60 protein-coding genes and 1 tRNA gene (2 of these 61 cut by a window edge) are annotated in these 54,480 nt (G+C 56.1%); 22 read left to right on the top strand and 39 right to left on the bottom strand.

The annotated features are described in order from the left end of the window. The 8 genes from phnK to F3J28_RS15320 all read right to left on the bottom strand — a co-directional run. On the bottom strand, positions 1–627 hold the 5' portion of the coding sequence (gene phnK, locus F3J28_RS15355) for a phosphonate C-P lyase system protein PhnK (protein WP_008455724.1). The gene continues 132 nt to the left of window position 1, outside the view; 627 of the gene's 759 nt are visible here — the first part of the coding sequence; its start codon is at positions 625–627; its stop codon lies beyond the left edge, outside the window. After that, positions 624–1,469 (bottom strand): alpha-D-ribose 1-methylphosphonate 5-phosphate C-P-lyase PhnJ, encoded by an 846-nt coding sequence (locus F3J28_RS15350; RefSeq protein ID WP_008455722.1) that lies wholly within the window; start codon positions 1,467–1,469, stop codon positions 624–626. Before F3J28_RS15350 ends, phnK begins: the two co-directional genes overlap by 4 nt. After that, positions 1,462–2,526, bottom strand: coding sequence for a carbon-phosphorus lyase complex subunit (locus tag F3J28_RS15345; RefSeq protein ID WP_166877495.1), 1,065 nt, complete (start codon positions 2,524–2,526; stop codon positions 1,462–1,464). The genes F3J28_RS15350 and F3J28_RS15345 overlap by 8 nt, the downstream gene beginning before the upstream one ends. Next, positions 2,526–3,110, bottom strand: coding sequence for a phosphonate C-P lyase system protein PhnH (gene phnH, locus F3J28_RS15340; RefSeq protein ID WP_166877492.1), 585 nt, complete (start codon positions 3,108–3,110; stop codon positions 2,526–2,528). The genes F3J28_RS15345 and phnH overlap by 1 nt, the downstream gene beginning before the upstream one ends. Further along, on the bottom strand, positions 3,107–3,568 hold the full coding sequence (gene phnG, locus F3J28_RS15335; protein WP_166877490.1) for a phosphonate C-P lyase system protein PhnG: 462 nt from the start codon (positions 3,566–3,568) through the stop codon (positions 3,107–3,109). Before phnG ends, phnH begins: the two co-directional genes overlap by 4 nt. Next, positions 3,569–4,294, bottom strand: a complete 726-nt coding sequence (phnF, locus tag F3J28_RS15330) for a phosphonate metabolism transcriptional regulator PhnF (protein WP_166877487.1) — start codon at positions 4,292–4,294, stop codon at positions 3,569–3,571. Positions 4,295–4,904: 610 nt separating this feature from the next. Continuing rightward, positions 4,905–5,333: a VOC family metalloprotein YjdN gene (gene yjdN, locus F3J28_RS15325; RefSeq protein ID WP_166877485.1), complete on the bottom strand. Its 429-nt coding sequence runs from the start codon at positions 5,331–5,333 to the stop codon at positions 4,905–4,907. 97 nt (positions 5,334–5,430) lie between these two features. After that, positions 5,431–5,766 (bottom strand): zinc ribbon domain-containing protein YjdM, encoded by a 336-nt coding sequence (locus F3J28_RS15320; RefSeq protein ID WP_008455710.1) that lies wholly within the window; start codon positions 5,764–5,766, stop codon positions 5,431–5,433. A 409-nt stretch (positions 5,767–6,175) separates the two neighbouring features. On the opposite strand from F3J28_RS15320, the gene F3J28_RS15315 reads away from it, so the two are divergent. The 3 genes from F3J28_RS15315 (at position 6,176) to F3J28_RS15305 (ending at position 10,187) form a co-directional block, all read left to right on the top strand. After that, on the top strand, positions 6,176–6,844 hold the full coding sequence (locus F3J28_RS15315) for a WYL domain-containing protein (RefSeq protein ID WP_008455708.1): 669 nt from the start codon (positions 6,176–6,178) through the stop codon (positions 6,842–6,844). Between the two features lie 104 nt (positions 6,845–6,948). Then, the gene (gene crfC / locus F3J28_RS15310; RefSeq protein ID WP_166877482.1) at positions 6,949–9,312 is read left to right on the top strand and encodes a clamp-binding protein CrfC; all 2,364 of its coding nucleotides are present in this window, start codon (positions 6,949–6,951) and stop codon (positions 9,310–9,312) included. Next, on the top strand, positions 9,312–10,187 hold the full coding sequence (locus F3J28_RS15305; RefSeq protein WP_286178240.1) for a diguanylate cyclase regulator RdcB family protein: 876 nt from the start codon (positions 9,312–9,314) through the stop codon (positions 10,185–10,187). Before crfC ends, F3J28_RS15305 begins: the two co-directional genes overlap by 1 nt. 14 nt (positions 10,188–10,201) lie before the next feature. Here F3J28_RS15305 and F3J28_RS15300 read toward each other — a convergent pair whose 3' ends face one another. Beyond that, positions 10,202–10,561: a winged helix-turn-helix transcriptional regulator gene (locus F3J28_RS15300; RefSeq protein ID WP_008455703.1), complete on the bottom strand. Its 360-nt coding sequence runs from the start codon at positions 10,559–10,561 to the stop codon at positions 10,202–10,204. Positions 10,562–10,683: 122 nt separating this feature from the next. Here F3J28_RS15300 and F3J28_RS15295 point away from each other — a divergent pair, with 122 nt between their 5' ends. The 4 genes from F3J28_RS15295 to F3J28_RS15280 all read left to right on the top strand — a co-directional run bounded on the left by F3J28_RS15295 (position 10,684) and on the right by F3J28_RS15280 (position 14,889). Further along, complete coding sequence (locus tag F3J28_RS15295; protein WP_166877479.1) at positions 10,684–11,427, top strand: SDR family oxidoreductase; 744 nt, start codon at positions 10,684–10,686, stop codon at positions 11,425–11,427. Between the two features lie 420 nt (positions 11,428–11,847). Then, the gene (locus F3J28_RS15290; protein WP_166877476.1) at positions 11,848–12,174 is read left to right on the top strand and encodes a PTS sugar transporter subunit IIB; all 327 of its coding nucleotides are present in this window, start codon (positions 11,848–11,850) and stop codon (positions 12,172–12,174) included. Next, the gene (locus F3J28_RS15285) at positions 12,171–13,577 is read left to right on the top strand and encodes a glycoside hydrolase family 1 protein (protein WP_166877472.1); all 1,407 of its coding nucleotides are present in this window, start codon (positions 12,171–12,173) and stop codon (positions 13,575–13,577) included. The genes F3J28_RS15290 and F3J28_RS15285 overlap by 4 nt, the downstream gene beginning before the upstream one ends. After that, the gene (locus F3J28_RS15280; RefSeq protein ID WP_166877469.1) at positions 13,561–14,889 is read left to right on the top strand and encodes a PTS sugar transporter subunit IIC; all 1,329 of its coding nucleotides are present in this window, start codon (positions 13,561–13,563) and stop codon (positions 14,887–14,889) included. Before F3J28_RS15285 ends, F3J28_RS15280 begins: the two co-directional genes overlap by 17 nt. A gap of 220 nt (positions 14,890–15,109) precedes the next feature. Here the strand turns inward: F3J28_RS15280 and F3J28_RS15275 are convergent, their stop codons facing one another. Beyond that, positions 15,110–16,330, bottom strand: a complete 1,221-nt coding sequence (locus tag F3J28_RS15275; RefSeq protein ID WP_166877466.1) for an amino acid deaminase — start codon at positions 16,328–16,330, stop codon at positions 15,110–15,112. Positions 16,331–16,532: 202 nt separating this feature from the next. Here F3J28_RS15275 and F3J28_RS15270 point away from each other — a divergent pair, with 202 nt between their 5' ends. Both F3J28_RS15270 and F3J28_RS15265 read left to right on the top strand, forming a co-directional pair. Further along, on the top strand, positions 16,533–17,969 hold the full coding sequence (locus F3J28_RS15270; protein WP_166877676.1) for an N-acyl-D-amino-acid deacylase family protein: 1,437 nt from the start codon (positions 16,533–16,535) through the stop codon (positions 17,967–17,969). A gap of 233 nt (positions 17,970–18,202) precedes the next feature. Beyond that, complete coding sequence (locus F3J28_RS15265; protein ID WP_166877463.1) at positions 18,203–18,595, top strand: RidA family protein; 393 nt, start codon at positions 18,203–18,205, stop codon at positions 18,593–18,595. Here the strand turns inward: F3J28_RS15265 and F3J28_RS15260 are convergent. The 10 genes from F3J28_RS15260 to F3J28_RS15215 form a co-directional block, all read right to left on the bottom strand. Further along, complete coding sequence (locus F3J28_RS15260; RefSeq protein ID WP_008453334.1) at positions 18,592–19,455, bottom strand: MurR/RpiR family transcriptional regulator; 864 nt, start codon at positions 19,453–19,455, stop codon at positions 18,592–18,594. The genes F3J28_RS15265 and F3J28_RS15260 overlap by 4 nt on opposite strands. A gap of 79 nt (positions 19,456–19,534) precedes the next feature. Further along, complete coding sequence (locus F3J28_RS15255) at positions 19,535–20,383, bottom strand: metal ABC transporter permease (RefSeq protein WP_166877460.1); 849 nt, start codon at positions 20,381–20,383, stop codon at positions 19,535–19,537. Further along, positions 20,380–21,237, bottom strand: coding sequence for an iron/manganese ABC transporter permease subunit SitC (sitC, locus tag F3J28_RS15250; protein WP_008453328.1), 858 nt, complete (start codon positions 21,235–21,237; stop codon positions 20,380–20,382). The genes F3J28_RS15255 and sitC overlap by 4 nt, the downstream gene beginning before the upstream one ends. Beyond that, positions 21,237–22,055, bottom strand: coding sequence for a manganese/iron ABC transporter ATP-binding protein (locus F3J28_RS15245; protein WP_166877457.1), 819 nt, complete (start codon positions 22,053–22,055; stop codon positions 21,237–21,239). The genes sitC and F3J28_RS15245 overlap by 1 nt, the downstream gene beginning before the upstream one ends. Next, entirely contained in the window at positions 22,052–22,966 is a 915-nt protein-coding gene (locus tag F3J28_RS15240) for a metal ABC transporter substrate-binding protein (protein ID WP_166877454.1), read from the bottom strand. The genes F3J28_RS15245 and F3J28_RS15240 overlap by 4 nt, the downstream gene beginning before the upstream one ends. Before the next feature lie 696 nt (positions 22,967–23,662). Then, a complete protein-coding gene (gene yghU / locus F3J28_RS15235) occupies positions 23,663–24,508 on the bottom strand; it encodes a glutathione-dependent disulfide-bond oxidoreductase (protein WP_166877451.1) in 846 nt (281 codons plus the stop codon). 114 nt (positions 24,509–24,622) lie between these two features. Then, positions 24,623–25,246, bottom strand: a complete 624-nt coding sequence (locus F3J28_RS15230) for an SDR family oxidoreductase (protein ID WP_166877448.1) — start codon at positions 25,244–25,246, stop codon at positions 24,623–24,625. Continuing rightward, on the bottom strand, positions 25,243–25,740 hold the full coding sequence (gene hutX / locus F3J28_RS15225) for a heme utilization cystosolic carrier protein HutX (RefSeq protein ID WP_166877446.1): 498 nt from the start codon (positions 25,738–25,740) through the stop codon (positions 25,243–25,245). The genes F3J28_RS15230 and hutX overlap by 4 nt, the downstream gene beginning before the upstream one ends. After that, complete coding sequence (hutW, locus tag F3J28_RS15220; RefSeq protein WP_166877443.1) at positions 25,737–27,077, bottom strand: heme anaerobic degradation radical SAM methyltransferase ChuW/HutW; 1,341 nt, start codon at positions 27,075–27,077, stop codon at positions 25,737–25,739. The genes hutX and hutW overlap by 4 nt, the downstream gene beginning before the upstream one ends. Before the next feature lie 258 nt (positions 27,078–27,335). After that, on the bottom strand, positions 27,336–28,571 hold the full coding sequence (locus F3J28_RS15215) for an epoxide hydrolase family protein (RefSeq protein ID WP_166877440.1): 1,236 nt from the start codon (positions 28,569–28,571) through the stop codon (positions 27,336–27,338). Between the two features lie 143 nt (positions 28,572–28,714). Here F3J28_RS15215 and F3J28_RS15210 point away from each other — a divergent pair, with 143 nt between their 5' ends. After that, positions 28,715–29,302, top strand: coding sequence for a TetR/AcrR family transcriptional regulator (locus F3J28_RS15210; RefSeq protein WP_166877437.1), 588 nt, complete (start codon positions 28,715–28,717; stop codon positions 29,300–29,302). Here the strand turns inward: F3J28_RS15210 and gstA are convergent. From gstA to F3J28_RS15190, 4 genes are all read right to left on the bottom strand, one after another. After that, the gene (gene gstA, locus F3J28_RS15205) at positions 29,297–29,899 is read right to left on the bottom strand and encodes a glutathione transferase GstA (RefSeq protein ID WP_166877436.1); all 603 of its coding nucleotides are present in this window, start codon (positions 29,897–29,899) and stop codon (positions 29,297–29,299) included. The two genes, F3J28_RS15210 and gstA, sit on opposite strands and share 6 nt — an antisense overlap. Positions 29,900–29,951: 52 nt before the next feature. Beyond that, positions 29,952–31,391: an NAD-dependent succinate-semialdehyde dehydrogenase gene (locus F3J28_RS15200; protein WP_166877435.1), complete on the bottom strand. Its 1,440-nt coding sequence runs from the start codon at positions 31,389–31,391 to the stop codon at positions 29,952–29,954. Between the two features lie 126 nt (positions 31,392–31,517). Further along, positions 31,518–32,423: a LysR family transcriptional regulator gene (locus F3J28_RS15195; RefSeq protein WP_166877433.1), complete on the bottom strand. Its 906-nt coding sequence runs from the start codon at positions 32,421–32,423 to the stop codon at positions 31,518–31,520. Between the two features lie 120 nt (positions 32,424–32,543). After that, on the bottom strand, positions 32,544–32,837 hold the full coding sequence (locus F3J28_RS15190; protein ID WP_166877430.1) for a DUF1330 domain-containing protein: 294 nt from the start codon (positions 32,835–32,837) through the stop codon (positions 32,544–32,546). Between the two features lie 232 nt (positions 32,838–33,069). Here F3J28_RS15190 and asr point away from each other — a divergent pair, with 232 nt between their 5' ends. Both asr and ydgU read left to right on the top strand, forming a co-directional pair. Next, positions 33,070–33,549, top strand: coding sequence for an acid resistance repetitive basic protein Asr (asr, locus tag F3J28_RS15185; RefSeq protein ID WP_166877427.1), 480 nt, complete (start codon positions 33,070–33,072; stop codon positions 33,547–33,549). A gap of 80 nt (positions 33,550–33,629) precedes the next feature. Continuing rightward, entirely contained in the window at positions 33,630–33,713 is an 84-nt protein-coding gene (gene ydgU / locus F3J28_RS22635) for a small membrane protein YdgU (RefSeq protein ID WP_456297838.1), read from the top strand. Between the two features lie 563 nt (positions 33,714–34,276). Here the strand turns inward: ydgU and F3J28_RS15180 are convergent. From F3J28_RS15180 to aspA, 6 genes are all read right to left on the bottom strand, one after another. After that, a tRNA-Phe gene (locus F3J28_RS15180) sits at positions 34,277–34,352 on the bottom strand. Positions 34,353–34,457: 105 nt separating this feature from the next. Beyond that, positions 34,458–35,033 (bottom strand): transcriptional regulator, encoded by a 576-nt coding sequence (locus tag F3J28_RS15175; protein WP_008453778.1) that lies wholly within the window; start codon positions 35,031–35,033, stop codon positions 34,458–34,460. A 38-nt stretch (positions 35,034–35,071) separates the two neighbouring features. Continuing rightward, on the bottom strand, positions 35,072–36,841 hold the full coding sequence (locus tag F3J28_RS15170; protein ID WP_166877423.1) for a protein-disulfide reductase DsbD: 1,770 nt from the start codon (positions 36,839–36,841) through the stop codon (positions 35,072–35,074). Further along, positions 36,817–37,140: a divalent cation tolerance protein CutA gene (gene cutA / locus F3J28_RS15165; RefSeq protein WP_008453776.1), complete on the bottom strand. Its 324-nt coding sequence runs from the start codon at positions 37,138–37,140 to the stop codon at positions 36,817–36,819. Before cutA ends, F3J28_RS15170 begins: the two co-directional genes overlap by 25 nt. An 87-nt stretch (positions 37,141–37,227) precedes the next feature. Beyond that, positions 37,228–38,529, bottom strand: a complete 1,302-nt coding sequence (locus F3J28_RS15160) for an anaerobic C4-dicarboxylate transporter (RefSeq protein WP_166867315.1) — start codon at positions 38,527–38,529, stop codon at positions 37,228–37,230. Between the two features lie 115 nt (positions 38,530–38,644). Then, positions 38,645–40,081, bottom strand: coding sequence for an aspartate ammonia-lyase (gene aspA, locus F3J28_RS15155; protein ID WP_008453774.1), 1,437 nt, complete (start codon positions 40,079–40,081; stop codon positions 38,645–38,647). Between the two features lie 344 nt (positions 40,082–40,425). Between aspA and F3J28_RS15150 the strand changes: the two genes are divergently transcribed. The 4 genes from F3J28_RS15150 (at position 40,426) to F3J28_RS15135 (ending at position 43,500) form a co-directional block, all read left to right on the top strand. Then, positions 40,426–40,902, top strand: a complete 477-nt coding sequence (locus F3J28_RS15150; RefSeq protein WP_166877420.1) for an FxsA family protein — start codon at positions 40,426–40,428, stop codon at positions 40,900–40,902. A 134-nt stretch (positions 40,903–41,036) separates the two neighbouring features. Continuing rightward, positions 41,037–41,330 (top strand): co-chaperone GroES, encoded by a 294-nt coding sequence (locus F3J28_RS15145; RefSeq protein ID WP_008453772.1) that lies wholly within the window; start codon positions 41,037–41,039, stop codon positions 41,328–41,330. A gap of 40 nt (positions 41,331–41,370) precedes the next feature. After that, on the top strand, positions 41,371–43,017 hold the full coding sequence (gene groL, locus F3J28_RS15140) for a chaperonin GroEL (RefSeq protein ID WP_008453770.1): 1,647 nt from the start codon (positions 41,371–41,373) through the stop codon (positions 43,015–43,017). 129 nt (positions 43,018–43,146) lie between these two features. After that, positions 43,147–43,500, top strand: a complete 354-nt coding sequence (locus F3J28_RS15135) for a DUF4156 domain-containing protein (protein ID WP_166877417.1) — start codon at positions 43,147–43,149, stop codon at positions 43,498–43,500. A gap of 206 nt (positions 43,501–43,706) precedes the next feature. On the opposite strand, the gene epmB is transcribed toward F3J28_RS15135, so the two are convergent. Next, positions 43,707–44,735 carry an EF-P beta-lysylation protein EpmB gene (epmB, locus tag F3J28_RS15130; protein WP_166877414.1) on the bottom strand — a complete coding sequence of 343 codons (1,029 nt, stop codon included), beginning with the start codon at positions 44,733–44,735 and terminating at the stop codon, positions 43,707–43,709. 41 nt (positions 44,736–44,776) lie between these two features. Here epmB and efp point away from each other — a divergent pair, with 41 nt between their 5' ends. The 3 genes from efp (at position 44,777) to ecnB (ending at position 45,793) form a co-directional block, all read left to right on the top strand. After that, positions 44,777–45,343, top strand: coding sequence for an elongation factor P (efp, locus tag F3J28_RS15125; protein ID WP_008453764.1), 567 nt, complete (start codon positions 44,777–44,779; stop codon positions 45,341–45,343). A 64-nt stretch (positions 45,344–45,407) separates the two neighbouring features. After that, a complete protein-coding gene (locus F3J28_RS15120) occupies positions 45,408–45,542 on the top strand; it encodes an entericidin A/B family lipoprotein (RefSeq protein WP_039289517.1) in 135 nt (44 codons plus the stop codon). Between the two features lie 104 nt (positions 45,543–45,646). Beyond that, a complete protein-coding gene (ecnB, locus tag F3J28_RS15115; protein ID WP_008453759.1) occupies positions 45,647–45,793 on the top strand; it encodes a lipoprotein toxin entericidin B in 147 nt (48 codons plus the stop codon). A gap of 31 nt (positions 45,794–45,824) precedes the next feature. Here the strand turns inward: ecnB and F3J28_RS15110 are convergent, their stop codons facing one another. Then, entirely contained in the window at positions 45,825–46,433 is a 609-nt protein-coding gene (locus F3J28_RS15110; protein ID WP_008453758.1) for a LuxR C-terminal-related transcriptional regulator, read from the bottom strand. 288 nt (positions 46,434–46,721) lie between these two features. On the opposite strand from F3J28_RS15110, the gene sugE reads away from it, so the two are divergent. Beyond that, on the top strand, positions 46,722–47,039 hold the full coding sequence (gene sugE / locus F3J28_RS15105; protein ID WP_166877413.1) for a quaternary ammonium compound efflux SMR transporter SugE: 318 nt from the start codon (positions 46,722–46,724) through the stop codon (positions 47,037–47,039). On the opposite strand, the gene blc is transcribed toward sugE, so the two are convergent. Together blc and ampC are read right to left on the bottom strand one after the other, a co-directional pair. After that, positions 47,036–47,569: an outer membrane lipoprotein Blc gene (gene blc, locus F3J28_RS15100; RefSeq protein WP_008453753.1), complete on the bottom strand. Its 534-nt coding sequence runs from the start codon at positions 47,567–47,569 to the stop codon at positions 47,036–47,038. The two genes, sugE and blc, sit on opposite strands and share 4 nt — an antisense overlap. Before the next feature lie 109 nt (positions 47,570–47,678). Next, complete coding sequence (gene ampC / locus F3J28_RS15095) at positions 47,679–48,830, bottom strand: CMY2/MIR/ACT/EC family class C beta-lactamase (protein WP_166877673.1); 1,152 nt, start codon at positions 48,828–48,830, stop codon at positions 47,679–47,681. Between the two features lie 128 nt (positions 48,831–48,958). On the opposite strand from ampC, the gene ampR reads away from it, so the two are divergent. Continuing rightward, positions 48,959–49,837, top strand: a complete 879-nt coding sequence (ampR, locus tag F3J28_RS15090) for a LysR family transcriptional regulator AmpR (protein WP_166877411.1) — start codon at positions 48,959–48,961, stop codon at positions 49,835–49,837. Positions 49,838–49,863: 26 nt separating this feature from the next. On the opposite strand, the gene rclA is transcribed toward ampR, so the two are convergent. Beyond that, positions 49,864–51,189, bottom strand: coding sequence for a reactive chlorine resistance oxidoreductase RclA (gene rclA, locus F3J28_RS15085; protein ID WP_166877408.1), 1,326 nt, complete (start codon positions 51,187–51,189; stop codon positions 49,864–49,866). Positions 51,190–51,313: 124 nt separating this feature from the next. Here rclA and rclR point away from each other — a divergent pair, with 124 nt between their 5' ends. Next, the gene (gene rclR / locus F3J28_RS15080) at positions 51,314–52,171 is read left to right on the top strand and encodes a reactive chlorine-specific transcriptional regulator RclR (RefSeq protein ID WP_166877406.1); all 858 of its coding nucleotides are present in this window, start codon (positions 51,314–51,316) and stop codon (positions 52,169–52,171) included. A 43-nt stretch (positions 52,172–52,214) separates the two neighbouring features. On the opposite strand, the gene frdD is transcribed toward rclR, so the two are convergent. The 4 genes in view from frdD to frdA are tightly spaced (at most 10 nt apart) and all read right to left on the bottom strand, a layout consistent with a single transcriptional unit that may run on beyond the window. Continuing rightward, positions 52,215–52,574: a fumarate reductase subunit FrdD gene (frdD, locus tag F3J28_RS15075; RefSeq protein ID WP_008453743.1), complete on the bottom strand. Its 360-nt coding sequence runs from the start codon at positions 52,572–52,574 to the stop codon at positions 52,215–52,217. 10 nt (positions 52,575–52,584) lie between these two features. After that, positions 52,585–52,980 (bottom strand): fumarate reductase subunit FrdC, encoded by a 396-nt coding sequence (frdC, locus tag F3J28_RS15070; RefSeq protein WP_008453742.1) that lies wholly within the window; start codon positions 52,978–52,980, stop codon positions 52,585–52,587. A 10-nt stretch (positions 52,981–52,990) separates the two neighbouring features. After that, the gene (locus tag F3J28_RS15065) at positions 52,991–53,725 is read right to left on the bottom strand and encodes a succinate dehydrogenase/fumarate reductase iron-sulfur subunit (protein WP_166877403.1); all 735 of its coding nucleotides are present in this window, start codon (positions 53,723–53,725) and stop codon (positions 52,991–52,993) included. Beyond that, a protein-coding gene (gene frdA / locus F3J28_RS15060; RefSeq protein WP_166877400.1) for a fumarate reductase (quinol) flavoprotein subunit crosses the window boundary here: on the bottom strand, positions 53,718–54,480 show its 3' end. 1,031 nt of this gene lie beyond the right edge of the window; 763 of the gene's 1,794 nt are visible here — the last part of the coding sequence; the start codon falls outside the window, past its right edge — the gene reads right to left on this strand; its stop codon occupies positions 53,718–53,720. The genes F3J28_RS15065 and frdA overlap by 8 nt, the downstream gene beginning before the upstream one ends.

Raw genomic sequence — 54,480 nt, 5'->3', positions numbered from 1 at the left:
AGCCACGCCCAGATCGTGGGTGACTATCACCACGGCCAGGTTCAGCTCCACCACCAAACCACGCAGCAGGTCGAGCAGGCGCGCCTGCACGGAAACATCCAGCCCGCCGGTCGGTTCATCCATGAATACCAGCTTCGGATGGGTGACCAGGTTGCGGGCGATCTGCAGGCGCTGCTGCATCCCGCCGGAAAACGTGGTCGGCAGGTCGTCGATACGGGCCGACGGAATCTCAACTTCTTCCAGCCAACGCTGGGCGGTGGCGCGAATGTCACCGTAGTGGCGCGCCCCGGTGGCCATCAGCCGTTCGCCGATGTTGCCCCCGGCGGAAACGTGGCGGCGCAGGCCGTCCATCGGATGCTGGTGAACCACGCCCCATTCAGTGCGCAGCAGGCGGCGGCGTTCGCCTTCCGACATGTCATACAGCGAACGGTCGAGGTAAATCACTTCCCCTTCCTGCGGCGCAAGGCGGGCGGAAATGGCTTTCAGCAGCGTCGTTTTGCCGGAGCCGGACTCGCCCACAATGCCCAGCACTTCTCCGGGCCAGAGGTCAAACGACACGTCCATGAAGCCTTTACCGGGCGCATAGAGGTGGGTGAGGTTATTCACCGAAAGTAACGGGCTGGTCATGACTGAGAGGCCTCACTGTTCTGGCGGCAGTAGTCGGTATCGGAGCAGACGAACATGCGGTTGCCCGCGTCGTCGAGCACCACTTCATCAAGGTAGCTGTGGCGTGACCCACAAATCGCGCACGGCTCTTCCCATTCCTGCACCTGGAAGGGATGGTCGTCGAAGTCGAGGCTCTCTACGCGGGTAAACGGCGGCACGGCGTAAATGCGTTTTTCGCGTCCGGCACCGAACAGCTGCAGCGCAGGGGACATGTGCATTTTCGGGTTATCGAATTTCGGGATCGGTGACGGGTCCATCACGTAGCGGTCGTTCACCTTCACCGGGTAGGCGTAGGTGGTAGAGATATGGCCGAAGCGGGCGATATCTTCGTACAGTTTCACCTGCATCACGCCGTACTCTTCCAGCGCGTGCATGGTGCGGGTTTCCGTTTCGCGTGGTTCGATAAAGCGCAGCGGTTCAGGGATCGGCACCTGATAAATCAGGATCTGATCTTCCACCAGCGGCGTTTCCGGGATGCGGTGGCGGGTCTGCACCAGCGTCGCGTCTTCGGTGCGTTCGGTGGTGTTCACGCCGGTCACCCGCTTGAAGAAGTTGCGGATTGAGACGGCGTTGGTGGTGTCGTCCGCGCCCTGGTCAATCACTTTCAGCACGTCAGACTCGCCAATCAGGCTGGCGGTCAACTGAATGCCGCCGGTGCCCCAGCCGTAAGGCATTGGCATTTCGCGGCCGCCAAACGGCACCTGGTAACCTGGAATCGCTACCGCTTTCAGCATTGCGCGGCGGATCATGCGTTTGGTTTGCTCGTCCAGATAGGCAAAGTTATAGCCGCTCAGGTTAGCCATTGGCTCGCTCCTTTATCAGGCGGTTAAGCAGCTCCAGTTCGGCCTGGAAATCCACGTAATGAGGCAGTTTGAGGTGGGACACAAAGCCTGCCGCTTCCACGTTATCCGCGTGGGATAACACGAACTCTTCGTCCTGCGCCGGACCGGCGATGTTTTCGTCGTAATCCGGGGCCTGAAGCGCGCGGTCAACCAGCGCCATCGCCATGGTTTTTCGCTCGCTCATGCCAAACGCCAGGCCATAGCCGCGCGTGAAGTGCGGCGGTTCGTCCGCCGGAGCAACAAAGCCGTTCACCATTTCGCATTCGGTCATCAGCAGTTCGCCGATATTCACCGCAAAACCCAGCTCTTCCGGCACAATTTCGATGTCCACGTAGCCGCTGCGGATCTCGGCGGCAAACGGGTGGTTACGCCCGTAGCCGCGCTGGGTGGAATAGGCGAGAGCCAGCAGGTAGCCTTCGTCGCCGCGCACCAGCTGTTGCAGACGCGAAGAGCGTGAGCACGGGTAGACCGGCGGGTTGCGGGTGATGTCGTCCGGCTGCGCGCCATCGTCTTCTTCGACTTTGGCCAGACCCTGTTTCGCCAGCATACTGAACACATGCGGGGCAGGGGCGCTTTGCTCGTCGGCCTGTTCGGCGTCAGGGACTTCACCGTTAGCCAGCAGCGTGAAGTCCAGCAGGCGGTGCGTGTAGTCGTAGGTTGGGCCCAGCAGCTGGCCGCCAGGGACGTCTTTATAAACGGCGGAGATACGGCGCTCGAGGCGCATTTCGGCGGTGTTCAGCGGCTCGCTGACGGCAAGACGAGGCAGCGTGGTGCGGTAAGCACGCAGCAGGAAAATCGCCTCAATCATGTCGCCGCTGGCTTGCTTGATGGCCAGTGCGGCGAGTTCCCGGTCGGCTATGCCGCCTTCCGTCATCACGCGGTCCACGGCCAGGCCAAGCTGCTGCTCAATCTGCGCGACGCTAAGCTCTTTTAGCGTTTCATCGCCGCGTCGGTTGCGCTCCTGCAGGGCGTGGGCGGCGGAGATTGCCTTCTCGCCCCCTTTGACGGCAACGTACATCAGCACACCTCCACGTGGGTGGTCCGTGGGATAGCCAGCAGGCGATCGCCACAGGTCAAAATCAGGTCAATGCCCAGCGGGAACGGGTGCGGGCGTTCGGTCAGTTCGTGCAGGACGCATTCCGGCAGCTGTGGGGCAATCATGCGCTCTTCGTTGATGCCCGCGCCGGTCAGGCGAAGCATGCGCCCGCCGCTCAGGCTGGACACCTGCAGAATCAGCGTCGCGCTGGTATCGGGGGCGATGTCGCAGCCCTGAGCCAGCAGGTTCAACTGTGCTGAAGAGATTGCGTCGCTGGCCACGGCGAACTGCGCGTGGTCAGGCTGTTCGCACAGCGGCGCATTGGTATGAAAACGAATGTTCTGCGCGGCAATATCGTTGCCCAATGTGTCGTCTATCCACACCGGCGTATCGTTATCGGCCAGCGTCAGGAGCACGCTGGTGGTCGCCACATTCAGCGGCAGCCAGCCCTGCTGCAGCGAAGTCAGCGCGACAATCACGCCCGGCTCGCTCATCGCTTTGAGCAGGCGACGAAAACTCTGCTGGGCATCCTGCACCGGAAGGGTAAAAGCGGTCATTAAAGTCATGCGTTGTCTCCGCGTACCAGCGTGAAGAAGTCCACGCGGCTGCTGTTAACTTCTGCACGGCGAGCGGCAAGCCGTTGTTCACGGTTAGCCGCCAGCGGCGCAATTAAGGTCTCTTGTAGCGTTTGAAAATGCGTGGCTTCCTGCATCAGAGCGTCGATCACCGCGCAACATTCGGCGTGCTGTTTGTCGCGGCCAAGCAGGTAGCTGTAGCCGTAGATGCCGCTCGCCAGCTTGACCACCGAGCGGGTCAGCGTGGCGTCGCCGGTGAAAAAGCGTTGGCCGGTGCCGCCCATGCGGGCCTGCACCTGAACCAGGCCGATTTCCGGTGCGCGAATAAGCGTGTAATCCGCCTGGATGTTCAAGCTGTTCCAGCGCTCAAGAAGCTCCTGCGGCTGGCTGTGGGACAGCACCGCCATCCACTCGCGGCGCTGTTCGGGGTTGAAATGGCTGGTGTCCATTTAGTGCTCCATGGTGAATTCAATCATGTCGGCGCGGGTCAGGCTGACGGAGTATTCCGTCGCTTTGGCCTCGCCTTCACGGTGGTTAAGAGTGCGAACACAGAGCAGCGGCGCCATGTTGGGGATTTCCAGCAGGCGGCTCTCTTTGGCCTGGGAACGACGAGCGCTGATGCGGGTTTGGGCGCGAGTCAGGGCAATGCCTAACTCGGCCTGGAGGAAATCGTGCAGCGATCCGTTACTGAAGGTTTGCAGCGCGGGCCACCAGGCCTGCTCGGCGAAGTAGTGGTCAATGATGCACACCGCGATACCGTTCACCCGGCGCAGGGTGCGCAGGTGAATAACGTTGTCTCCTTCGGCCAGCCCCAGCGCATCTGCCACGTCCTGAGAGGCCGGGCGAATCACCGCCAGCAGGCGTTCGCTGGTGGGATGGCTGCCCTGATCCAGCAGGTTCTGGCTAAAGCGCGCCTGAGCGTTCAGCGGGTAGTCAAACGGACGCATCAATACCAGGACGCCCACGCCCTGGCGGCGCTGCACCCAGCCTTTGTTGACCAGTTCGTCAATGGCGCGGCGGAGCGTGTGGCGGTTGACCTCGTAGTAGGCGGCCAGCTGAGTTTCGGCGGGCAGATAGTCGCCGCAGCGGTAGTTGTTGCGCAGCTCCTGCTCGAGCCGGGCGGCTATCTCCTGATAGCGGGTTGGATAACTGGTCGGATGTCTGGACAAGTGCATAGCAGTCAAAGCCTCTCAAATCAGATAAAGCGAATCCGCACGCGCGGCTGCTGGGCTGTGCATGGGTTTTGCTTGATGAGGTGAAGAGTCGTTTGCATCGCGGGCCTCCTTCAAAAGTTGCCTCATGGTGCCGGGGGAAAGTGACGGTTTTGTTAATGATTGGTTTCTGTACGATGAAGAGTTGAAGTTTGCGGCCAACAGACAGCCCTGTTTTTCGTGGAATCAGGGAGTTGCCTTGTTAAGGCGAAAAAAACCGGTAGATGGCGGGGAAAGGTTAAGTCAAAGCGATCGTCAGCAAACAATGTTTACGCGCGCGCTTGCAATTGATTTTTGAATATATTCTATATCCTGGTGATAACTCTCTTTAAATATATTGTCTTATTCCTGAAATAATATGCTTAGACTCGGAATGATTAATTTACCGGTTATACCGATTGCGCGCTGGCATGTTGGCTCTTTTTGTCAGGAATAAATTCTTTAAAAAGGAATAATGAAATGGCATCAAAAAAATGAATATATAAGCTGCTTTGATTTTCTTGAATTTTTAACCGCGGGTAAAAATAAAGGGCCCGGATTAGCGGACCCAAAAAGAATAAAAGAATATGTCTCTTTATCTTTCGACGTTGACCATCCACGGAATGCCGAACTTATCCGTCAGTGAGCCATAGCCTTTTGCCCAAAAAGTTTCGCTCCAGGGCATGCTGACGGTGCCGCCAGCGGAGAGGGCGTCAAACCAGCGTTTACCCTCTGCCGGATCCTGGCTGGCAAGGCAGAGTGAAAAGCCGCTGTGCTGTGGTTTTTCCCCGCTCATGCTGGCGTCGGTCATCATCAAATCGTTACCGGCTACCCGCAAATTTGCGTGCATAACGCTGTCGTCAGAATAGACGCCCGCGCCGCTACAGCCCTCAGCATTGGTTGCTTCTTTGGGCATTTCACCGAAGGTAATTTTGAACGTCAGTTCGGCGCCCAAAGCCTGCTGGTAAAAGGCGATGGCCTCCGCGCAGCGACCGTTTAATGAGATGTAGGGTCCTAAAGGCATAACCGAATCCTCTGTAAGGAGAGTGCAGAAGAAGTGTAGGTTGTGCGGGGCAGGTAAGCCAGGCGGGGCAGGTGGCAAGACCACCTGCCGGGGGAGATTAGTTCTTTTTCACAAACTCGGACTTCAGCTTCATCGGGCCAAAACCGTCGATTTTACAGTCGATATTGTGGTCGCCCTCTACCAGGCGAATATTCTTCACTTTGGTGCCGATCTTCAGCATCGAAGAGCTGCCTTTGACCTTCAGATCTTTCACGACGGTAACGCTGTCGCCGTCGGCCAGCAGGTTGCCGTTGGCATCTTTTACAACCAGCGCGGCGTCTTCTTCGCTCGCCGCGGCCGGGTTCCATTCATGAGCGCACTCCGGGCAAATCAGCATGCCGTTGTCTTCGTAGGTGTATTCGGAATTGCACTTCGGGCAATGAGGGAGTTGCATTATCTGATCCTCAAGGTGAGATAAAGTAATGAAAAATAGCGATTTGGCCGTAAAAATATGCTGAATCGCGAAAAAGTGCTGAGATTATACATCAAATCCCTACATTTGCAGGGATTATTGCCGTAAACCTATGCCCGGCGGGCTTTCTGGCCGCCATAAAGTGCAAAAAACCTTTCATTCAAAGAAATAAGCACCAAATTTAACTTAAAGTTCAGGCTTTAATTGCCGTTAAATAAGGCTAATTTAACTTAGTTTCACTTTGCTTCGAGCAAGTCTGCCAGCAGGGGCTGCTGCGCTATACCTGTTTGAAAAAATAAAAAAAAGCGTATTGCGCTGACACCTCCTGTCACTTGACAGGGGTATGGTTGGGCCTATGGATGTACCGATACAGAGGCAGGAACCGATGAGAATGAAAGGCGCGAAAGTAAAAGTTGCAGATCGACTGGCCGAAATCGTCTTAAGTCTTTATCAGGGGGAAACCCTTTCCGCTGATATTATCCGCCAGCGTTTTGATGTAGATATGCGAACTGCGTATCGTGATTTGAACCGGCTTGGTGCTATTCTGGAGGACGTCGGCGAGGGGAAAAAGCGTCTCTCTTCGCATTTAAAAGGACAGTTTAACGTAAACGACCTGTTACGCATTACTAAACGCGTAGGGCTTGCTGCGTTTTATCCGTGGTACGACATAAAGAGCCATAATCAATATATTACGCTGCGCGCTATTCCAGATTTATTGGTTGTAGGGTATGAATATGAAAATAGCCCACAGCGTAAAGCTATTTTTTATCCATTATTTGACGATCGGGATGATCCTGGTGGGGAAAGGGTAAAAACGGAAGTGCTGTTACAGGTTTCGGCGCAGGCGGCTGAACATTTTAAACAGCGCAAGCTATTACCTTTTCAAAAAACCGTCAGAGAGCTTGATAACGGAGAGTTACTTCTGGCGAGTCATATTGCTTCGCCAGAACAATTGTTTCCGCTGGTGCAGTATTGGATACCGCATCTCACCATTATTTCTCCGCAGGTCTGGCAGAGCGACTTAAAAGCCAGGATCGCGGCATGGTGTAATGTTAATTAATAAATTATTTCCCTCACGTAATTATAAAAACCGGTATTGCCATGATTACAACTAAACGATGGCGGTGATAAAGCCGGGTAATTTGAGTTAAGGAAAGATTTTTTATGCACACACAAACTATTTTTGAATTGAGTCAGGAAGCCGAGCGGCTTTTGCAATTAGCGTTGCAAAACCTTAGCGCTTTAAAAGTCGCTCCGCTGGCTTTGCAAAATGAACAAAATAGCGCTTTAACGAACCCTGTGGCGACGGTACATCCATTGAAATTTAGCCCACGCGGAATCGAACTGCAGAAAGATATGCTGCAAAACGAAAGGCGTAAAATAACCCAACATGAAATGGTTCTGGCGATTGTCGGCACCATGAAGGCGGGGAAGTCGACCACCATTAATGCCATCGTGGGCACGGAGGTTCTACCTAACCGCAACCGGCCCATGACGGCGCTGCCAACGCTAATCCGCCATACGCCGGGCCAGCGCGAGCCGGTGCTGCATTTTCCCTATGTGCAGCCGATAGAGAGCCTGATGGGGGAATTGCAGGAGAAACTGCTGATCACCAGCCGGGAAGCGCTGGCGCGCAAGCTGGAAGTGGACCGGGATATGGAGGCGCTTATCGCCCGGATCGCCAACGGAAAAGGTTTTGAGCGCCATTATCTCGGCGCACAGCCTATTTTCCACTGCCTGAAGAGCCTGAACGATCTGGTGCGCCTGTGCCGGGTGCTGGATGTGGCTTTCCCCTTCAAAGCCTACGCCGCTATTGAGCATGTGCCGGTGATTGAGGTGGAGTTTGTGCATCTGGCCGGCCTCAAAAACGGCCACGGCCAGCTGACGCTGCTGGATACGCCTGGGCCGAACGAAGCGGGGCAGCCGCACCTGCAAAAAATGCTTAGAGAGCAGCTGGCGCAGGCTTCCGCCGTGCTGGCGGTGATGGACTATACGCAGCTTAAGTCCATCTCCGACGAAGAAGTCCGCGAGGCGGTGCTCGGCGTCAGCAAATCGGTACCGCTGTATGCGCTGGTGAACAAGTTCGATCAGAAGGACCGCAACGGCGACGATGCCGCTCAGGTGAAGGCGATGATCGCCGGGACGCTGATGAAGGACAGCATTGCGCCGGAAAACGTGTTCCCGGTATCGAGCATGTGGGGCTACCTTGCCAACCGCGCCCGCTATGAGCTGGCCACGCATGGCCGTTTGCCCGACCCCGAAGAGCAGCGCTGGGTGCAGGACTTTGCGGAAGCGGCATTAGGCCGGCGCTGGCGCAGCGCGGATTTGGCGGATATCGAGCATCTGCGCCATGCGGCGGACTTGCTGTGGGAAGACTCGATGTTTGAGTCACCCATTGGGACAATCCTGCATACCGCGCACGCCAATGCTTCTCTCTACACGCTGCGCGCGGCGTGCCACAAGCTGCTGGACTATGCCGAGGGCGCTGAACGCTACCTGAGTTTCCGCTGTCAGGGGTTGCAGGTGGCTAACGACAGCCTGCAGGAGAATATTCGGCAACTGGAGCAGGATATTCAACTGCTGCTGCAGACTCAGCAGTCGGTGAGTGCGGTGATTCAGCGGCAGGTCAGCGATGCCCTCGCCGGCATAGGCGATTTTGTGCAGCGCTTTGAAACGCAGATTCATAGCGACCTGAAAACTTATTTCCGGGAAGGGCGGCTGGGCGCTGAGAAGCTGCATCCGTTATACCCGCATACCTTAACGCGAAACGTGGATTTTTCGCCGGGCAGCGACAAGCTGATGGGCGAAGATGAAGCGACGGCCCGCACCCTGCTGCACAAGGTTCGCGCGTCCAGTGAAAGCATTTTATTTGCCGCCCAGCAGACGCTAAGCGGGGAGCTTGGGGCGCTGCTCAGCAACCTTGAGGCGAGCCTGGGCTATACGCTGCAGTCGGCGTTGAAACCGATTGAACAGCGGGTAAGCGACGGCCTGAAAGTAGCCGGGTTCCGCGCCCAAATCAGCCTGCCTGCGTTCCAGGCCAGCCAGCTTAATTTTAATACCCACTCGGCGTTCACCAACGTTATCGAAAACCAGGAAGTGGCGATGTCGGAAATGCAGCCGCAAAACGGGATGCGGGGCGTGCTGGCGCGCTGGCTGAACGGCGTGGACTGGGGCTGGGAAGATTACGCAGCCACCCATAGTCGCTACGTGATTGATCTGGATAAGTTACAGCAAAAGCTGCATGACCATGTGTCGACTTTCCTGGGCCAGATAAATCAGGCCATTACCGCGCAGGTGGATATTTCCGTCACGGCCGGGATGGCGACGTTTTTCGCCGATTTTGCCGGCGCACTGGACGCTATTCACAGCAATTTACGCCAGAGTCTTTCCGCGAAGCAGCAGAACGACAGCGTGCTGTTTTCTCTCCAGAGCAAGCTGGAACAGAGTGTCAGAACGGCACGTTACATTCACGAGGATACCCGCCTGTTGCGCGATGATATCCAGACGCTTTTCTCAGCGGAGCAATGATGAGCAGTGTATTAATGGAAGGGCCAATAAGAACCCTCAGCTGTCTTAGCGAAAAATTTGTCGTCGATTTTGCCATGGGAATTGATGTTGCCCGCCAGCCGTGGAGCAGCCCACAGAGCCAGGCGTTTTATGAGCAGCTTCTGGCGCTGTTCGTCGTCGTGGCCCGGCGGCAGGCCGGGATGGCTGGAACACCGCCGCAGGACGAGCTTGACGCGTCGCTGATAAGCCTTGGCCAGCTGTCGGCAGATCTGGCAAAAAGCTACTTGGCCAACAGCCAGATAAGCGAGAGAATTGCTCAGCTGGAGCCGGTTTCCGCCCGCACGGCACACCATTCGGCAGCGGCTCGCGAGCGGCTTCAGGCCCTGCGCGAGCACTTTTCTCAGCGGCTTAGCCGGCTGGAAGAAGAGTTTCAGCACAGCGATCTTGTTCGTCAGGGCATGGTCCACAGCGAGCAGATTTTTTCCCGCTGGCGCAGCGGGCACTACTTTTCATTTTCTCCGGCGGCGCGTTGCTACGTCGCGCTGGAAGAGCTGCGCTGGGGCACCTTTGGTGATGCTGTTCGTCTGGGGACGCCCGAGCAGGCGGAGGCGTTGATTGAGCATGTGCGCAGCCTCGCCATCAGCCGTCTGGCGGAAGAAGTGAATGCTTCCCCCCGCACCCGCCACTATTTCCATGACTGGCTGGCGACGCCAACGTCTCCGGGGTTGCTGGAGCATAAAGATGCTTTAACCTGGCTCGGCGCCGGCTGCGACATTGAACGCCAGCCGATCTGTTACTCGGTGACCCAGAGCTGGCAGGGCGTGGCGCTGGGGATGCCGCGTATTTGTTCGGCCATGCGCCTCGGCAGCGCGCTGGTCGATGAAGTTTTTGGCTAACTGATTTAGCGTTCTCAGGGAAGAGACAGTTCCATCTCACCGGCATTCTCCCTCATCCATTCGGCGAGTGAATCCAGCGTTGGGCGCAGAGATTTACCGAGCGCGGTGATCTGATATTCCACTCGCGGCGGGACTTCCGCAAAAACTTGCCTCACCACCAGGCCGCGAGCTTCAAATTGACGAAGCTGGCGGGTGAGCTCTTTCTGCGTAATGGGGCTGACCGCCCGCTGCAGGTCGCTAAACCGCACCGGATCGTTGAGCAGGATCAGGCGGTACAGAATCGGAATGGCCCATTTACCTGAAATGAGGTTCACAAAATTCACCATCGGGCAGTCGCTGCCCGCCGGTGGCAGGGCTGAAAAATTTTTTGTCATGCTGGCTCCCGGCACACGCTAATGCGCCCCTTGTGGTTCCTTAGTATCCATTTGGTGCCTACTATCTAAAGGATACTATAGCGGAAATAATGCCCTCACCAACCCTTTATAAGGACACGACGATGGGCAGACTTAATGGCAAATACGCCTTAATTACCGGCGGTACCAGCGGAATAGGGCTTGAAACGGCGCGGCAGTTTATTGCCGAGGGCGCAACGGTGGCGATCACCGGGCGAAGCGAACAGGGGCTACAGGCAGCCAAAGAGGTTTTGGGCAATGTGCACCTGATGAAAAGCGATGCGGGCGATATCGCCGGGCAGCGTACGGTGGCGGCAGAGTTGAAGCAGCTCTGGCCGCGGCTGGATGTGCTCTACATTAATGCGGGGGATGTGACGCACCATTCTCTGGAAGACTGGGACGAACAGGCGTATGACCGGCTGATGAATATCAATCTCAAAGGCCCGTTCTTCCTGATTCAGGCGCTGTTGCCGCTGCTGGCTAACCCGTCTTCGGTGATTGTGTGCGGTTCGGTCAGCGCTCGTATCGGCCTGCCGCAGACTAACGCCTATGCGGCGAGTAAAGCAGGGATCCTTTCTCTGGCTCGTACGCTTTCCGGGGAGCTGCATCCGCGTGGCATCCGGGTGAACGGCCTGAGCCCTGGCCCGACGGAAACCCCGGCGCTGGGCAAACTGGGCAATGGCGTAGCCGCCGACACGCTGCGGGAAGCTATCCGCGATCTTGTGCCGATTGGGCGTCTTGGCACCGCGCTGGAGCTGGCAAAAGCCGCTGTGTTCCTGGCGTCTGACGAATCAGCCTTCGTGGTCGGCACCGATCTGTTGGTTGACGGTGGCGTGGGGAGTTTGTAGCTCTTTACCCTCACCCTAACCCTCTCCCTGGAAGGGAGAGGGGATAAACAAAGCTGCTGTTCCCATTTGGCTGTGGAGAGGGAATAAACCTTGTTCTCTGGTACTTCTTTTCCCCCTCTCCCTCTGGGAGAGGGCCGGGGTGAGGGGATGGCGCAAGATTAAGATGAATGTCTGCCTGTGACCGCCCCACCATTCTCGTGAATAAAACCGCGCTAAAAGACGAACGCCACCAGAAAAGTAACATTCTTATCCGTCTGTTTATTATTACTTTTAATGTAAGTTCTGGCGTTCATTCGCCAAAAGTACCAGCCGCTAAAAGCAAATCTGTGCCCACCCTCACTTGTGGCTTTTTTCACCGCTACCCAGAATATATTTGGCCGCATATCGCGGACACTGCATTGATTCTCTGAGGGAAAAGCGATGAAAAAAATCTTCTTATGCTGTGCTGCGGGGATGTCCACCAGCATGTTAGTGGAAAGAATGAAGCAGTCCGCGCAAAGCCGTGATGTGGCGGTGGAAATCACCGCCGTGCCGGTGTCCGATTTCGACCAAATTATTAAGGAGGCTGATGTCATCCTCCTCGGGCCGCAGGTGAAATTCCAACTGCAAAACCTGAGCGCGGCGGCGGCGGCCCACGGCGTGCCGGTAGCGGCCATCGACATGATGCATTACGGCTCGATGCAGGGTGACAAGGTGCTGGATCACGCACTGTCGCTGCTGAAAACTGCTGACCAGGGGGGCGTATGAAATACCGCTTTCCTGAAAAATTTTGGTGGGGTACGGCGACCAGCGCCACGCAGTCAGAGGGGCGAGTTGAGGGCGATGGTAAGGGGGATAATATCTGGGATTTCGCCTCGCATGAGTTTAACGCCCGTTTTTATGACGGCGTCACCTCCGACGAGACTTCCACGTTTTATCAGCGCTGGCGGGAAGATATTCAGCTGGCGAAAAACATTGGCCTGAATGCTTTCCGTACGTCGATTTCCTGGTCTCGCCTGATCCCCGACGGCGACGGGGAAGTTAATCCTCTTGCCGTGCAGTTCTACAACGATGTGATTGATGAGCTGATTCGCCAGGGCATTGAGCCTTTTATCAATCTCTACCATTTTGATATGCCGCTGGCGCTGCAGGCCAAGGGCGGGTTTGAGAACCGGGAAGTGGTGGACGCTTTCGCTCGCTACGCGGGGATTTGCTACCGCCTGTTCGGCGACCGGGTGCGCTATTGGTTTACCTTCAACGAGCCGCTTATTCCCGCCGAAGCGGGCTATCTGCATCCTCGCCATTACCCTTACGTGACGGATTTCCGCCGTGCGGCTCAGGTGCTGCACCACATTGTTATCGCCCACTGCAAAGCGGTCGCCGCCTGGCGCGAGCTGAATCTTGAGGGGCAGATTGGCATCATCATGGATGTCATTCCCGTGTACCCGCGCAGCGACAGCCCGGAAGATCGGCGGGCGGCGGAGATGGCCGACCTGTTCTATACGCGCAGCATTAACGAGCCGATGCTGCTTGGGCGCTACCCTGCCGAGCTGGTGGCGTTGCTGAAAGAATACGATGTGCTGCCGAAGACGGCGCCAGGGGATTGCGAGCTGATTGCCGCGACCCGCATCGATTTGCTGGGCATCAACTATTATCGCCCGCGCCGGGTTAAAGCGCGTGAGACGCTGCTTGAAGAACCCCACGGTTTTGTGCCGGAGCGCTTTTTTGAAGAGTACGTGATGCCGGGGCGGCGGATGAATACCTCGCGCGGGATCGAGATTTACCCGCCTGCGCTGTACGACATCGCTATGCTGGTGAAAGAGCGTTACGGCAACCTGCCGTGGTTCGTCTCCGAGAACGGCATCGGCATTATGGACGAAGAGCAGTTCATGGTGGACGGCGAAGTGCAGGACGATTACCGCATTGAGTTTCTTCAGGAACATTTGGCCTGGCTGCACAAAGCGATGGCGGAGGGCAGTCAATGCCTGGGCTACCAGATGTGGACCTTCATCGACTGCTGGTCGTGGCAGAACGCCTATAAAAACCGCTACGGCTTCTACCGGCTGGATTTAGCCACCCAACAGCGTTCGCTGAAAAAGTCCGGGCGCTGGTTCCGGGCCGTGATTGAGCACAACGGGTTTGAGGGGGCAGATCATGTCGGGCTTCGATAAGTTAGCTGAAAAGCTGATGCCGGTGGCGAACGCTATTGGCAACCAGCGGCATATGCAGGCGATTCGCAACGGGCTTATATCGATTCTGCCGTTGACCATCGTCGGCTCTTTCTTCGTGATTTTGCTGAACATCCCGATTAAGGGCTACATGGATTTTATTGCGCCGTGGCGCGATATGCTGGACGTGCCGTTCCGCTTTACCGTCGGACTGATGTCGCTGTATGCCGCGTTTACCATCGGTTCGTTCCTCGGCAAAAGCTACAAGTTGAATGACATCACCAGCGGCCTGCTGGCGATGCTGGCGACGCTGCTGATGATTGTGCCGGTGAACATTAAGCAGGGCGTGACCGTGGCGGGTGAAGCGGTGGCGGGGCGCTATATCCCCATCACTTCGCTGAGTTCTCAGGGGCTGTTTGGGGCGATTATCTCTTCGCTGATTGCCATTGAGATCTACCGGTTTATCAAAGTTCGCAATATTGAAATTAAAATGCCCGCGGGCGTGCCGCCGGTGGTCGCCAGCTCGTTTTCGGCGCTGTTCCCGACCCTGGCCGTGGTGCTGGTGTTCTGGATCCCTCGTCATTTTCTGAACATCGATATCAACGCCATCATCATCTACATCATTATGCCGCTGAAGGGCTTTATGACCGGCACCAACCTGTTTGGCGGGATTGTGACCCAGTTCTTTATCGACGTGTTCTGGGTGCTGGGGATCCACGGCCATGCGGTGATGGGGCCGCTGATCCGCCCGCTGTGGGATCAGGCGATTGTGCAGAATATGGAGCTGTTCCAGTCCGGCGTGAGCGCCTATGAGCTGCCGAACATTTTCACCGAGCAGTTCTTCCAGTGGTATGCGCAGATGGGTGGCACCGGCTCAACGCTTGCGCTGGTGGTGCTGTTTATTCGCTCGCGGGTTATCTACCTGAAGCAGCTGGGTAAACTGTCGTTTATTCCGGGGCTGTTTAACATCAATGAGCCGATGATTTTCGGCGCGCCGATCGTAATGAATCCGATCCTCGCGATCCCGTTTATTCTGGCGCCGATGGTGAATACCGTGGTGGTGTATCTGTTCACCATTAGCGGGCTGATCCCACGGATGATGGTGAAGCCACCGTTTACCGTTCCGGCTCCGCTAGGGGCGCTGATCACCACCAACTGGAACCTGATTGCCTGTGGGCTGGTGTTTATCTGCTTCTTTATTTCGCTCGCGATCTATTACCCGTTCTTTAAGGTGTATGAGAAGAAGATGCTGGAAACTGAGCTTCAGCAGAAGGAAGAAGAGGAGAGGACTAAGGCGCTGGCCGAGGCTAAGTAAATTTTCTGTGGCCCCTCACCCCGGCCCTCTCCCCAAAGGGGAGAGGGGGAATTCAGAACTGAGTGGTTAGTTATCTCCTTTTCCCAGAGGGGAGAGGGGGAATTCAGAACTGAGTAGTTTGTTATCCTTTTTTCCCAGAAGGGCGGGGGGAAGCAGGCAACTGAGAACCTTGTTTATCCCCTCTCCCTTCCAGGGAGAGGGTTAGGGTGAGGGTGACAACCTAGAACGCCGTCTCTAACTCATCCAGCACGTTATATTCGTCATCCACCAGCAGCAGCGCCTTCCACTTATCAAACGTCAGGCACGGGTGAGAAGTGCTGAACACCAGAATATCCCCAACCTGCGCATCCGCGCCCGGCTTGAGTTTCAACATGGCATGCTGATCCATAATCCCGGTGGCTTCGATGGTTTTCGACGGCGAAGCCAGCGGCTTGCCCTGGCGATAGTGGGCTATCGGCTGCGGCAGACCGGCATCAAACGCGCTGTCGCGCTTGCCAAAATTCACAATCGCCCGATCGCTTTCCGGTACCGACTGCACCATTGCCACCAGCTCCAGCGCGGAAACCAGATCGCCACCGAGATCGCAGGCGATCCGATCTCGCGCCATCAGCTGATCCTGGGCTTCCTGATAAATTCCGCCATCGTGGGTAATGTAACAGCCCGGGCGGATCGCAATGCGGCAGTTGGCCGGTTTTTCTGCGGCGAGCCAGATATTGCACACTACGTCGTACCAGACTGAACCCGCGCCGGTGAGCAGGAACTCGCCGTCAACATAGCGTTCCATCTGACAGGCTAACGCGGCCGCCTCTTGCAGCAGCGCTTCTATTTTTGGCTGCGGATTGTCGCCGTGCAGCACGCCTTCGTACAGCTCCAGGCCGCGTAAATTCAGGCCGGGTAATTCTGCCACCCGCTTTGCCAGCGCCAGCGCTTGTTCCGGGCTACGACAGCCGCAGCGTCCACCCGGCACACCAAGCTCAATCAGCACGTCGAGGGTTTGCCCCTGTTGGCTAAAAAAGTCTGACAGGGTACGGGCGTTTGCTTCGCTGTCCACGCAGCAAATGTAGTCGACGGCGGTATGTTTATGCTTTAGCTGCGACACCAGCGTGATGTTCGCTTTGCCCACCAGTTGGTTAACCATCAGCACTCGCTCGATGCCCGCCGACATCGCGATGCTCGCCTGCCATGCGCTGCCTACGCCGATGGCCCACGCGCCCGCTTTTTGCTGCTGCTGGAAAATCCACGGCGTCATGGTGGTTTTCCCGTGTGGCGCCAGCGAAACGCCGCGCGCATCGGCGTAGGCCTGCATCCACCGGATGTTGTTCTTCAAAGCAGATTTTTTGATCAGCGCTGCGGGTAAACAGACGTCTTCGTTGAGGACATTGGCAGGGGAATGCATGAGGGCGGACTTATGGGGTACGAGGTTAATTTCCTGGTATTTCATAACGTATTTCCTCCGGGGTTATTCTTTCTTTCAGATTAAGTATCAATTTTAACTTGATGTTATTTATATTAATTATCCAATGATCTTGAATTAAATGAATAAAAGTATCATTGATTTGCAAGGATTTTGTTTAGTTTTTCACTGTTTTTATGGCTTGTAAATGGTTAACTTGCACGCAGATTATGACTGGCGTGAGGCGCAGATGAAGTTCGATTATCTCTTCAGGAATGTCACCGTGATTGACGGCTCCGGCGGTGCGGAATACCTGGCCGATGTGGCGGTGCAGGGTGACCGAATAGCCGATATTGCGCCGGGAATTTCCGGCGAGGCCGTGCATGAGATCGACGGCAGCGGGCGGGTATTAGCGCCGGGGTTTATTGATGTTCACACCCATGACGACATTAACGTGATCCGTTTTCCTGAATATCTGCCGAAAATTAGCCAGGGCATTACTACGGCGATCGTCGGCAACTGCGGCATCAGTGCGGCGGGGGCGACCATCAATGCGCTGGTGCCCGACCCGATGAATTTGCTGGGTGAGGCGCACCAGTTTGTTTATCCCACCGTCGAAGCGTACGCCCATGCCGTGGAGCAGGCTCGCCCGGCCATTAACGTGGGTACGCTGATTGGTCATACCGCGCTGCGTAACAACCAGATGGATGATTTGTTCCGACCGGCGACGGAAGCGGAGATTCTCGCCATGCGTGGCCAGCTAAAACAAGCGCTGCAGCAGGGGGCGCTTGGGCTGAGCACCGGCCTGGCCTATGCCAGCGCGTTCCAGTCCACCACCGAAGAGGTGATGGCGCTGGTGGAGGAATTAGCGGCGGAGAAGGGGATTTACACCACCCATTTGCGCTCTGAGTTTGAGCCGATTCTTGAGGCGCTGGATGAGGCTTTCCGCATTGGCCGCCACGGGAAAGTGCCGGTTGTGGTGTCGCACCACAAATGCGCCGGGGCGAAAAACTGGGGCCGCACGGTTGAAACGCTGAAGTTGTTCGACAAAGTACGCGAGCAGCAGGATGTCTCTTGCGACTGCTATCCGTATTCCGCCAGCTCTTCAACGCTGGACATGAAACAGATCACCGACGAGTTCGAGATCGTGATTACCTGGTCTGAACCGCACCCGGAGGTCGCCGGGCGGTCGCTGAAGCAAATTGCTGATGACTGGTCGATGTCACTTCACGAAGCGGGAAAATTACTGATGCCCGCAGGGGCGATTTACTACAACATGGACGAGCAGGACGTGCGGCGTGTGCTGCGCTACCCGGCGACAATGGTCGGGTCAGACGGGCTGCCGAACGATCCGATGCCGCATCCCCGCCTGTGGGGCGCATTCCCCCGCGTGCTGGGGCACTACAGCCGCGACGAGAAGCTTTTCCCGCTGACGCAGGCGGTGCATAAGATGACGGGAATGTCGGCGGCGCGGTTCCAGTTGCCCGAACGGGGCCTGGTGAAGCGCGGTTATTATGCTGACCTGGTGTTGTTCGACCCGCTGACCGTGCGCGACGTCGCGAGCTTCAATAACCCGAAGCAGCCTGCGGCGGGTATTGAGGCGGTGATGGTGAACGGCGTGATGAGCTATGGGTTCGAGCAGAAGGTGACTGGCCGGGCCGGGCGGTTCTTGCGTCGGCAGAAGTGAGTATAAATTTAGCCCCTCACCCCGGCCCTCTCCCCAGAGGGGAGAGGGGGAAAGAGTTCCCGGGCTGGACGGTTGTCTCCTCTCCCCAGAGGGGAGAGGGGGAAAGAGTTCCCGGACTGGACGTTTGTCTCCTCTCCCCAGAGGGGAGATCGGGTTCTGGACTGGACGTTTGTCCCCTCTCCCTTCCAGGGAGAGGGTTAGGGTGAGGGTAAACCGATCAACAAGGAGCAATGATGAGCATTAAACGTTATGGCGTGGGCGGCAGTACCGGCACCGGCGGGCAGCCGCTACCTTTTGCCAAAGCCGTTGAAGCGGCCGGGTGGCTGTATGTGTCCGGCCAGACGCCGATGAAAGACGGCGAAGTGGTTGAAGGCGGGATTGTCGACCAGTCGCGGCTGGCGATTCAAAACTGCGTGGATATCATGACCGAAGCGGGCTACTCCCTCGCTGACGTGGTCCACGTGAAGGTCTACCTGACTGACGCCCGCTACTTCCAGTCCTTCAATAAAGTGTTCCGGGAGTTCTTCGGTGACCACCCGCCGGCCCGCGTGTGCTGCGTGGCGGACCTGGTGGTGGACTGTAAAGTTGAAGTGGATGTGACCTGCTACCGCGCCGACCGGGGTTAATCGCCTAGCGGCTGCCTGTCTGCCCCGCCGCGATGGCTGTCCAGCGCCAGCTTGATGCGGCGCAGCCGGTCCTTCGCCTGGCTTTTGTTGGCCATCGCCAGTTCGGTGGCCAACACATCAATCATCGCCAGCATGGCGTAACGCGAAGTGCTCGGCTTAAAAATGTAGTCGTTTTCGCGAATAATCAGCGGCAGCACGATGTCCGCCTGTTCAGCCAGCGGTGTTCCCTGCGGGGTAATGGCGATGATCTTTGCGCCGTACTGGCGGGCAATCGCCGCGCTCTCCACCACTTCCGGCGTGTAGCCTCCCAGTGATAGCGCCACCACCACATCGTTGGAGGCCACCGACGCCGCCATCATTCTCGCCAGCAGGCCATCGCTTTGGCTCACCACCGGCAGGCCCAGACGAAAGAGACGAAACTGTAACTCCTGCGCGCAAATGGTTGATCCGCCGCCCATGCCCAGCGCCAGGATTTGCCGCGCGTTGCTCAGCCAGGTCACGGCCTTGTTGAGTGACTCTGGGTTTAGCGCGCGGCGGTTGATATCCAGCACGTTGATGATGGTTTCGTAGATCCCCTGCACGCCTTCGAGGTCCGGCACGTCGAGAATAAAGCGCTGCCCCACCGCCAGCGACTGGGCTAGTTTGACCTTCAGTTCGCGCACGTCCTTGCAGCCGATGGCGCGGGCAAAGCGGGTTATCGACGCCTGGCTGGTTTGCGTCTGGCGCGCCATTTCCGAAATGGGCAGCGCCGCGGCGGTTTGCACGTCGTCCAGAATAAACTGCGCAATGCGCTTTTCGGTGGCGGTCAGCTCAACGAAACGGTCGGTGATGCAGGAGATAATATCGATGGTGTAGCTCATGGCGCGACCCTGGTACTTGTGCAAAAAAGAGAAGGTACTTTGTACCATAAAACCGTTGCCAGGGTCGCTTCACGCGGATTCAGAATGGCTCACTAATCGCTTCCATACGTCGTTGCTTGATCGTGGCCCGAATAAACGCGGCGATGAAGACCAGGGCAGAAAGCACAACGATGGTCGGCGCGGGGGCGCTGTCAATAAAGAAGGAAAGGTAGACGCCAAGAAACGACGTGACGATAGCCTGCCCAAGCGCGACCAGCATCATGCCTTTAAAGGTACGGGTCAGCAGCGAAGCGATAGCGCCTGGCGCGATAAGCAGGGAAATCGCGAGGATAATCCCCACCGCCTTCAGCGCCGCGACGATGGTCAGCGAAACCAGGCAGAGCAGGCCGTAGTTCAGCAGCTTCACGTTCAGGCCGGAGACCTGGGCCTGAATCGGGTCGAACGCATGCAGCAGCAAGTCCCGCCATTTTAGCCCTACAACAATTACCGTTAGCAGCACGATAGCGCCCGTTTGCAGAATATCGCTGCCGCTGACGCCCAGCATGTCGCCGAACAGAATATGGTCTAGATGGATATCTGGCTTCAGGTAGACGTAGAGCACGAGGCCAGCGCCAAACATGCCGGAGAAAACGATGCCCATCACCGTGTCGCGCTTGATGCGGCTGTTGTCCTGCAGGTAACCGGTGGCGAAGGCACAAAACAGCCCGGCTATGAACGCGCCGAGGCCCAGCGGCAGGCCGACCATCCAGGCGATCACCACGCCGGGGAAGACCGCATGGCTCATGGCATCGCCCATCAGCGCCCAGCCTTTTAGCACCAGGAAGCAGGAGAGCAGCGCACACGGAATGGCGACCAGCGTGGTCATGGTCAGAGCGTTGATCATAAAGCCAAACTGGAAGGGCGAAAGCAGCGTGTCTAACAGGCTCATGGCGTTTGCTCCAGGCTCAGGCGCGCGCGCCGACGGTTAGCCAGCAGGCCGTGTTTGGGGGCAAACACGAAGGTCAGCAGGAAAATAAGCGTTTGCAGCACCACGATAATGCCGCCGGTGGCGCCGTCGAGGAAGTAGCTTATCCAGGTGCCGAAGGCGCTGGTAAAGGTGCCTAACGTGACGGAAATGATCAGCAGTTTTGGGAAACGGTCGGTCAATAGATAAGCCGTTGCGCCCGGCGTGACCACCATGCAAATCACCAGAAACGCGCCAACGGTTTGCAGCGCCGCCACGGTGGTGGCCGACAGTAGGGTGAAGAATAATCCTTTGAGCCACAAAGGATTAAGGCCAATGGAGCGCGCGTGATTTTCGTCGAAGAAGGTCACCATCAGGTCTTTCCATTTCAGCAGCAGAATCGCCAGTGAGACAAAGCCGATGATCGCCAACTGCACGATATCCGACGGGGCGATGGCGAGAATATTGCCGAGCACGATGGTCTGGATGTTTACCGACGTCGGATTGAGCGACACCATAAACAGCCCGAGGCCAAAGAATGACGAAAAAATAAGGCCAATAATGGTGTCTTCGCGCAGGCGTGTACGCTGGTTTAAAAACAGCATGGTGCCTGCGGCGAGGCCACCGGAGAAAAACGCGCCGATGGAAAACGGCAGGCCGAGCATATAGGCGCCGGCTACGCCAGGCACGATGGAGTGGGAAAGGGCGTCGCCGATCAGCGACCAGCCTTTCAGCATCAGGTAGCAGGAAAGAAAGGCGCACACGCCGCCGACCAGCGCTGATACCCAGATGGCGTTAAACATGTAGCCATAGCTAAACGGTTCGAGCAGGACGGACATTACGGCTCCCCTTTTAACGGCGCGCCGTGGATAAACGGCCTCTCGTCGTCGGTGAGGACGCTGGTTTCTTTCCCGGTTAAGGTGACGTGGCGCAGTACGCCGCTGAACGCCAGTTCCAGGTTTTCTTGCGTAAAAGTGATATTGGTCGGGCCGCAGGCCAGCACGGTGCCTTTCACCAGCACGGTATAGTCGCAATAGTCGGTGACGGCGCCCAGGTTGTGGGTTGAAACCAGCATCGTGCGGCCTTCGTCCCGCAGCTCGCGCAGCAGGGCGATGATCAGCTCTTCCGTTTTCACGTCCACGCCGGTGAACGGTTCGTCCAGCAGAATCACCTGGCCGTCCTGGGCAATTGCCCGGGCGAGGAACACGCGCTTTTTCTGACCGCCGGACAGTTCGCCAATTTGGCGATTGCGGAACTCACTCATGCCGACGCGGGCGAGGGCGTTATCTACCGCCTGTTTGTCGGCCTTGCCGGGAATGCGCAGCATCCCCATGTGGCCAAATCGGCCCATCATCACCACGTCTTCCACCAGCACCGGGAACGTCCAGTCCACATCTTCGGACTGCGGCACATAGGCCACCAGGTTGTGGCGCAGTGCTTTTTTCGTGGGCATATCCAGAATCGAGATGCTACCGCTGGCCAGGCGCACAAAGCCCATGATCGCTTTAAACAGCGTGGATTTCCCGGAACCGTTGACGCCGACCAGCGCCGCAATGGTGCCGGTCGGGATTTCAAAGCTGGCCGCCCGCAGCGCGGTGTGGCCATTGCGATAGGTGACGCTGGCGTCCTGAACGACGATGCCGGGACGACGACTCATTTTTTCAGCCCTGCATTGATGCCGTTCACGATGGTGCTGGTGGTGACGCGCAGCAGATCAAGATAGGTGGGTACCGGGCCGTCTGCGGCACTTAAAGAATCGACATAAAGCACGCCGCCATAGTGTGCGCCAGACTCCCGCGCCGCCTGGCGAGCAGGTTTGTCGGAGATGGTGCTTTCGCTGAAGATCGTGGGGATCTGGTATTGGCGAATGCTGTCGATCACTTTGCGCACCTGCTGCGGGGTGCCCTGCTGATCGGCATTGATCGGCCACAGATAGAGTTCTTTCAGGCCAAAGTCGTTGGCGAGGTAGGAAAAAGCGCCTTCGCTGGTGACCAGCCAGCGCTTATCCGCCGGAATTTTTGCCAGTTCGTTGCGCAGCGGCTCGATGGTCTGCTGAATTTTCTGTTTGTAGGCTTCGGCGTTGCGGGTATAGGTCGCCGCGTTGCCTGGATCGTATTTGACGAACGCATCCCGGATGTTATCGACGTAGATCAGCGCATTTTGCGGGGACATCCATGCGTGAGGGTTAGGTTTTCCGTTATAAGGGCCTTCGGTGATGCCCGTGGGCTGAATGCCGGTGGTGACGACGACTTCGGGCACGCCTTTCAGATGTTGATAAAACTTCGCGAACCAGAGTTCCAGATTCAGCCCGTTGGTCAGGATCAGCTGCGCGCCCTGCGCCCGGCGAATGTCTCCCGGCGTCGGCTGGTATTCGTGAATTTCCGCTCCGGGCTTGGTGATAGACTCCACGTCTGCCGCGTCACCGGCTATGTTCTGCGCCATATCGGCGATGATAGTAAAGGTGGTGATCGCCTTAAATTTTGCCTGCGCCTGAGCGGCACCCAGCAACATCGCCAGCGCGGCGGCCGCAGCGACAATACTTTGCGTTAACTTCAGTTTCCCGGGCATCGTCTTCCCTCACGAGTGATTATAGATTCAGCATTTATAGCAAGTGCTATAAAACATAGCTGTTGCTATAACTAAATGCAAACTATTATCATTTGTGTGATTTAAAAGAGGGGCAACTCTGGGGATATTAATGACAAAACTCTTCTGTCTATGTTGGATTGGCTAAGGTTCCGTTCACCTCTTGGCCGATTTCCCCTGCACGTTCAGATCACGGTGAACGTGTCAGGGGGATTACGCCAGTTAGGTCATAGCCGGGGGCGATGAGAGCCGGGGACACATCTTCCCCTCACCCCAGCCCTCTCCCCAAAGGGGAGAGGGAGAAAACAAAAGCTGCGGGAAACATTGTTTATTCCCTCTCCCTTCCAGGGAGAGGGTTAGGGTGAGGGTAAAAAACCAACAGCGATGTTGCGGTTTAAACCAGTGCTGAACATAAAGAGAGGCACGGTTCCGGCTTAAATCGCCTCCGTTTTCTCTCAGGCGACCCAGGACTGGGAGATAAAACGGAGGTCTGCCGCTTCAGCGGTCGATTTATTTCGCCGGGAGTCCGGGTTCTCAGGGGAGTGACGGTGACTCCCCTGAGACGTTCACCGGTGCGGGGGCTGCATATAAAACAGGACTGAAAATGAACGGAACCTTAGCCGACCCTCCATAATCGTGGGTATTTGTGGCTAAGGAACAGCTTTCAACTTGAAAGGCCTACAACCCTAATGCATCAAAATCTGAAGCATTGTGGCGCTCGGCCAGCTGCACATCGCCCCAGGTGCGGTTCACGATGCGGCCACGCTTCACCGCCGGGCGGTTAGCCACTTCATCGGCCCAGCGGCCAAAGTGTTTGTAGGAGGCTATGTCGAGGAACTCGGCAGATTCGTACAGGCCACCTTTCGCCAGCGCGCCGTACCAGGTAAAGATAGCAATGTCGGCGATAGTGTATTCATCTCCGGCGATAAAGCGGTTTTTCTCCAGTTGTTTATCGAGCACGTCCAGCTGACGCTTGGTTTCCATCGCGAAGCGGTTGATGGCGTACTCGATTTTGACCGGGGCATAGTGGTAGAAGTGGCCGAAGCCGCCGCCCAGGTAAGGGGCGGAACCCTGCAGCCAGAACAGCCAGTTCAGCGCCTCGGTGCGCCCGGCGATGTCCTTCGGCAGGAAGTGGCCGAATTTTTCCGCGAGATAAAGCAGGATGTTGCCGGACTCAAACACGCGCAGCGGCGGCGTGACGGAGTGGTCAAACAGCGCCGGAATTTTAGAGTTTGGGTTTACTTCTACAAACCCGCTGGAGAACTGATCGCCCTCGCCGATGCGAATCAGGTGCGCATCGTACTCAGCCCCGCTGATGCCCAGCGCCAGCAGCTCTTCCAGCAGAATAGTGACTTTCTGCCCGTTTGGCGTGCCGAGGGAGTAAAGCTGCAGCGGATGTTTGCCGACAGGCAGCGTTTTTTCATGAGTCGGGCCGGAAATTGGGCGGTTGATGCTGGAGAACTGACCGGCTTCAGTTTTGTTCCAGGTCCAGACTTTTGGGGGCTGGTAGTTGTGTTCGGACATCGCGTGATCTGCCTTCTTATCAGGTTAGTTATCTGATGAAACTATCTTGAAGTGTAGCAAGAGGGAAGAGCCTGCCGGGCTATACCGCCAGAAAAGCGAAAGCCCGGCGTGGCATCAGGCTGGTTTCAGCCCCGGTTCAACGAGGCCGTAAACCTGGTGATTCAGGTGGGAGGATTTTGCCAGTTCTGCGACGTGCGCGGCGACATCGGCCCGCATGACCATTCCGTGAATTTCGGGTGTCTGGCTCAGCACAGCTTTGCCGGTGGGTTCGCCGTGAAGCAGGCCGCCCGGGCGTACAATAGCAAAATCCAGCGTACTGGTTTGCAGCCAGCTTTCGGCGAGGGATTTTTCCCGTACCGCCTGACCAAAGGCCGCTTTTGCCCGATCGGATAAATAAGCCCAGCTTTCTCCGCAGCCTAAAGAGGTAACTAGTATCATGCGTGAGAGCCCGGCTTTTTCGGCGCAGTCGATAACCGTGCGGTGCGCCTGGTAATCATGTGAACCGCCCATCGTTGAAATGACGGTGGCGTCCTTGCCCGCCAGGCGGCAGGCTTCTGCGACAGCGTCTGCGTCGCAGGCGTCGCCGGTAATAACCTGAGCACCTGCCTCACGCAGTTTTGCGGCGGCCTCTTCGTTACGCACCAGTGCAACAACGGGGCGATTTTCTGCCAAAGCCAGCTTCGCGGTTAGCGCGCCTACGCCCTTGCCCCCGGCCCCAAAAATTAACCATGGCATCATGCAATATTTCCCTTAAGTGTCTCTGCCAGCGCACGAAAAGCTGCCAGCTGGTCTGCCAGTAACTGGCGGTGATCGTCGCGCCCGATGAAGATTTTCAGCATCGCGCTGCCCGCCTGATTGAAGAACAGAATCGAGGCGGTGTCCATCCCCATAAACTTGCGCTCCACCAACGCGATGTGGGTGCAGTTGGCCGCTTTGATATGCCCCGTCATGCCTTTTTTGCCGCGCAGGTTAAAATAGCCGTGGCGGTGGAAGCCGGAGGGAAGTTCCCCGGAAAATTCAATAATCACATCGGCGGTGTGGACCAGGGTAGTGACGCTGCCCCATTCGACAACGGTGTCCCAGACGGTGTCGAACAGCCCGCCGCTAACCAGCGCCTGAGCAGGGAGCTGGGAAACAACATCCAGCAGGGTGACATTATATTGTGCAGCAATAGATTCCAGCGTGCCGTCCGGCTGGGTTTTTAAGTAATCGGCGAGGGAAACGGAAGTCATAGCGTTGCTCCTTGTGTTTTTTTGTCCGTGGTTAATGGGGTATTGAGAGCGGCAACCAGCGTCTGCAGAGACTGGAAGATATTGCTGGCCCAGAAGCGGCCTTCGTCGGTCAGACGCAGGCAGGTTGAGTCATCCCGGGTCAGGCCGGAGTCGTGCCATTGGGTCAGCAGCGGCTGGAGCAGATGCGCATCGGCGGTCAGCTCGTCGAGAGGCACGCGGGCGGTTTCAATGCCAGCCTGGAGGCGATGCCGCCAGCGGTAGCCTGGGTCAGTGGTGCGGGCCATCATCATCAGCGGTTTTTTTCCGGCGGCGACGGCGGCGTGCCAGGTCTCCAGGTTGCGTTCAACCATCCAGGAGTAGCCGTTAACCGAGCCGCCCGCGCCGGAGCCAAAGGCCAGGCAGTCTGCCCCCTGTTTAATCAGCAGGTTGTAAAGGTTGCGTTCCCGCGTGGTGCGCGCCCAGTGGCTGTTGCTGATGCAGCGCCAGCCTGCGCTGTCCATGAAGTCGCAGCCCTGCAGGTACAAATCCCTGCGTTCGGCCGGGGAAGGCAGCGTGATGCGTCCGTTTTCCACGGCTTTACCCAACGGCGTTTGCGGCAGCAGATTCAGGGCATAAAGATCAACCCCGTCGAGGCCGATGTCCCGCGCGATAGTCAGGTCTTCGGCCCACAGCTTTTGATCCTGCCCCGGAAGGCCAAACAGCAGATCGCAGACCACGGCGGCACGATCGCGTTTGCAGAGGTTTTCCATAAAGCGCCTGGCAGTAGGGCCGTCGGAGGTGCGCGCCATTTTTTTGCGGATTTTGCTGTTAAACGACTGGATACCGATGGAGAAGCGGTTGGCTCCTGCGTCGAGGCAGGCGTCGATACGCTCATCGTCAAAATTTAGCACCCGGCCTTCAATGGTGATTTCGCAGTCCGGGGCCAGCGGCAGGCTGCGGCGCAGGGCGGTAATGATCCGTGCTAAATCTTTGGCTGACAGCGCCGAAGGCGTGCCGCCGCCAAAGTAGATGGCGTGAATGGGGGCCGACTGGTGCAGCGGGCTGCTGGCCTCCAGCTCGATTTCCCTGAGCAGCGCGTCGGTGTAGCGTTCGCAGTGGTCTGCTTCATAACGATTCTGGTAAAAACCGCAGAAGGTACAGTGCGTTGCGCAGAAGGGAATATGGAGGTAAACCAGCCTTTTGCCGGGAGGCGTTGGGCCGGTAATCACCTGTTGCCAGGTGTGCTCCAGCTGTTCTTTGGCGATGGGCATTGCGCCGCGCCACGGCATGGTGGCGTGACGATCTTTAAAGGGTTGCCCGCCGGGGAGCGCAAAGTGCGCCTGGAGATCCAGTGTCATGTCGCTTACTCATAAATGAAAATGATTGTGATTATCGTTATCTTGTTTGAGGTAAGTGAAGCGCAAAGTGAGCTTTGAGGGAGAAAAGCGAGCGGCTTTTGATTTAGGTCAACCCCGGTCAGAAGCCGCACGCTTTTCCTCCCCGGCCTGATAAATACAGGGCTAAGTATCTGGCGGGAAAGAGCCTCCGGGCAGAGACCGTCTGATTGACCTGGCGGGCAGGAAGCCCGCCAGGCTTAGCGCGGGGATCGGCCTGGGTTAGCTGAGGGGCCGATCCCGGAAGGGACGGAACGCCTGCCACAGCTCGCGGGCAAAGATTTCCGGCTGTTCGAAGGCGGCGAAATGGCCGCCCTTTTCAACTTTATTCCAGTAGAACAACTGGCTCCATGCCGCTTCGGCCCAGGCACGCGGCGGCGTGAAAGTTTCAGCCGGAAAAAGACTGGCGCCCATAGGGATGCTGATTTTTTCTATGCCAGAACGCGCGGCAGAGAAAAAGTCCGCGCCGCGGATTGTGCTGCCCACGCCTTCCCAGTAAAGCCGCGCGCTGGACACGCCGGTGCCGGTAAACCAGTACAGGGAGATGTCATCCAGCATTTTTTCCCGGCTGAGCGCATCTTCGGGCTGACCGCGGTTGTCGGTCCACTCCTGGAATTTTTCGTACATCCAGACGGCAAGCGCGACGGGGGAATCACTCAGCGCATAGCCGATGGTTTGTGGCCGGGTATTCATCAGGTTGGCATAGCCTGCTTTATTCGACACGTACAATTCAATGGCCGCCAGCGCCTGGCTCTCCTCTTCCGTCGGCTGTTCCGGCAGGGTGGCAGGCACGACCATCGGCAGGTTCACGTGGGCCGCCAGCAGCCCTGCCGGAGCCTGAGCGGCCAGCGCGGTGGTGATGGCTGCACCCCAGTCTCCGCCCTGTGCGACCCAGGATTTATACCCCAGCCGCTCGGTCATCAGCGTGGTCCATGCTCGCGCAATGCGGGCCGGGTTCCACCCCTTTTCCGTCGGCTTGTCTGAAAAGCCGTAGCCTGGAATCGCCGGGATCACAACGTGGAAAGCGTCCTCCGCCGTGCCGCCAAAGCGGGTTGGGTCGGTAAGCCGGTCGATGACGTCCAGAAACTCAATAACCGAACCCGGCCAGCCGTGCGTGAGCAGGATCGGCGTGGCGTTTGCGTGTGCGGAACGCGCATGAATGAAGTAGATCCCCACGCCGTCGATTTTTGTGCGGAACTGTGGGTAGCTGTTTAACCGGGCTTCAAGCTTGCGCCAGTCATAGTGATGCAACCAGTCGTAAATCAAGGATTTTGCGGCGCTAAGCGGCACACCTTGCGACCAGTCTTCCACTGTTTCCTGCTCAGGCCAGCGCACGCCGCCGAGGCGCTGGTGCAGATCCTCAATAGCGCTTTCCGGGATATGCAGGTGAAAGGGGGTGACGGCTTCCGTCGCCGCCGGCAGGGTAAATGGCTCGGCAGAATGGATGATGCGGGACATTATTAGCTCCAGAATGAACCCGCCATTTGCGGCGGGGAGGTAAAAGGTAAACGCTATTTGTAGCGACCGATACAAAATATCCTGAGTTGGCTGTGGGCGTCAATAAAGTTGTAGCAATTGCTACAATTGCTATACTGCGGCCTATGACGAGAAAAATTAACTTTGACTACGAGCAGGCGCTGGACCGTGCGACGGCGCTTTTTTGGCAGCGAGGCTACGCTGAGACTGGCCTGCGCGATCTCCTGAAAGCGATGGAGATTGGCGAAGGGTCGTTTTACAACACGCTCAAAAGCAAAAAGAACCTCTACCTGTTATGCCTCGATCGCTACGAAGCGCAGATTGTGCAGCGCCGGATGGTAGCGCTTCGGCATGCCCCCACGGCCGCTGAGGGCGTTCGGGCATTCTTCACCGAAGTGTTAAACACGCTGGACGATCCGCAAACGTCTTCCCGGCTTTGTATGGTCGCGGCGATGGTCAGCGAGGAGGTGTTGTCTCAGCCTGAGCTGGCCGCGCGGGCAAAAAGCGGATTAGAGAAGGTACAGGACACACTTTTTCTGCGTCTCAGCGAAGACAAGGCCGCCGGAACTCTGCCTGAGACACTAGAACCGCAGGAAACGGCTGCCATTATCACGACCTGGCTACAGGGGCTGTGGCGTATGGCGCTGATTGAATATCAGCGCCCCGTCTTTGAGCGACGGATCGCCACTTTTCTGGGGGCGCTGGGTTTATAGCCCTTCGGCTTTCATTGCCGCCTGCACGTGCGGGCGGCGCGCAATGCGCGAATACCACGCCTGCAAATGGGAAAGCTCGCTGAGATCCAGCCGGGCATGCGACGCCCACCCTACCGTTGTAAACAAGTAGGCATCCGCGACCGAGAATGTTTCGCCCATGACATAAAGGCTATTTTTTAGCTGCTCATCCACCCACTGGTAGCGCCTGTGCAGCTGCTGCCGGGCGACGGGTTTGTACACCTCCGGCGTGGCTGGCGTAAAAAGTGGCGCAAAACCTTTGTGTATTTCGGTCGCTATGAAATTCAGCCATGCCTGGGCCTGATAGCGCGCAAAGGTGCCTGCCGCTGGCATCAGCATTTTGTCAGGTGCCAGATCCGCCAGATACTGAATAATCGCCACGCCTTCACGCAATGTCTGCCCGTTATCCAGCGCCAGCAAAGGCACGTATCCCAGGGGATTAATGCTGTAGAAGTCGTCGCCGCTTTGTGTCGTGTGGCTTTTAAGATCCACCCTTATCATTTCGCAGGCGAGGCCTGACTCAAGGGCCACAATATGCGGAGAAAGCGAGCAATCTCCCGGGCTGTAGTAAAGCTTCATCAATGTTATTCCTGATAGCGGAGAAGGCGGGCGCTCTATGGCGCCCGCACGGTTAGGCGTGGGTGATGGAGATAGCGCGAATATTGAGGTATGCCTCCACGGCTTCCGGGCCGCCTTCTGTGCCATACCCTGAGTCTTTTACTCCGCCAAACGGCAGCTCTGCGGATGGCGTCATCGGCTGGTTAACCCACAGCATGCCGGTTTCGATACGCTGTGAAAGCTGGTGGATGGTTTTGGCCGAGCGCGAGAAGGCGTAGGCGGCCAGGCCGTAATCCAGACGGTTTGCTTCGCCGATAGCTTCTTCCAGGTCAGTAAAGCCCCGAATTAAAGCGACTGGGCCAAAAGGCTCCTCGTTAAAAATACGCGCGTCGAGGGGAACATCGTCCAGCACCGTGGGCGCATAGAAGTTGCCTTGCTGGCCGAGGCGCTTGCCGCCCGTTAGCAGTTTTGCACCTTTGGCAATCGCCTCTTCAATCAGAGTTTCGACGGCAGTTACGCGGCGCGCATTCGCGAGAGGGCCAATCTGGGTGGTTTCATCGAGGCCATTGCCCGGCCGCAAACCCTCGGCCCAGCGAACCAGCCCGGCAGTAAAAGCTGCCCGGACTTTTTCATGAACCAGGAAGCGGGTCGGGGAGATGCAGGTTTGCCCGGCATTGCGGAATTTCGCCGTGCCCAGCGCCCGGATCGCCAGTTCAACATCCGCATCTTCGGCGATAATCACCGGGGCATGGCCGCCCAGCTCCATGGTGACGCGTTTCATATGCTGCCCCGCAAGGCCGGCCAGCTGTTTGCCTACCGGAGTCGACCCCGTAAATGTGACTTTACGTACGGCCGGATGCGGGATGAGGTAGCCGGAGATTTCTGCCGGATTGCCGTAAACCAGATTGGCGACGCCGGCAGGTAAGCCTGCGTCCGCAAGCGCCCGGAACAATTCTGCCGGGCTGGCCGGGGTCTCTTCCGGCGCTTTGACGATGATCGAGCAGCCTGCGGCCAGGGCTGCCGCAAGCTTCAGAACGACCTGGTTGAGTGGGAAATTCCATGGCGTAAAGGCGGCCACAACGCCCACCGGATCTTTAACGACGAGCTGCTGAACGGCGGCATCCCGGGAAGGAACAATGCGGCCATAGACGCGTACGCCCTCATCGGCAAACCATTCGATGATCTCTGCCGCAGCGTTAGCTTCAAAGCGTGACTCGGGCAGGGGTTTACCCTGTTCCTGAGTAATAAGTGACGCAATTGATTCGGCCCGCTCGCGAATCAGCTGGGCGGCACGACGCAGAATGACGGCTCGCTCAACGGCCGGAATAGTACGCCAGGTATCAAAGCCTTGCTGAGCTGATGCCAGCGCATCGTCCAGATCCTGCCGGGTGGCGTACGCCAGGTGGCCTATCTGCTGGCCGTTTGCCGGATTAAGCACGGGCAGCGTTTTGGCGTCGGCGCCGTCGCGCCACTGGCCATGAATAAACAACCGGGTAGTGGTAGGGTATTGCATGTGGTTTTCCTCGTTTTTAAGAGCTAAACGGCTAGCCCGATGGCGAGAATTACAGCACCGCAGGTAAGAGGCAGGTAGACAGGGGCAGGGAATAGCGCTTATTCCCCGAAGGAATAGGACTGATGCTTATGAGCGATTTTCAGGCGGCCGGCCGAATACGCGTTCCTCAATGAAAGAGATAAAAGCTTTGGACTTGGCGCTGGTTGCGCGGCCCGAGGGGGAAACGGCCCAAAGATCGATCGGCGGCAGCGCCCAGTCGGTTAACACCGCCTGAATTTCACCGGATGCAAGCTCACGGCGGAACATCCATTCTGACATGATAGACAGCCCGATGCCGGAGAGTACTGCTTCCCGGACGGCTTCCATACCTGTTGTGCGTAACCTGCCCTGAACCGTAACGGCGGCCCGCTGTTTGCCCTGGCGGAACTCCCAGCTTGAACCTCCTCCCCGCAGATCGTAAATAACGGCCTGATGATTAAGCAAATCCTGCGGCATTTGCGGATGGCCGTTGCGGGAAAAGTATTCCGGAGTGCCCATCACCAGGCGAGGATTTTGCCCCAGTCGCCTTGCGGTGAGCGATGAGTCAGCCTGTGTGCCCATACGGAGCGCGACATCGATGCCGCCTTCGACCAAATCGATGTTGCGATCCTCAAGGAACATATCGACATCCAGTGCCGGATGCGCGGCCAGGAAATCGGCGAGATGCGGCATGACATGCAGCCGCACAAATGTTACCGGACCGCTGATCCTGAGCCGGCCAGTCAGCATTGCGCTTAGCCCGCGTGTGGAAGTCACGGCCACATCGGCCGCGTCGAGCGTGCGCCTCGCATGTTCGTAAAAATTACTTCCTGCTTCCGTCGGGGTTAGCCCATGCGTTGATCGCAACAAAAGCCGCACGCCAAGCTGCTGTTCGAGCTGAGCAATGGTTTTTGAGACTGCGGGCTGGCCAATGCGCAGGCGCCTGGCTGCAGCAGAAAAAGAGCCGGTATCAACGACCTGAACGTAGGTTTCCATAGCTGAAAGCAGATGCATGACTATTCCCCGGAAGAATGACCAGCGGTAGCTTACTCTCGATGGTGGACGCCTGACTACGATTTCTTCAGGCGCGTGAGGGGAGCTCCGCAGGCCTCTTAACGGCCTGGTTTACAAGGCTCAGCCGGGCAGGCCTTCCACAATAGTGATCATTGCTTCTGCGACGCTGGCTCTTTCCTGGCGAGCGCGCTGGTATTCCGGCGAGTGGTAGCAGGCCAGCGCCGTTTCCATGTTGGCAAACTCAATGACGACATGCCGGGTGAAAGCCGCATCACCCTCTACAACTTCCGCTTTGCCGCCTCTCGCCAAAAAGCGAGCGTTGTAGCGCGTAAAGGCCGCCGGGGATAAATCGATATAGTTTTGATACTGCTTAGGGTCGTGAACGGTGACGTGGGCAATCCAGTATGCGGCCATGCTTTGCTCCTGTAGGGGAAGTCTGTTGGTCAGCCAATCTAGCATAGCGGTGAAAGGCCGTATTGCCGGAAAGAGGCGGCATGATGCGATCGATAATCTCCCAATTTGACTTTGTACATTTCATTACACGCCGATACCAATCACTCACTGAAGAGTTTGTTTCACACGCCTATAGTTCATTTCAACGGCCCCGCAGTGGGGTAAACACGAAAACAAATTCGAGGATGTCGAAATGAAAAAAGTATTAGCTCTGGTTGTTGCCGCTGCTATGGGCCTGTCTTCCGCCGCTTTCGCTGCTGACACTACCGCTACCGCACCAGCTGCTGCGCCGGCAACCACCGCCGCTGCACCTGCTGCTAAAGCTCCAGCTGCAAAAGTAACGCATCATAAGAAACACAAAAAAGCTGCCACTCAGAAAGCTCAGGCCGCTAAAAAGAAACACAAAAAAGCCGCTAAGCCAGCTACCGAGCAGAAAGCTCAGGCTGCTAAAAAGCACCACAAAAAAGCAGTAAAACCAGCTGCACAGAAAGCTCAGGCTGCTAAAAAGCATCACAAAAAAGCAGTAAAACCAGCCGCACAGAAGGCTCAGGCTGCTAAAAAGCATCACAAAAAAGCAGTAAAACCTGTTGCCCAGAAAGCGCAGGCTGCTAAGAAACACGTGAAAAAACATCACAAAGCTGCTGCAAAACCAGCCGTTAAGCCAGCTGCATAAGTTCAACGGGGCTACCCGTTAGCTTGAAGCGTTAACACAAACACCCGGCTTGCCGGGTGTTTCTTTCTGGAGTTCAGATAATGTTGCGACGCTACAGTTTCGAATTAATCCTCACCGCGCTGCTGACCTGCGGCCTAATCACGCTGAATTTTTGGCTTCAGTAGATTCTGTTCTTCCTGGGTTCTAAAAAACCACCAGCCCCTGCTTTACTCAGAAATACAGGCCAGCGCCTGGTTGAGATACTAGTGCAGATTAGCGCTGTAGTTTTTATTTGGCTCTGGAAAAGTGGTTGGAAGAGGGCGATGTTGATGCAGTTGAATAATCGTTCAATTCGATGAAGAGTTCACTTCTCCAAAAGCAAAAAACCAGCCCGTAGGCTGGTTCTTCTAAATAGTGGTGCCCGGACTCGGACAAAAACGTCGGGAACGTTTTTGAACAGCGCTTGCGCTGGCCCCGCAGGGGTGAGTCTCAGGGATGAGACGAATAATCGACTTTCAGTTCGATGCAGAGTTCGTATCGCCAAAAGCAAAAAACCCGCCATAGACGGGTTCTTCTAAATAGTGGTGCCCGGACTCGGACAAAAACGTCGGTAACGTTTTTGAACAGCGCTTGCGCTGGCCCCGCAGGGGTGAGTCTCAGGGATGAGACGAATAATCGAATTTGTTCGATGGAGAGTCCATATCCCTGAAAGCAAAAAACCAGCCCGTAGGCTGGTTCTTCTAAATAGTGGTGCCCGGACTCGGAATCGAACCAAGGACACGGGGATTTTCAATCCCCTGCTCTACCGACTGAGCTATCCGGGCAACGGGCCGCATTAAACCGTAAAGGCCGCCAGGCGTCAACGGCTTTGTCATAAAAATTACCTAAAACTATGCTGATTGCCTGCTTTTCAGTCAAAGACAGTAAATTCAGGTTAATGCCCCGCCGGTGCGGCACAGCGCAAAGCGTAGAATATCTTCCGCAAGGGTTCTGGCCGTGTCGATATCAGCCTGGCTACGCTTCACCAATAGCTTGCTCAGGCAGCCTTCCAGCACCAATTCCATTTGGTGCGCGACCATGGTTGGGTCGTCCACTTCCATTTGTGTGAGCAGCTCGTGCGTGTATTCCCAGGCCGCTTTTTTCTGCTGGTCCGCCAGTTGATGAATCGGGTGCGCGGCATCAGGGTAGAAGGTGCAGGCGGCAATAAACAGGCAGCCGGGATAACGCTGGTTGCTCACGCATTCGGTCAGGGCGTGGTAACGCTTAAGCAGCTTTTGCTCCGGGGTTAATTCTTCGTCCAGCATCAGCTGACGCCGCCAGACATCCACCTGCGAACTTAAGTAGCGCAGGGCGTCGTACAGCAGGGCTTCGCTGTCGGGCCAGAACTGGCGAATCTCAGCGAGCGGATAATCGGCTTCTTTCGCCACCATCTCCAGCGTCGTGCTGGCAATGCCTTCACGTTCAAGGACATGCAGGGCGTGCTCTAAAACTTCTTCGCGTTGCACGGTTTTCTCCTTACGTTTCCCAACGGATCAAGTGTTGTTTACTGGCTGCGATTGCGCAAATGCTCGCTGAACGCGGAGGCGTCCATAAAGCCTGTTACGCGGTCTGCAGGTTGTTCAACGCCGTTAGCATCGAAGAATAAAATGGTTGGCAGGCCAAGCACCTGTAAATGCTTCAGCAGGGCTTTGTCGTCGGCGTTATTTGCCGTGACATCGGCCTGGAGTAAAACGGTGCCAGACAGCGCTTTTTGCACCTGCGGATCGCTAAAGGTGTATTTCTCAAACTCTTTACACGCCACGCACCAGTCGGCGTACAAATCTAACATCACCGGTTTGCCTTTCGCCCCGGCTAGCGCGGCGTCGAGCTGCTCAACGTTGGCTATTTTGTTAAAGCTGAGGTGAGGGACGGACTGAACGGATGCCGGAGAGCCAAAAGCCCAGTCCTGCAGCGGACGAGCGGACACCAGCGCGGCACCCAGAAGAATAATTTGCAGCACGCGTAGCCAGGACTTCTTTGCTCCAAGGCTGGTGATAAATGCCCAGCCGAAGAAGGCGACGCCCAGCAGGCCCCACAGCCTCAGCCCCCAGATATCGCCCAGCACGCGCTCCAGCAGGAAGACCGGCAGCGCCAGAATCACAAAACCAAAGGCGGTTTTGACGCTTTCCATCCACGGCCCGCTTTTCGGCAGCAGGCGATTACCGAAGACGGTAATCAGGATTAGCGGCAGGCCCATGCCCAGCGCGTAAAGGTAAAGCGTGCCGCCGCCGAGCCACATATTTCCGCTTTGCGCGATGTACAGCAGGATGGCGCTAAGCGGCGCGGTGGTGCACGGCGAGCAGATAAGCCCGGCCAGCGCGCCCATAGCAAAGACGCCGCCCGCCGAGCCGCCCTGCTGGCGGTTGCTCATCAGCGCCAGGCGCGTTTGCAGCGACGAGGGCAGCTGCAGCGTGAACAGGCCGAACATCGAGGCGGCGAGCAGGATAAAGAGCGCTGACAGGCCAATCAGCACGTATGGGTGCTGGAGTGCCGCCTGGAACTGGAGTCCTGCGGCGGCAACGACAAGACCGAGTGCGGTGTAGGTCAGCGCCATGCCCTGAACGTAAACAAAGGCCAGCAGCAATGCCCGGGCGGTGGACAGGCGTTGTTTACCGCCCAGCACGATGCCGGAAATGAGCGGGTACATCGGCAGCACGCAGGGCGTGAAGGCGATGCCGATGCCGATCAGGAAGGCCCACAGCGCGGAGAAGGGGAGCGATGCGGGGGCGGAGCTGTCTGTTCCCCTCACCCCGGCCCTCTCCCCAGAAGGGGAGAGGGAGGAAGACACATTGGCCTCGTCTCTTGATGGAGAGTGGGAGGAAGACACATTGGCATCATTAGCCGACGCAGCAATAGCACTCAACGGCACAACGCGTGTTTCCGGCGGATAGCAGAACCCGGCTTCGGCGCAGCCCTGGTAGGTGACGCTGACGGACGAACCTTTATGGGCAGTATTTACCGTAATGGGCAGAGTTAGCTGCCGGGTGAAGATCTCCGTTTTGCCGTAGAACTCATCTTCGTGCCAGGTGCCTTTAGGCATAGCCAGGGGCGTAATGTCCGCGCTGGTGGGCACCACTTTGATCTGCTGGCGGTAGAGATAATAGCCTGGTTTTATCTGCCAGCTGAGCGTCAGCTTGTGCTCCGCCTGCTGAAAGTCAAAGGCAAAAGCCTGGTCGACCGGGACAAACTGCGTTTTATTTTGGGCGTCAAACAGCCCGGCGAAGGCCTGCGAACTGCATAACAGCAGGACTAGCGTAATGATGCGTAAAGCCATGAGAGATATTCACTGTTTCCGTGTGCAACTGGCAGAACCAGTAGTTCTGGCGTTTGATAAGGGTGATGGGTTTTCAGGCAGGCAAGCAGTGCCTCCTGGTGTTCCACGTCGCTCTTGAGCAGCATTTGGACTTCGTACTCCTGCTCCAGCTTTCCTTCCCAGTAATAGAGCGAAGTTGCGCCCGGCAGCAGCGTCACGCAGGCGGCAAGTTTTTCCGCCAGCACTTTCGCGGCCAGATCCTGCGCGGTGGCTTCATCCGGGGCGGTACAGAGTACAACGACAGCCTGGGTCATCGACATCGCAAACCTTATTGTGGGAGGAAACGGCATCGACTATAGCATGAGGAGGAGAGGACGGGCCGAATAACGACCCGTTTTTGAAGAGATTTACAGCAGCACGCTGCCGAACACGAAGCCGAAGCAGACGGCCAGGACTACGCCCATTGTGCCGGGAATGAAGAACGGATGGTTAAAGACGAATTTGCCGATGCGCGTTGTGCCGGTGTTGTCCATCTGCACCGCGGCGACCAGAGTCGGGTAGGTTGGCAGAATAAACAGGCCAGAAACGGCGGCGAAAGAAGCCACGGCGGTTAGCGGTGAGACATTGAGCGCCAGCGCCATCGGCATCAGTGCCTTGGCCGTAGCGGCCTGAGAATAAAGCAGCGCCGAGGCAAAGAAGAAAATCACCGCCAGCAGCCACGGATGGCCCTGAATCACGCTCCCTGCGGTTTCTTTGATCCAGTCAATATTGGCAGACACGAAGGTATCGCCTAGCCAGGCCACGCCCAGGATACAAATACAGGCGCTCATGCCAGCTTTGAAAGTGCTGGAACTCAGAATACTTTCGGTTTCCACTCCGCAAATCACGGTGGTCAGGGTGGCGACTGACAGCATGATAATCAGTATCGCGTTGGTGGTATTCATCAACGGCGCAGCGACGAGGCCGAGACTTGGGCTATTGATGATGGCATAGATGACTACGCCAACCACACCGAGCAGGAAGAGATATACGGAAGTCTTCGCGCGCGGTTTAATCTCGATTTGCTTGTCGCCACGCAGCTCAATCAGCCCCTCTTCCAGACGCTTGAGGTAAACCGGATCGTTGGACAGCTTTGAGTCGAACAGGACAGAGACCAGGAACGACATCACCAGCACTGCCAGCAACGTTGAGGGGATAACGACTGACAGCAGCTGAATATAGCTTATACCGTGGCCTTCCATCACCGAAGACATGTAAACCACGGCGGCGGAAATTGGCGAAGCGGTAATGGCTATCTGAGCTGAAACCACCGCGGTCGAGAGTGGACGGCAGGGTTTGATACCCTGCTCCTTAGCGACTTCGGCGATTACCGGCAGTGTGGCCAGAGAGATGTTGCCGGTGCCGGCGAAAATGGTCAGAAACCAGGTCACAATGGGCGCAAGAATAGTGATGTATTTAGGGTTCTTACGTAACAGTTTTTCGGTTTGGTTGACGAGATAATCCAGGCCCCCGGCGATTTGCATTGCTGAGATAGCCGCAATGACCGCCATGATGATGGAAATAACGTCGAAGGGGATGCTGCCGGGTTTTACGCCTATTGCCGCGAGAACCAAAACCCCCAGTCCTCCCGCGTAGCCAATCCCTATCCCGCCCAGCCTTGCCCCCAGAAAAATCGCTGCTAACACGATGATGAGCTCGATGACTATCATGGTCGCTTCCTTGTTGTTTTAATGAGATGAAAATGAAATGTTGTGTTTTCGTATACCGTTAAAATGAAAAAGGCACGTCCGACTGGACGTGCCTTTTGGCGTTTATGTGGATGAGTTATTGTTCGCTTTCATCGGTATAGCGCTTAGCTTTGTAGACCGGGTGCATCAGGTTGTGGACGGAGAAGATATCGTCCAGCTCGGCTTCGGTCAGCAGGCCGCGCTCTAGCACGACCTCGCGCACGCTCTTGCCGGTTTCTGCGCAGATCTTGCCGACGATGTCGCCGTTGTGGTGGCCAATGAACGGGTTCAGGTAGGTCACGATACCGATGGAGTTGTACACGTAGCTCTCACACACTTCTTTATTCGCGGTGATGCCGTTAATGCATTTTTCCAGCAGGTTGTAGCAGGCGTTGGTCAGGATATGAATGGATTCGAACATTGCCTGGCCAATCACCGGCTCCATCACGTTCAGCTGCAGCTGACCTGCTTCGGATGCCATGGTCACCGTGGTGTCGTTGCCGATGACTTTGAAGCAAACCTGATTCACCACTTCCGGGACAACCGGGTTCACTTTGGCCGGCATGATAGAAGAACCCGCCTGCAGTTCCGGCAGGTTGATTTCGTTCAGACCAGCGCGCGGGCCGGAAGAGAGCAGGCGCAGGTCGTTACAGATTTTGGACATTTTCACGGCCAGGCGCTTCAGGGAGCTGTGCACCATCACGTATGCGCCGCAGTCGGAAGTGGCTTCAATCAGGTCTTCTGCTGGTACGCAGGCCAGTCCGCTGACTTCTGCCAGTTTCTGTACGGCCAGCTGCTGGTAGCCATCTGGCGTGTTGAGGCGGGTACCGATGGCGGTTGCGCCAAGGTTCACTTCCAGCAGCAGTTCAGCGGTGCGCAGCAGGTTTTTAGTCTCTTCAGTCAGCAGCACGTTGAACGCGTGGAACTCCTGACCGAGGGTCATTGGAACAGCGTCCTGAAGCTGGGTGCGGCCCATTTTCAGGATCTCAGAAAACTCAACCGCTTTACGCTGGAAGCCTTCGCCCAGCTGATTAATGGCATCGATCAGTTTCACGATGGAAGCGTAAACTGCGATGCGGAAGCCGGTTGGGTAGGCGTCGTTAGTGGACTGGCATTTGTTGACGTGGTCGTTCGGGTTCAGGAACTGGTATTCACCTTTCTGGTGGCCCATCAGTTCCAGACCGATGTTGGCGAGGACTTCGTTGGTGTTCATGTTGACGGAAGTACCGGCGCCGCCCTGGTAGACATCTACCGGGAACTGATCCATGCATTTGCCGTTGTTCAGGACTTCATCACAGGCCTGAATGATGGTGTTCGCGATGCTCTTAGGAATGGTTTGCAGTTCCTTGTTCGCCATTGCCGCCGCTTTTTTTACCATCACCATACCGCGTACAAACTCCGGTATGTCGCTGATTTTACTGTTGCTAATGTAGAAGTTTTCAATCGCTCTCAGAGTATGAACGCCGTAGTAGGCATCCGCTGGCACTTCCCTGGTACCCAACAAATCTTCTTCGATACGAATGTTATTTAACATGTGAACCTTCTTAGTAAAGCTGCAGATAAATGCACTGTTTTATTCACACACACGAAATGTGGTTGTGAGCTTAATAGGCCGACGATTATGTCCATATTCGACCGCGTTAACGTGATGATATGCTGATGATAGCGAAAAGCAGTAACCTGGATCACTTATTAAAAGCCGCCACGCATAACAATTATTAATATGTGATATAGGTCAACAGTTGAAAATTTCCAGAAAAAATTCACGCAAGAAACATTGATCTTTGTCTACAGCGTCGCCATCTCCCTCCTACGCGTAATTGCTAATCTATTTTTCGCGAGACCATTAACGGGCTCGCCCGATGACAGGAGCGTATAGTGCGCTGGATCCCGTTTATTGCCGTTTTCCTTTATGTTTACATCGAAATTTCGCTGTTCATACAGGTGGCACACGTTTTGGGGGTCTTTATGACCCTGATTCTGGTCATTTTCACTTCGGTGATTGGCCTTTCTCTGGTGCGTAACCAGGGCTTTAAAAACCTGATGCTGATGCAGCAGAAGATGGCGGCAGGCGAAAGCCCTGCGGCGGAAATGATCAAAAGCGTCTCGCTGATCATGGCCGGTATTTTGCTGCTGTTGCCGGGCTTTTTTACCGACTTCCTCGGTCTGTTGCTGCTGCTGCCGCCGGTGCAAAAGCACCTCACGCTCAAGCTGATGCCGCATTTGCGCTTCTCCCGCATGCCTGGCGGCGGTTTTAGCGCCGGTGGTGAAGGGGGCAATACATTCGACGGTGAGTTCCAGCGTAAAGACGACGCGCCAAAGCGCCTCGACGACCAGCACCGGGATGATCGTTAAATTTTAGTTTTTTTTGTTTTCCCCCCTTGAAGGGGGGAAAGCGCATCCCCATTAATCAGGTCACCAGCCGATTACCCCTGTGGGACGGCGTTACCTAACTATCTGATACTGACTTTCTCAAAGGAGAGCTATCAATGAGCATTCGTCCATTACATGATCGTGTCATCGTCAAGCGTAAAGAAGTTGAGTCCAAATCTGCGGGCGGCATCGTTCTGACTGGCTCCGCAGCAGGCAAATCAACTCGTGGCGAGATCATCGCTGTCGGTAAAGGCCGCATCCTGGAAAACGGTAGCGTGCAGCCGCTGGACGTGAAAGTGGGTGACATCGTTATCTTCAACGATGGCTACGGCGTGAAGTCCGAGAAAATCGACAACGAAGAAGTGCTGATCATGTCCGAAAGCGACATCCTGGCAATTGTTGAAGCGTAATTTGACGCACGAACCTGAACGAATTTGAGGAATAGAAGAAATGGCAGCTAAAGACGTAAAATTCGGTAACGACGCTCGTGTAAAAATGCTGCGCGGCGTTAACGTACTGGCAGATGCAGTGAAAGTTACCCTCGGTCCTAAAGGCCGTAACGTGGTTCTGGATAAATCTTTCGGTGCACCGACCATCACCAAAGATGGCGTTTCCGTAGCGCGTGAGATCGAGCTGGAAGACAAGTTCGAAAACATGGGCGCACAGATGGTGAAAGAAGTTGCCTCTAAAGCGAACGACGCTGCAGGCGACGGTACCACCACCGCAACCGTACTGGCTCAGGCTATCATCACCGAAGGTCTGAAAGCCGTTGCTGCGGGCATGAACCCAATGGACCTGAAACGCGGTATCGACAAAGCCGTTGTTGCTGCTGTTGAAGAGCTGAAAGCGCTGTCCGTGCCGTGCTCTGACTCTAAAGCGATTGCTCAGGTTGGTACTATCTCCGCTAACTCCGATGAAACCGTAGGTAAACTGATCGCTGAAGCGATGGATAAAGTCGGTAAAGAAGGCGTGATCACCGTTGAAGACGGTACCGGTCTGGAAGACGAACTGGACGTGGTTGAAGGTATGCAGTTCGACCGCGGCTACCTGTCCCCATACTTCATCAACAAGCCAGAAACTGGCGCTGTTGAGCTGGAAAGCCCGTTCATCCTGCTGGCTGACAAAAAAATCTCCAACATCCGTGAAATGCTGCCAGTGCTGGAAGCCGTTGCGAAAGCAGGCAAACCGCTGGTTATCATCGCTGAAGATGTTGAAGGCGAAGCGCTGGCTACCCTGGTGGTTAACACCATGCGTGGCATCGTGAAAGTGGCTGCGGTTAAAGCACCTGGCTTCGGTGACCGCCGTAAAGCTATGCTGCAGGACATCGCTACCCTGACCGGCGGTACCGTTATCTCTGAAGAGATCGGTATGGAGCTGGAAAAAGCGACCCTGGAAGACCTCGGCCAGGCTAAACGCGTTGTGATCAACAAAGACACCACCACCATCATCGATGGCGTGGGTGAAGAAGCCGCTATTCAGGGCCGCGTTGGTCAGATCCGTAAGCAGATCGAAGAAGCAACTTCTGACTATGACCGCGAAAAACTGCAGGAGCGCGTAGCGAAACTGGCAGGCGGCGTAGCGGTAATCAAAGTCGGTGCTGCTACCGAAGTTGAAATGAAAGAGAAAAAAGCTCGCGTCGACGATGCCCTGCACGCTACCCGTGCTGCGGTTGAAGAAGGCGTGGTTGCTGGTGGTGGTGTAGCGCTGGTTCGCGTTGCCGCTAAACTGGCTGGCCTGACCGCTCAGAACGAAGACCAGAACGTGGGTATCAAAGTTGCGCTGCGCGCGATGGAAGCTCCTCTGCGTCAGATCGTTTCTAACGCCGGTGAAGAGCCATCCGTTGTCACCAACGCGGTGAAAGCGGGCGAAGGTAACTACGGTTACAACGCCGCGACCGAAGAATACGGCAACATGATCGATTTCGGTATCCTGGACCCAACCAAAGTTACCCGTTCTGCTCTGCAGTACGCGGCTTCCGTTGCGGGCCTGATGATCACTACCGAGTGCATGGTCACCGACCTGCCTAAAGGCGATGCTCCTGACTTAGGCGCTGCTGGTGGTATGGGCGGCATGGGTGGCATGGGCGGCATGATGTAATTCGCCTTAGCACCTTGTGTTAAAGAAACCCTCAGTCAGAAATGTCTGGGGGTTTTTTCTTTTGTTCACACTCTGGTATAAGTGCTTACCGGGCAATAACGGCTCAATACCTTGATTACGGGGAATAACATGCGCATGAAAGTCTCATCAGGAGTGGTTGTGGCAGCGCTGCTGCTGGCAGGATGTAGCACGGGCAATCAGCTTAGCTCCAGCGGCCAGAGCGTTCGTTTTGTTGAAGACAAACCAGGAAGCGAATGCCGTCTATTAGGCACCGCGACCGGGGAACAGAGCAACTGGCTGTCTGGCCAGCACGGCGATGAAGGCGGGTCTATGCGCGGCGCGGCAAACGCACTGCGTAACAATGCGGCCGAAATGGGCGGCAACGTGCTGTACGGCGTGAGCAGCCCAACCCAGACGCTGCTCTCGAGCTTTGCGCCAACGGCCAGCCAAATGACGGGTCAGGTTTATAAGTGCCCGAACTGATTCGGTAAGTATTACCTTCACCCCGGCCCTCTCCTTCAGGGAGAGGGAGAAAAACGGACGTGCTTTTGCTGATAGAGCTCGAGGAAGGACTTGCGGTTCCCTGTCACTGGTAAGGGATAAAGTCGTGGGGCTTTTTCTACAGTCGAAGGCAGCACTAAGCGGTTCCCTCTCCCGGGGGAGAGGGTTAAGGTGAGGGCGCTAAGCTCTCACTTTTGCCGTAGCTGCAAATCCAGCGGCGTCTTACTTGGCTCTCCGCCTATTTCTCTCGCCAGCTTCGGCACCATATAGCCAGAAACCAGCGTCAGCAGCTCACGCATAATCGCCCGGGCCTCTTCGTCTTCTACCATAAAGTGCGCCGCACCTTGCACTCTGTCGAGCACGTGCAGGTAATACGGCATCACGCCCGCATTAAACAACGCATTGCTAAGGTCGGCCAGGGTTTGTGCGTTGTCGTTCACGCCGCGCAGTAACACGCTTTGATTCAGCAGCGTGACGCCCGCCAGCCGTAGCTTTGCCATCGCCGAGCGGAAATCGTCGCCAATTTCCTGGGCGTGGTTAATATGATTAACCAGCAGCACCTGAAGCGATGAGCGGGCGATTCTTGCTGCCAGCCCATCGGTAATACGCGCCGGGATGACAATCGGCAGGCGGCTGTGAATGCGCAGGCGTTTGATATGAGGAATGGCCTCCAGCTCGCTCATCAGCCAGTCCAGTTCATGATCTTTGGCCATCAGCGGATCGCCGCCGGAGAAAATAATTTCGTCCAGCTCAGGATGTTCGCTTATATACGCCAGCGCCGTTTGCCAGTTGCGTTTGTTGCCCTGGTTGTCGGCATACGGGAAGTGGCGGCGGAAACAGTAGCGGCAGTTTACGGCGCAGCCACCTTTCACCAGCAGCAAGGCGCGGTTGCGGTACTTATGCAGCAGCCCTGGGACAACGCTGTGTTGCTCTTCCAGCGGATCGGTGGTGAAACCGGGCGCGGCAACGAACTCCTGTTTTGCCGTCAAAACCTGACGCAGTAGCGGGTCGTTGGGGTTACCTTTTTCCATGCGCGCGACGAAAGCGCGAGGGACGCGCAGGGCAAAAAGACGCCTTGCTTCACGCCCGGCAAGCAGTTCTTCATCGTCAGCTACATTTAAAATGTGCAGCAGTTCATCAGGATCGGTTATAACATCGGCAAGTTGCGTTAACCAATCTTCTCTGTGAGGGGGATTTAGGGTTACAATGTGTGCCATTTTTTTGGCTAAGCTACCAGTTAACAAATTCAGAGGGCCTTATGGCGACTTATTCTAGCAACGATTTCCGTGCCGGTCTTAAAATCATGATGGATGGCGAACCGTACGCGGTTGAAGCCAGCGAATTCGTAAAACCGGGCAAGGGCCAGGCATTCGCGCGCGTTAAGCTGCGTCGTCTGCTGACCGGTACCCGCGTTGAGAAAACCTTCAAGTCTACTGACTCTGCAGAAGGCGCTGACGTTGTCGATATGAACCTGACTTACCTGTACAACGACGGTGAGTTCTATCACTTCATGAACAACCAAACCTTCGAGCAGCTGGCTGCAGACGAAAAAGCCGTTGGCGAAAACGCTAAATGGCTGCTGGACCAGGCTGAGTGCATCGTGACCCTGTGGAACGGCCAGCCAATCTCCGTTACCCCACCGAACTTTGTTGAGCTGGAAATCGTTGAAACCGATCCAGGTCTGAAAGGTGACACTGCAGGGACCGGCGGCAAGCCAGCAACCCTGAGCACCGGCGCTGTGGTTAAAGTTCCGCTGTTCGTTCAGATCGGCGAAGTCATCAAAGTTGACACCCGCTCTGGTGAATACGTTTCTCGCGTGAAGTAATTCTCGTGAAGGTTCGCGGCGCGGTGCCTCAGGCTCGCGCCGCCGCTTTGTCAGGGCAGGGAAGATGAACCGTTTGTTGAAACAGATTCTTTTTATCTCGCTGCTGGCCGCTGCGCTGTCGGGTTGTAATACCACGCGTGGGTTTGGCGAAGACTTGCAACATCTCGGCGGCGCCATTGAGCGCGTAGCCAATAAATAGTCCCTGCCAGTTATCCGAAATCGCCTCGCTTTTCCTTCATTGTTCATTTTTTTAGCTATGCTTAACAAGCTATACACAAACAACATAGTTATAAGGAAAAGCTCATGATTAAGAAAACCATTGCTGCGTTTTTCTCTCTCGTCGTTCTTTCATCCTTGTTGACCGCCTGTAACACCACCCGCGGCGTGGGCGAGGATATTCAAAGCGGCGGTAAGGCTATTTCTGGTGCGGCAACAAAAGCGCAGGAATAATACTGTTCGGTACGGTGCTAGTGCCGTACCGTTATTCTAAAACAGCTTCCGGAATATTTAAAAAAAGCGATAATCTATTGTCGGCTCCCAGCTTTAATCGAATGTTTCGCTTATAGGTGTAAACCGTTTTTACGCTTATTTCCATCACTCTGGCAATATATTCGTTATTCGCCTCTTCCTTCCAGAGTTTTAATATTCTCTCTTCGCGTAAGGTCAGTAATGGCGTAATATGTCGTTTCACTTCACGAAATGGCGGGCGGGTCGCAATAGTCTGCTGAATCAATGCCGTTAATGCCGACAATGATACTGACTTATCCCAAATATCGTTAGTGCCTTGCGCCGCGCAGTACTCGGCAATGGTGGGGTGTTGCCCGCTTTGCAGCAGCAGCAGGCGCGTCGTATCGCCACAGGCAGAATAAATAGTCGAAAGCTGTTGGATATTATGCAATGCGGTTGAGAAACTGTTGAAGTCGGCGATCACCATATTCGGCTGCCATTTAATAATTTTTTCCCGGGCGAGAAGTAAACTGTCTGTCTCTGAAATACTCACTGCCGTAGCCAGATTATTTTTCTGATTGAGCAAGTGCGTCAGTCCCTGACGGCTGAAGTAACACCTATCAACCAATAATATTTTATACATTTTCACGCTTCACGTTAATCATTACTGCGGCGTTTGCAGGCTGGCAAACCACGTTTTATCATATGAATAAATTTGCCAAAATGAATCACGGAAATACGCGCGAATTCGCTGTCAATTCCAGGCTTAGCAAGGCCCGGCGAGTGAAACGATTATTTCATTGCGTAGCATTTGGATACGGATTTTCAGGCAGCCGTTTGAGTGCTAAAATCAGCTTCTCACCTAAGCCTTACGGGACGACCCGCAAGCGCATCTCACACCGGGGACGGCCCCATCTCTACTGGAGCTGTTATGGCCTGGATCGTATTGTTAATTGCCGGATTACTGGAAGTTGTTTGGGCGGTAGGACTGAAATATACCCACGGCTTTAGCCGCCTGTTGCCTAGCGTTATCACCATCGTTGCGATGGTTGTCAGCATGGCTTTGCTCGCCTGGGCGATGAAAACCCTGCCCACCGGCACGGCCTACGCGGTGTGGACCGGGATCGGTGCCGTCGGCGCGGCGATTACCGGCATTCTGCTGCTGGGAGAGTCGGCTAACCCGATGCGTCTGGCTAGCCTGGCTCTGATTGTGGTCGGGATCATTGGCTTGAAACTTTCCACGCATTAACTGCCTGGTTGTTTCACCCAAATCAATTTATCCACCGCAAAGCCCTGGCGAGCGGCGATAGCCAATAGCTGTTGCTTGAGGTCGTGGCTGATGGTTGGTGTGCGGGACAGGATCCAGAGATAGCTGAGGTCAGGCCCGCATACCAGCGCATGGCGATAGTCTTTATCCAGCGCAATCACGTTATAGCCGCCGTAAAACGGGCCAAAAAAGGAGACTTTCAGCGCAGCGACGCTCGGGTCTCCGGTGAAATAAGCCTTCCCTTCTGCCTGCTGCCACATCTGCCTGTCCGGGTTGAATCCCCGGTTTATCACGCGCAGGCCGCCGTCATCCATAAAACTGTAGGTGGCCGTGACCTGATTCAGGCCGCTTTCAAAGCTGTGGTCCATTCGCGCAATTTCATACCAGGTGCCGATAAAGCGTTTTGCCTCGAAGTTTTGCACGACCGTGACGCTGGGGGGAGGAGTTGGTGAGCTACAGGAGACAACGAATAATGCGACCGCAAGCGCGGTGACAGCGGGCCAAATGCGCATAGCAGATTCCTTCCGAGGTTTTTTTAGCTAAGTGTAGATGGCGACAGGAAATAAAGTGTGAGCGAAGCCGGAAATAATACGGCCTGTGTTCAACAGGCCGTGGTCATTTTTATTGCAGTGCTTCAAGAATGGCGTAAGCGGCTTTTACTCGCTCGGTGTTCGGGTAGCTTTTGTTGGCCAGCATCACGATACCCAGCTGTTTTTCTGGGATAAAGGCCACGTAGCTACCAAAGCCGCCGGTCGACCCGGTTTTATGTACCCATGAGGCTTTCACCGCAGGTGCTGGAGGCTCAATCAGCGTTGCCGGGTGCGGCGCAAGGGCGATCTTGTTGTCACTGCCATCAATAATCGTTTTCCCCTTCACCGGCCAGTTCAGCATTTCCCAGCCAAGCCCCTGATACATGCTACCCACGCGCCAGTAACGTGACTGCGCGAGCTGCATACCCTGAGCTAACATTTTGTCTCCCAGACGATCGGGGGCCATGTTCGCCTGCACCCAATGGGCCATATCTTCGATGCTGGATTTCACGCCGTAGGCTTCTGCATCCAGCATGCCCGGCGAGACGCGCACGGCTTTGCCGTCCCGGTAGCCCCAGGCGTAGTGGCTGTCTTCCGTCGCCGGCACGTTAATCCAGGTGTGTTGAAGATTCAGTGGCTCAAAGACGCGTTTTAACATCGCCTGTTCAAAGCTCATGCCTGACGGTTTCACCATCAAGGCTCCGAATAGTCCAATACTTGCGTTGGCGTAGAGGCGCTGCGTGCCAGGTGCCCACTTCGGCTGCCAGTTCTGGTAAAACTTCAGCAGGGCATCGCTGTTGGTCACCTCGTCCGGCACCTGCAGCGGCAGGCCACCGGCGGTATAGGTGGCAAGCTGCAGCAGGGTGATCCCTTTCCACTGGTTACCGTTCAGCTCAGGCCAGTATTTTTGCGCCGGATCGCTAAGGCTAACTTCGCCGCGAGCCAAAGCATCACCACCCAGCACGCCGGTAAAGGTTTTACTGACCGAGCCCAGTTCAAATAACGTTTGCTGCGTTACCGGTACGTTGCGCTGCACATCGGCTTTTCCCCAGGTGAAATACAGCGGGTAGCCTTTGTAGATAACGGCCACCGCCATGCCGGGGATCGCCTGCTCTTTCATTAGCGGGGCAACGGTGCGGTTCACCAGCTTTTCAATCTGCGGTGCAGTCAGTTCTTTTTGTGCCGCAAAGCTGGAGCATGAGGCGGCAAGCAGCAGCGTCAGGCAAAGGGTTTTTTTCATAATGGATAACCTTCCTTAGAGAGATGATAGCAGTCCGGGCCCGTCAGACGAGGCAAGTTTGTTGGATTTGACACCCGATGACAAACGATTAAATTTGGCATTAGGTTTAAGATTTTCTAACAGGTAATGTCATGACCCGCAGCTATATCCCGCTAAACTCCCTGCGCGCTTTTGAAGCCGCAGCCAGGCATCTTAGCTTTACCCATGCTGCCATCGAGCTGAATGTCACTCATTCTGCCATCAGCCAGCAGGTGAAAGCCCTGGAAGAACATCTGCGTTGCCAGCTGTTTGTGCGCGTTTCTCGTGGATTGATGTTGACCACGGAAGGTGAAAATCTGTTACCTGTGCTAAACGATTCCTTTGACCGCATTGCCGGGGTACTGGATCGGTTTTCCGGCGCGCAAGCGAGAGAAAAACTTAAGCTAGGTGTGGTGGGCACTTTTGCAACAGGCTTTCTGCTGCCGCGGCTTGAGGCGTTTCGGCGTCGCTATCCGCATATCGATCTTCAGCTTTCGACGCACAACAACCGGGTGGACCCGGCGGCGGAGGGGTTGGACTATACGGTGCGATTTGGTAGCGGAGCCTGGCACGGAACAGACGCGATTTATCTGTGTGATGCCCCGCTGTCACCGCTTTGTTCTCCTGCGCTGGCTGCTGAACTCCAGCGCCCGCAGGACGTGCTGAATCATACGCTTCTGCGTTCCTACCGGCGTGACGAATGGGCGGCATGGCTGCAGGCGGTGGGCGAGGCGCCACCGTCGCCAACGCATCTGGTGATGGTTTTTGATTCTTCGGTAACTATGCTTGAAGCCGCACAGGCTGGCGCGGGTGTTGCCCTTGCCCCGGTGAATATGTTTACCCACTTGCTGAACAGCGAGCGGATTGTTCGCCCGTTTGAGGCTGAAATCAGTCTGGGCAGCTATTGGCTGACAAAGCTCCAGTCCAGGACGGAAACGCCCGCCATGCGAGACTTCTCCGGCTGGTTAGCCGGAGAGTGTGAGAAAGCGTAGGGCCTGATTGCGAGAACCTGGACGGGTTATTTTACCAGCGCAAACAGGTCATTAAGCGCTTCGCTCATGGTAGGGTGCGTGAAAACTTGGTCGCGTAGCGTGGTGTAGGGCAGCCCGGCATCCATGACGGTTTTAATCAGGTTAATGATCTCATGGGAGTCAGGGCACAGCAGCGATGCGCCGAGGATCTCCTGCGTTGAGGTATCCACGATAGCTTTGAGCAAGCCGCGAGTGTCGCCCATGACTCGAGCCCTTGGAATTGCCGCCACGGGAAGCGTAACGATCTGAATGGGTTTACCGCTGGCCTGGGCTTGTTCTTCAGTCATGCCAATGCGAGACAGCGGGGGGGTCATAAACACGGAATAAGGCACATTTTTTCTGTCCCCGGTATGGCGTTTACCTTCGCCCAACAGGCTGTCACGCACGATACGGAAGTCATCGAGCGAGATATAGGTAAACTGTAGCCCGCCGGTTACATCCCCCATTGCCCAGATGTTGTCTGCAGAGGTACGCAGGTATTTATTCACCACGATGGCCCCACGAGCATCGACATCAACCCCGGCGTTTTTCAGGTTCAGGGTATCTGTAGCGGGTTTTCGCCCTGAGGCAACAAGCAGCGCGTCAACCGTGTAGACGCTATCGTTCGTCTGCAAATGCACCCTGTTGTCATGGGATTCAACGTGCTGAACTTTAGCGTTTAGGATCAGCTCCACGCCCTGCTGCTGAAGTAAGTTGGCGACCGCTGCGGCTACGTCACGGTCCTCACGCGGCAAAAAATCAGCGGCGGCTTCGAAAATGGTGACCTTGCTGCCGAAACCGATAAACATTGAGGCAAACTCAACCCCGATGTAGCCGCCGCCCAAAATACCGAGGTGCGTTGGGAGCGTGTTCAGATTAAGCAGCCCGGTGCTGTCATATACCCCAGGCGTAGCCGTCAGCCCGTCAATCGGCGGCAAAACGGACTGCGCACCGGTGTTGATAAAGATTTTCTCCCCCTGCAGTTCAATAGTTTCACCGTTCTGCATCACGCGAACAGTATGCCGGTCGATAAACTCTGCGTGGCCGTTGATAACGTCCACATTATTCAGGTCGGCCAGCAAGTGGTAATTCTTGTCCCGCAGGAAACTGACAATTGAAGACTTACGTGCGATGGCTGTCGTAAAGTCCTGATGCTGTTCTGCATCGTGGACCAGCGCTTTGGTGGGAATGCAGCCAATGTTAATGCAGGTACCGCCGTACATTTCGGCGGATTGCTCGATAATGGCGACTTTCCAGTTTTGTTTTGCCAGGGTTGCCGCCAGGGTTTTACCTGCTTTACCAAAACCAATAATGATTGCCTGATAGGTCTGCATGGAGGTTCTCCGTCAGTGAGCCAGCCGTTAAGTTAATGGCAATCATTGTGTATGCATGGCGTCAATGTGATGTCTTCAGGTATCTTTAAATCCTGTCTTATCGTCTGATTTTTTGGAGTGAGCGATGGATCCTCTCAGCCAGTTGATGGCGTTCAGCGCCCCGCAGGGTTCGATTGATAAAAATTGCCTGCTCAGTTCGGGCTGGAGCCTGCCCCATGCGGCGGGATCGCTGGCGACCATTCGCTGGCACACCGTTACGCAAGGGGCCGCATGGCTGGAGCTGCCTGCCGGCGAAAAGCTGACGCTACAGCCTGGGCAGGTGGTTGTGCTGACGCAAAACTCTGCGCACCGACTGCGGCAGAAGGGGCAGGAAGAGACCTGGATCGTTTGTGGGAGCCTGCATTTATCTTCGGCTTCCCGTCATTTTTTGACGGCGCTACCGGAGGCCCTGCTGATGGTGCCCGAACAAGACAGCCCCGAACATACATGGCTGCTGGCGGCCGTTGCGCTGCTGCAACAGGAAGCGGAAGTGCCACAGCCTGGTATGGCGGCGGTATGTAGCCAGCAATGTGCCACGATGATTGCCCTGGGCTTGCGGCAGTGGCTACGGGTGAATATTCAGGATAAAAGTCAGTTGAACCTGCTGCTGCATCCACGACTGGGCGTGGCAATCCAAAGTATGCTGAACGCACCGCATACGCCGTGGACCGTCGCCTCGCTGGCTGAACAAGTGCATATGTCTCGCGCCAGTTTTGCGTTGCTGTTCCGCGAGGTGAGCGGCACCACCCCGCTGGCAGTGCTGACCCGCATCAGGCTGCAAATTGCCGCACAGCAACTCTCGCGTGAAGCAAGTTCGATTATCACTATCGCTGATGCCGTGGGCTACGCCAGCGAATCGTCATTCCATAAGGCTTTTATGCGGGAGTTTGGCTGTTCGCCTGGGGAATACAGAAAGCGGGTGAAGGCGCTGGCCATGGAATAAAAAAAGGCCCGCGCGATGGCGAGCCTTGGTGTGTGCTGAGTACTTAGAGCGTCAGCAGGCCAATAATGGTCACCACCGTCAGAATAGCGGCCAGGCCGTAGAACACCCATTTTCCGGCCGGAACGTGGATCTTCAGGTCGTGCATTGCATGGTGGATACGGTGCAGGCCACACCACAGCGGCAGCACAATCATCAGCAGCAGGAACAGGCGGCCAATCCAGCTGTGGGCGAAGGCATAAACGCGGTCAAAGCTCAGCGCATCGCCGGGGAACAGGCCGAGCGGCAGCATAATACCAACCAGCAGCACGATAACCGGCGCGAAAATCGCCCCCCACATGCCACCTGCGCCAAACAGGCCCCAGAATACCGGCTCGTCGGAACGTTTTGGATTTTGGTTAATCACCTCAGCCTCCTTACCAGAACAGTGCTACAAGCAGCACAACGACAGTCACCAGTGCAGTGACAACCCACAATCCCTTGATGACCGGCTCCGGCCCCATTTTCTCGCCCTTAACGATGACGTTAGCGGCCTTTGGTGCCAGCTCAAACCAGGTTTTGGTGTGCAGCACGGCGGCGGCAAGCGTAATGAGGTTGAGGATGACAACCACCGGGTTTTGCAGGAAACCGACAAAGCCCGCCCAGCCCTCTACGCCGTGTTTCAGCGAGAAGAGGCCATAAATCAGCACGATGCTGAACCAGACTGTCGGAACCGAGGTGCCTTCACGCAGCATATAAAAACGGTAGAAGCCCAGCTGCCGCCACCAGGTTGGCGCCATGGGACGGACATAAGGCTTACGTTTCGTGGTCATGGTGCACTCCTTAGCGTGGTTTCAGGGTGGCAATCAAAAAGTCTTTCGAACTTTCGACTTTGCCCTGCTGGATGGCCGCGGCCGGATCGACGTGTTTTGGACAAACTTCGGAGCAGTAGCCAACAAAGGTGCAGCTCCACACGCCGTTTTGCCCGTTGAGCTGCGGCATACGCTGTTTCTTGCCGTGGTCACGGCTGTCCAGGTTGTAACGATGGGCGAGGGTAATCGCCGCCGGGCCGATAAACTCAGGGTTCAGGCCAAACTGCGGGCAGGCGGCATAGCACAGCCCACAGTTGATGCAGCCGGAGAACTGATGGTATTTCGCCATCTGCGCGGGCGTCTGCGTGTTTGGCCCCTGATCCGGCGTGCGCGGGTTGCCGATGATATAAGGCTTAATCGACTCCAGGCTTTCGATAAAGTGGGTCATGTCGACCACCAAATCGCGCTCAATCGGGAAGTTTGCCAGCGCTTCGATCTTGATGCCGTTGGTGTATTCGCGCAGGAACGTTTTACAGGCCAGCTTCGGCACTTTGTTGACCATCATGCCGCAGGAGCCACAAATCGCCATGCGGCATGACCAGCGGTAGCTGAGGTCCGGTGCGAGGTTATCTTTGATATAACCTAGCCCGTCCAGCAGCGAGGTTTGCTCGTCAAACGGCACCTCGTAGATTGCGCTATGCGGCTGGCTGTCCGTTTCCGGGTTGTAGCGCACAATCTCAATCTTCAGGGTTTGCATCTCAGCCATTTGCCTTCTCCTTTTTCTTCTCAGCATCTTCCGCTTCAGCGCCGTATACGCGTTTTGCTGGCGGCAGCGTGGTGATCTTCACATCGCTGTAGTCGAGGCGAGTTGTGCCGTCGGCGTCGCGGAAGGCCAGAGTGTGCTTCAGGAAGTTGACGTCATCGCGTTCGGTGCAGCCTTCATCCAGACGCTGGTGGGCGCCGCGGGATTCTTTACGTGCAAGGGCGGAGTGCGCCATACATTCGGCAACGTTCAGGCCGTGGCCCAGCTCAATGGTGTACAGCAGGTCGGTATTGAAGACGCTGGAGGTATCGGTGATGCGCACGCGCTTGAAGCGCTCCTGTAGCTCTGCCAGCTTGTCTACGGTTTTCTGCATCAATTCCGGGGTACGGTAAATCCCGCAGCCTTCCTCCATAGAAAGCCCCATTTCGTCGCGGATTTTTGACCAGTTTTCGTTGCCTTCCTGGTTGACTAGCTGCTTCAGGCGGCCTTCAGCATCGGCGGCCTGGGCGTTCAGTGCAGCATCGTTCGCCGGTTGCGCTTGTGCGGCGCGCTCCATTGCCTGCTCGCCCGCCAGGCGGCCAAAGACCACCAGTTCTGCCAGCGAGTTAGAGCCCAGACGGTTGGCACCGTGCAGGCCAACGGAGGAACATTCGCCCACTGCGAACAGCCCTTTGATGCGGGTTTCGCATTGGGTATCGGTCTCGATGCCGCCCATGGTGTAGTGCGCCGTTGGGCGAACCGGGATCGGCTCTTTGACC

The organism is Enterobacter sp. Ap-1006 (assembly GCF_011752835.1).
Lineage (GTDB): Bacteria > Pseudomonadota > Gammaproteobacteria > Enterobacterales > Enterobacteriaceae > Cedecea.
This window is presented reverse-complemented; position numbering and strand designations above follow the sequence as displayed.

Bases quoted from the DNA above. Each gene is read 5' to 3' on its own strand.
- F3J28_RS15275 (WP_166877466.1), bottom strand. From the start codon at position 16,330: ATGAAATACCAGGAAATTAACCTCGTACCCCATAAGTCCGCCCTCATG.
- phnF (WP_166877487.1), bottom strand. From the start codon at position 4,294: ATGCACTTGTCCAGACATCCGACCAGTTATCCAACCCGCTATCAGGAG.
- F3J28_RS15230 (WP_166877448.1), bottom strand. From the start codon at position 25,246: ATGATGCCATGGTTAATTTTTGGGGCCGGGGGCAAGGGCGTAGGCGCG.
- yjdN (WP_166877485.1), bottom strand. From the start codon at position 5,333: ATGCCTTTAGGACCCTACATCTCATTAAACGGTCGCTGCGCGGAGGCC.
- epmB (WP_166877414.1), bottom strand. From the start codon at position 44,735: ATGGCACACATTGTAACCCTAAATCCCCCTCACAGAGAAGATTGGTTA.
- cutA (WP_008453776.1), bottom strand. From the start codon at position 37,140: ATGTCGATGACCCAGGCTGTCGTTGTACTCTGTACCGCCCCGGATGAA.
- yghU (WP_166877451.1), bottom strand. From the start codon at position 24,508: ATGTCCGAACACAACTACCAGCCCCCAAAAGTCTGGACCTGGAACAAA.
- sitC (WP_008453328.1), bottom strand. From the start codon at position 21,237: ATGTCCGTCCTGCTCGAACCGTTTAGCTATGGCTACATGTTTAACGCC.
- F3J28_RS15265 (WP_166877463.1), top strand. From the start codon at position 18,203: ATGAGCATTAAACGTTATGGCGTGGGCGGCAGTACCGGCACCGGCGGG.
- phnH (WP_166877492.1), bottom strand. From the start codon at position 3,110: ATGACTTTAATGACCGCTTTTACCCTTCCGGTGCAGGATGCCCAGCAG.
- hutX (WP_166877446.1), bottom strand. From the start codon at position 25,740: ATGACTTCCGTTTCCCTCGCCGATTACTTAAAAACCCAGCCGGACGGC.
- F3J28_RS15290 (WP_166877476.1), top strand. From the start codon at position 11,848: ATGAAAAAAATCTTCTTATGCTGTGCTGCGGGGATGTCCACCAGCATG.
- F3J28_RS15160 (WP_166867315.1), bottom strand. From the start codon at position 38,529: ATGATAGTCATCGAGCTCATCATCGTGTTAGCAGCGATTTTTCTGGGG.
- F3J28_RS15350 (WP_008455722.1), bottom strand. From the start codon at position 1,469: ATGGCTAACCTGAGCGGCTATAACTTTGCCTATCTGGACGAGCAAACC.
- efp (WP_008453764.1), top strand. From the start codon at position 44,777: ATGGCGACTTATTCTAGCAACGATTTCCGTGCCGGTCTTAAAATCATG.
- F3J28_RS15170 (WP_166877423.1), bottom strand. From the start codon at position 36,841: ATGGCTTTACGCATCATTACGCTAGTCCTGCTGTTATGCAGTTCGCAG.
- F3J28_RS15120 (WP_039289517.1), top strand. From the start codon at position 45,408: ATGAACCGTTTGTTGAAACAGATTCTTTTTATCTCGCTGCTGGCCGCT.
- F3J28_RS15215 (WP_166877440.1), bottom strand. From the start codon at position 28,571: ATGTCCCGCATCATCCATTCTGCCGAGCCATTTACCCTGCCGGCGGCG.
- groL (WP_008453770.1), top strand. From the start codon at position 41,371: ATGGCAGCTAAAGACGTAAAATTCGGTAACGACGCTCGTGTAAAAATG.
- F3J28_RS15240 (WP_166877454.1), bottom strand. From the start codon at position 22,966: ATGCCCGGGAAACTGAAGTTAACGCAAAGTATTGTCGCTGCGGCCGCC.
- F3J28_RS15305 (WP_286178240.1), top strand. From the start codon at position 9,312: ATGAGCAGTGTATTAATGGAAGGGCCAATAAGAACCCTCAGCTGTCTT.
- F3J28_RS15145 (WP_008453772.1), top strand. From the start codon at position 41,037: ATGAGCATTCGTCCATTACATGATCGTGTCATCGTCAAGCGTAAAGAA.
- gstA (WP_166877436.1), bottom strand. From the start codon at position 29,899: ATGAAGCTTTACTACAGCCCGGGAGATTGCTCGCTTTCTCCGCATATT.
- crfC (WP_166877482.1), top strand. From the start codon at position 6,949: ATGCACACACAAACTATTTTTGAATTGAGTCAGGAAGCCGAGCGGCTT.
- hutW (WP_166877443.1), bottom strand. From the start codon at position 27,077: ATGACACTGGATCTCCAGGCGCACTTTGCGCTCCCCGGCGGGCAACCC.
- F3J28_RS15320 (WP_008455710.1), bottom strand. From the start codon at position 5,766: ATGCAACTCCCTCATTGCCCGAAGTGCAATTCCGAATACACCTACGAA.
- blc (WP_008453753.1), bottom strand. From the start codon at position 47,569: ATGCGCATTTGGCCCGCTGTCACCGCGCTTGCGGTCGCATTATTCGTT.
- F3J28_RS15195 (WP_166877433.1), bottom strand. From the start codon at position 32,423: ATGCATCTGCTTTCAGCTATGGAAACCTACGTTCAGGTCGTTGATACC.
- F3J28_RS15345 (WP_166877495.1), bottom strand. From the start codon at position 2,526: ATGTACGTTGCCGTCAAAGGGGGCGAGAAGGCAATCTCCGCCGCCCAC.
- F3J28_RS15255 (WP_166877460.1), bottom strand. From the start codon at position 20,383: ATGAGCCTGTTAGACACGCTGCTTTCGCCCTTCCAGTTTGGCTTTATG.
- F3J28_RS15280 (WP_166877469.1), top strand. From the start codon at position 13,561: ATGTCGGGCTTCGATAAGTTAGCTGAAAAGCTGATGCCGGTGGCGAAC.
- F3J28_RS15110 (WP_008453758.1), bottom strand. From the start codon at position 46,433: ATGTATAAAATATTATTGGTTGATAGGTGTTACTTCAGCCGTCAGGGA.
- F3J28_RS15245 (WP_166877457.1), bottom strand. From the start codon at position 22,055: ATGAGTCGTCGTCCCGGCATCGTCGTTCAGGACGCCAGCGTCACCTAT.
- F3J28_RS15260 (WP_008453334.1), bottom strand. From the start codon at position 19,455: ATGAGCTACACCATCGATATTATCTCCTGCATCACCGACCGTTTCGTT.
- F3J28_RS15200 (WP_166877435.1), bottom strand. From the start codon at position 31,391: ATGCAATACCCTACCACTACCCGGTTGTTTATTCATGGCCAGTGGCGC.
- F3J28_RS15295 (WP_166877479.1), top strand. From the start codon at position 10,684: ATGGGCAGACTTAATGGCAAATACGCCTTAATTACCGGCGGTACCAGC.
- F3J28_RS15065 (WP_166877403.1), bottom strand. From the start codon at position 53,725: ATGGCTGAGATGCAAACCCTGAAGATTGAGATTGTGCGCTACAACCCG.
- asr (WP_166877427.1), top strand. From the start codon at position 33,070: ATGAAAAAAGTATTAGCTCTGGTTGTTGCCGCTGCTATGGGCCTGTCT.
- F3J28_RS15315 (WP_008455708.1), top strand. From the start codon at position 6,176: ATGAAAGGCGCGAAAGTAAAAGTTGCAGATCGACTGGCCGAAATCGTC.
- sugE (WP_166877413.1), top strand. From the start codon at position 46,722: ATGGCCTGGATCGTATTGTTAATTGCCGGATTACTGGAAGTTGTTTGG.
- rclA (WP_166877408.1), bottom strand. From the start codon at position 51,189: ATGCAGACCTATCAGGCAATCATTATTGGTTTTGGTAAAGCAGGTAAA.
- aspA (WP_008453774.1), bottom strand. From the start codon at position 40,081: ATGTTAAATAACATTCGTATCGAAGAAGATTTGTTGGGTACCAGGGAA.
- F3J28_RS15210 (WP_166877437.1), top strand. From the start codon at position 28,715: ATGACGAGAAAAATTAACTTTGACTACGAGCAGGCGCTGGACCGTGCG.
- ydgU (WP_456297838.1), top strand. From the start codon at position 33,630: ATGTTGCGACGCTACAGTTTCGAATTAATCCTCACCGCGCTGCTGACC.
- F3J28_RS15190 (WP_166877430.1), bottom strand. From the start codon at position 32,837: ATGGCCGCATACTGGATTGCCCACGTCACCGTTCACGACCCTAAGCAG.
- F3J28_RS15270 (WP_166877676.1), top strand. From the start codon at position 16,533: ATGAAGTTCGATTATCTCTTCAGGAATGTCACCGTGATTGACGGCTCC.
- frdC (WP_008453742.1), bottom strand. From the start codon at position 52,980: ATGACCACGAAACGTAAGCCTTATGTCCGTCCCATGGCGCCAACCTGG.
- F3J28_RS15300 (WP_008455703.1), bottom strand. From the start codon at position 10,561: ATGACAAAAAATTTTTCAGCCCTGCCACCGGCGGGCAGCGACTGCCCG.
- F3J28_RS15135 (WP_166877417.1), top strand. From the start codon at position 43,147: ATGCGCATGAAAGTCTCATCAGGAGTGGTTGTGGCAGCGCTGCTGCTG.
- ampR (WP_166877411.1), top strand. From the start codon at position 48,959: ATGACCCGCAGCTATATCCCGCTAAACTCCCTGCGCGCTTTTGAAGCC.
- phnG (WP_166877490.1), bottom strand. From the start codon at position 3,568: ATGGACACCAGCCATTTCAACCCCGAACAGCGCCGCGAGTGGATGGCG.
- rclR (WP_166877406.1), top strand. From the start codon at position 51,314: ATGGATCCTCTCAGCCAGTTGATGGCGTTCAGCGCCCCGCAGGGTTCG.
- F3J28_RS15285 (WP_166877472.1), top strand. From the start codon at position 12,171: ATGAAATACCGCTTTCCTGAAAAATTTTGGTGGGGTACGGCGACCAGC.
- ecnB (WP_008453759.1), top strand. From the start codon at position 45,647: ATGATTAAGAAAACCATTGCTGCGTTTTTCTCTCTCGTCGTTCTTTCA.